The 57,671-nt window shown below is 35.5% G+C and carries 59 protein-coding genes, 1 tRNA gene and 1 other annotated feature (1 of these 61 running past the window's edge); of the genes, 17 read left to right on the forward strand and 43 right to left on the reverse strand.

Translation table 11 applies throughout. The features are described 5' to 3' along the window. Nucleotides 1-143 precede the first annotated feature (143 nt). From IV57_RS04355 to IV57_RS04400, 10 genes are all read right to left on the reverse strand, one after another. Complete coding sequence (locus IV57_RS04355; protein WP_057880285.1) at nt 144-1,124, reverse strand: ribose-phosphate diphosphokinase; 981 nt, start codon at nt 1,122-1,124, stop codon at nt 144-146. Between the two features lie 14 nt (nt 1,125-1,138). Next, on the reverse strand, nt 1,139-2,527 hold the full coding sequence (gene glmU / locus IV57_RS04360) for a bifunctional UDP-N-acetylglucosamine diphosphorylase/glucosamine-1-phosphate N-acetyltransferase GlmU (protein ID WP_057880286.1): 1,389 nt from the start codon (nt 2,525-2,527) through the stop codon (nt 1,139-1,141). A 74-nt stretch (nt 2,528-2,601) separates the two neighbouring features. Then, nucleotides 2,602-3,444, reverse strand: coding sequence for a pur operon repressor (gene purR / locus IV57_RS04365; RefSeq protein ID WP_057880287.1), 843 nt, complete (start codon nt 3,442-3,444; stop codon nt 2,602-2,604). 800 nt (nt 3,445-4,244) lie between these two features. Further along, a complete protein-coding gene (locus IV57_RS04370; protein ID WP_057880288.1) occupies nt 4,245-4,535 on the reverse strand; it encodes a Veg family protein in 291 nt (96 codons plus the stop codon). A gap of 75 nt (nt 4,536-4,610) precedes the next feature. Continuing rightward, nucleotides 4,611-5,492: a 16S rRNA (adenine(1518)-N(6)/adenine(1519)-N(6))-dimethyltransferase RsmA gene (gene rsmA, locus IV57_RS04375; RefSeq protein ID WP_057880289.1), complete on the reverse strand. Its 882-nt coding sequence runs from the start codon at nt 5,490-5,492 to the stop codon at nt 4,611-4,613. Next, complete coding sequence (gene rnmV / locus IV57_RS04380) at nt 5,479-6,054, reverse strand: ribonuclease M5 (RefSeq protein WP_057880290.1); 576 nt, start codon at nt 6,052-6,054, stop codon at nt 5,479-5,481. The genes rsmA and rnmV overlap by 14 nt, the downstream gene beginning before the upstream one ends. 2 nt (nt 6,055-6,056) lie before the next feature. After that, entirely contained in the window at nt 6,057-6,818 is a 762-nt protein-coding gene (locus IV57_RS04385; protein WP_057880291.1) for a TatD family hydrolase, read from the reverse strand. Further along, nucleotides 6,818-8,836 carry a methionine--tRNA ligase gene (gene metG / locus IV57_RS04390; RefSeq protein WP_057880292.1) on the reverse strand — a complete coding sequence of 673 codons (2,019 nt, stop codon included), beginning with the start codon at nt 8,834-8,836 and terminating at the stop codon, nt 6,818-6,820. Before metG ends, IV57_RS04385 begins: the two co-directional genes overlap by 1 nt. Before the next feature lie 50 nt (nt 8,837-8,886). Beyond that, the gene (locus tag IV57_RS04395) at nt 8,887-9,588 is read right to left on the reverse strand and encodes an NAD-dependent protein deacylase (RefSeq protein WP_057880404.1); all 702 of its coding nucleotides are present in this window, start codon (nt 9,586-9,588) and stop codon (nt 8,887-8,889) included. 23 nt (nt 9,589-9,611) lie between these two features. After that, a complete protein-coding gene (locus IV57_RS04400; RefSeq protein ID WP_057880293.1) occupies nt 9,612-10,568 on the reverse strand; it encodes a hypothetical protein in 957 nt (318 codons plus the stop codon). A gap of 31 nt (nt 10,569-10,599) precedes the next feature. Here IV57_RS04400 and IV57_RS04405 point away from each other — a divergent pair, with 31 nt between their 5' ends. Continuing rightward, a complete protein-coding gene (locus IV57_RS04405) occupies nt 10,600-11,106 on the forward strand; it encodes a YbhB/YbcL family Raf kinase inhibitor-like protein (protein ID WP_057880294.1) in 507 nt (168 codons plus the stop codon). A gap of 6 nt (nt 11,107-11,112) precedes the next feature. Here IV57_RS04405 and IV57_RS04410 read toward each other — a convergent pair whose 3' ends face one another. From IV57_RS04410 to trpS, 10 genes are all read right to left on the reverse strand, one after another. After that, nucleotides 11,113-12,030, reverse strand: coding sequence for a Ppx/GppA phosphatase family protein (locus tag IV57_RS04410; RefSeq protein WP_057880295.1), 918 nt, complete (start codon nt 12,028-12,030; stop codon nt 11,113-11,115). A gap of 71 nt (nt 12,031-12,101) precedes the next feature. Then, nucleotides 12,102-12,875, reverse strand: coding sequence for an ABC transporter permease (locus tag IV57_RS04415; RefSeq protein WP_057880296.1), 774 nt, complete (start codon nt 12,873-12,875; stop codon nt 12,102-12,104). Continuing rightward, the gene (locus IV57_RS04420; RefSeq protein ID WP_057880297.1) at nt 12,868-13,512 is read right to left on the reverse strand and encodes an ABC transporter ATP-binding protein; all 645 of its coding nucleotides are present in this window, start codon (nt 13,510-13,512) and stop codon (nt 12,868-12,870) included. The genes IV57_RS04415 and IV57_RS04420 overlap by 8 nt, the downstream gene beginning before the upstream one ends. Before the next feature lie 18 nt (nt 13,513-13,530). Next, entirely contained in the window at nt 13,531-15,504 is a 1,974-nt protein-coding gene (locus IV57_RS04425) for an elongation factor G (protein ID WP_057880298.1), read from the reverse strand. A 271-nt stretch (nt 15,505-15,775) separates the two neighbouring features. Further along, nucleotides 15,776-17,251 (reverse strand): peptidoglycan-binding protein, encoded by a 1,476-nt coding sequence (locus IV57_RS04430; RefSeq protein ID WP_057880299.1) that lies wholly within the window; start codon nt 17,249-17,251, stop codon nt 15,776-15,778. A gap of 10 nt (nt 17,252-17,261) precedes the next feature. After that, complete coding sequence (locus IV57_RS04435; RefSeq protein WP_057880300.1) at nt 17,262-18,485, reverse strand: C39 family peptidase; 1,224 nt, start codon at nt 18,483-18,485, stop codon at nt 17,262-17,264. A gap of 564 nt (nt 18,486-19,049) precedes the next feature. Then, a complete protein-coding gene (locus IV57_RS04440; RefSeq protein ID WP_057880301.1) occupies nt 19,050-19,781 on the reverse strand; it encodes a DUF4811 domain-containing protein in 732 nt (243 codons plus the stop codon). Further along, the gene (locus IV57_RS04445; RefSeq protein WP_057880302.1) at nt 19,781-21,283 is read right to left on the reverse strand and encodes an MDR family MFS transporter; all 1,503 of its coding nucleotides are present in this window, start codon (nt 21,281-21,283) and stop codon (nt 19,781-19,783) included. Before IV57_RS04445 ends, IV57_RS04440 begins: the two co-directional genes overlap by 1 nt. 24 nt (nt 21,284-21,307) lie before the next feature. After that, nucleotides 21,308-21,745 (reverse strand): MarR family winged helix-turn-helix transcriptional regulator, encoded by a 438-nt coding sequence (locus IV57_RS04450; protein ID WP_057880303.1) that lies wholly within the window; start codon nt 21,743-21,745, stop codon nt 21,308-21,310. A 128-nt stretch (nt 21,746-21,873) separates the two neighbouring features. Next, nucleotides 21,874-22,890: a tryptophan--tRNA ligase gene (trpS, locus tag IV57_RS04455; RefSeq protein WP_057880304.1), complete on the reverse strand. Its 1,017-nt coding sequence runs from the start codon at nt 22,888-22,890 to the stop codon at nt 21,874-21,876. Nucleotides 22,891-23,842: 952 nt separating this feature from the next. Between trpS and helD the strand changes: the two genes are divergently transcribed. After that, a complete protein-coding gene (gene helD / locus IV57_RS04460) occupies nt 23,843-26,116 on the forward strand; it encodes an RNA polymerase recycling motor HelD (protein ID WP_057880305.1) in 2,274 nt (757 codons plus the stop codon). Between the two features lie 124 nt (nt 26,117-26,240). Here the strand turns inward: helD and IV57_RS04465 are convergent, their stop codons facing one another. Beyond that, nucleotides 26,241-26,906 (reverse strand): CPBP family glutamic-type intramembrane protease, encoded by a 666-nt coding sequence (locus IV57_RS04465; RefSeq protein ID WP_057880306.1) that lies wholly within the window; start codon nt 26,904-26,906, stop codon nt 26,241-26,243. Nucleotides 26,907-27,018: 112 nt separating this feature from the next. On the opposite strand from IV57_RS04465, the gene IV57_RS04470 reads away from it, so the two are divergent. After that, nucleotides 27,019-28,092, forward strand: coding sequence for an acyltransferase (locus tag IV57_RS04470; RefSeq protein WP_057880307.1), 1,074 nt, complete (start codon nt 27,019-27,021; stop codon nt 28,090-28,092). A gap of 160 nt (nt 28,093-28,252) precedes the next feature. On the opposite strand, the gene IV57_RS04475 is transcribed toward IV57_RS04470, so the two are convergent. Together IV57_RS04475 and IV57_RS04480 are read right to left on the reverse strand one after the other, a co-directional pair. Beyond that, nucleotides 28,253-30,145, reverse strand: coding sequence for a collagen-binding domain-containing protein (locus IV57_RS04475; RefSeq protein WP_057880308.1), 1,893 nt, complete (start codon nt 30,143-30,145; stop codon nt 28,253-28,255). Nucleotides 30,146-30,248: 103 nt separating this feature from the next. Further along, on the reverse strand, nt 30,249-31,427 hold the full coding sequence (locus IV57_RS04480; RefSeq protein ID WP_083488891.1) for an MFS transporter: 1,179 nt from the start codon (nt 31,425-31,427) through the stop codon (nt 30,249-30,251). A gap of 166 nt (nt 31,428-31,593) precedes the next feature. Here IV57_RS04480 and IV57_RS04485 point away from each other — a divergent pair, with 166 nt between their 5' ends. After that, nucleotides 31,594-31,965 (forward strand): winged helix-turn-helix transcriptional regulator, encoded by a 372-nt coding sequence (locus IV57_RS04485; protein ID WP_057880309.1) that lies wholly within the window; start codon nt 31,594-31,596, stop codon nt 31,963-31,965. Between the two features lie 39 nt (nt 31,966-32,004). Here the strand turns inward: IV57_RS04485 and IV57_RS04490 are convergent, their stop codons facing one another. The 3 genes from IV57_RS04490 to IV57_RS04500 form a co-directional block, all read right to left on the reverse strand. Then, nucleotides 32,005-32,874 carry a DegV family protein gene (locus tag IV57_RS04490; protein ID WP_057880310.1) on the reverse strand — a complete coding sequence of 290 codons (870 nt, stop codon included), beginning with the start codon at nt 32,872-32,874 and terminating at the stop codon, nt 32,005-32,007. 246 nt (nt 32,875-33,120) lie between these two features. Then, a tRNA-Thr gene (locus IV57_RS04495) sits at nt 33,121-33,194 on the reverse strand. Between the two features lie 52 nt (nt 33,195-33,246). After that, nucleotides 33,247-33,768 carry an HdeD family acid-resistance protein gene (locus IV57_RS04500; protein WP_057880311.1) on the reverse strand — a complete coding sequence of 174 codons (522 nt, stop codon included), beginning with the start codon at nt 33,766-33,768 and terminating at the stop codon, nt 33,247-33,249. 159 nt (nt 33,769-33,927) lie between these two features. Here IV57_RS04500 and IV57_RS04505 point away from each other — a divergent pair, with 159 nt between their 5' ends. Next, nucleotides 33,928-34,578, forward strand: coding sequence for a metal-dependent transcriptional regulator (locus IV57_RS04505; RefSeq protein ID WP_057880312.1), 651 nt, complete (start codon nt 33,928-33,930; stop codon nt 34,576-34,578). A gap of 156 nt (nt 34,579-34,734) precedes the next feature. Here IV57_RS04505 and IV57_RS04510 read toward each other — a convergent pair whose 3' ends face one another. The 4 genes from IV57_RS04510 to IV57_RS04525 are packed head-to-tail and all read right to left on the reverse strand — an operon-like array spanning nt 34,735 to nt 37,494. Then, nucleotides 34,735-35,538, reverse strand: a complete 804-nt coding sequence (locus IV57_RS04510; protein ID WP_057880313.1) for a DUF975 family protein — start codon at nt 35,536-35,538, stop codon at nt 34,735-34,737. 58 nt (nt 35,539-35,596) lie between these two features. Then, nucleotides 35,597-36,532: a DUF4097 family beta strand repeat-containing protein gene (locus tag IV57_RS04515; protein ID WP_083488886.1), complete on the reverse strand. Its 936-nt coding sequence runs from the start codon at nt 36,530-36,532 to the stop codon at nt 35,597-35,599. Continuing rightward, nucleotides 36,525-37,187 (reverse strand): DUF1700 domain-containing protein, encoded by a 663-nt coding sequence (locus IV57_RS04520; protein WP_057880315.1) that lies wholly within the window; start codon nt 37,185-37,187, stop codon nt 36,525-36,527. Before IV57_RS04520 ends, IV57_RS04515 begins: the two co-directional genes overlap by 8 nt. Further along, a complete protein-coding gene (locus IV57_RS04525) occupies nt 37,177-37,494 on the reverse strand; it encodes a PadR family transcriptional regulator (RefSeq protein WP_057880316.1) in 318 nt (105 codons plus the stop codon). Before IV57_RS04525 ends, IV57_RS04520 begins: the two co-directional genes overlap by 11 nt. 531 nt (nt 37,495-38,025) lie before the next feature. Further along, nucleotides 38,026-38,246 (forward strand) — a binding site (T-box leader). 171 nt (nt 38,247-38,417) lie between these two features. Between IV57_RS04525 and IV57_RS04530 the strand changes: the two genes are divergently transcribed. From IV57_RS04530 to IV57_RS04540, 3 genes are read left to right on the forward strand one after another with little or no spacing between them, the layout of a single operon-like run. After that, nucleotides 38,418-39,071: an amino acid ABC transporter permease gene (locus tag IV57_RS04530; RefSeq protein WP_057880317.1), complete on the forward strand. Its 654-nt coding sequence runs from the start codon at nt 38,418-38,420 to the stop codon at nt 39,069-39,071. A 12-nt stretch (nt 39,072-39,083) separates the two neighbouring features. Next, nucleotides 39,084-39,722 carry an amino acid ABC transporter ATP-binding protein gene (locus IV57_RS04535; protein ID WP_057880318.1) on the forward strand — a complete coding sequence of 213 codons (639 nt, stop codon included), beginning with the start codon at nt 39,084-39,086 and terminating at the stop codon, nt 39,720-39,722. Nucleotides 39,723-39,741: 19 nt separating this feature from the next. Beyond that, on the forward strand, nt 39,742-40,596 hold the full coding sequence (locus IV57_RS04540) for an amino acid ABC transporter substrate-binding protein (RefSeq protein WP_057880319.1): 855 nt from the start codon (nt 39,742-39,744) through the stop codon (nt 40,594-40,596). Between the two features lie 70 nt (nt 40,597-40,666). Here IV57_RS04540 and IV57_RS04545 read toward each other — a convergent pair whose 3' ends face one another. Beyond that, the gene (locus IV57_RS04545; protein ID WP_057880320.1) at nt 40,667-41,626 is read right to left on the reverse strand and encodes an ADP-ribosylglycohydrolase family protein; all 960 of its coding nucleotides are present in this window, start codon (nt 41,624-41,626) and stop codon (nt 40,667-40,669) included. 424 nt (nt 41,627-42,050) lie between these two features. Here IV57_RS04545 and IV57_RS04550 point away from each other — a divergent pair, with 424 nt between their 5' ends. The 3 genes from IV57_RS04550 (at nt 42,051) to IV57_RS04560 (ending at nt 44,385) form a co-directional block, all read left to right on the forward strand. Beyond that, a complete protein-coding gene (locus tag IV57_RS04550; RefSeq protein WP_057880321.1) occupies nt 42,051-42,524 on the forward strand; it encodes a nucleoside 2-deoxyribosyltransferase in 474 nt (157 codons plus the stop codon). A 10-nt stretch (nt 42,525-42,534) separates the two neighbouring features. After that, nucleotides 42,535-43,086, forward strand: a complete 552-nt coding sequence (locus IV57_RS04555; protein ID WP_057880322.1) for a TetR/AcrR family transcriptional regulator — start codon at nt 42,535-42,537, stop codon at nt 43,084-43,086. 120 nt (nt 43,087-43,206) lie between these two features. Continuing rightward, complete coding sequence (locus IV57_RS04560; protein WP_057880323.1) at nt 43,207-44,385, forward strand: CynX/NimT family MFS transporter; 1,179 nt, start codon at nt 43,207-43,209, stop codon at nt 44,383-44,385. Between the two features lie 17 nt (nt 44,386-44,402). Here IV57_RS04560 and IV57_RS04565 read toward each other — a convergent pair whose 3' ends face one another. Then, on the reverse strand, nt 44,403-45,203 hold the full coding sequence (locus tag IV57_RS04565) for a Cof-type HAD-IIB family hydrolase (protein ID WP_057880324.1): 801 nt from the start codon (nt 45,201-45,203) through the stop codon (nt 44,403-44,405). 165 nt (nt 45,204-45,368) lie between these two features. Between IV57_RS04565 and IV57_RS04570 the strand changes: the two genes are divergently transcribed. From IV57_RS04570 to IV57_RS04580, 3 genes are all read left to right on the forward strand, one after another. Further along, on the forward strand, nt 45,369-46,163 hold the full coding sequence (locus IV57_RS04570) for an ElyC/SanA/YdcF family protein (protein WP_057880325.1): 795 nt from the start codon (nt 45,369-45,371) through the stop codon (nt 46,161-46,163). 126 nt (nt 46,164-46,289) lie between these two features. After that, complete coding sequence (locus IV57_RS04575; protein WP_057880326.1) at nt 46,290-46,739, forward strand: PTS sugar transporter subunit IIA; 450 nt, start codon at nt 46,290-46,292, stop codon at nt 46,737-46,739. A 142-nt stretch (nt 46,740-46,881) separates the two neighbouring features. Further along, nucleotides 46,882-48,351: a serine hydrolase gene (locus IV57_RS04580; RefSeq protein ID WP_057880327.1), complete on the forward strand. Its 1,470-nt coding sequence runs from the start codon at nt 46,882-46,884 to the stop codon at nt 48,349-48,351. Nucleotides 48,352-48,399: 48 nt separating this feature from the next. Here the strand turns inward: IV57_RS04580 and IV57_RS04585 are convergent, their stop codons facing one another. Together IV57_RS04585 and IV57_RS04590 are read right to left on the reverse strand one after the other, a co-directional pair. Then, a complete protein-coding gene (locus tag IV57_RS04585) occupies nt 48,400-48,816 on the reverse strand; it encodes a hypothetical protein (protein WP_057880328.1) in 417 nt (138 codons plus the stop codon). Beyond that, a complete protein-coding gene (locus tag IV57_RS04590) occupies nt 48,816-49,241 on the reverse strand; it encodes a LytTR family DNA-binding domain-containing protein (protein ID WP_057880329.1) in 426 nt (141 codons plus the stop codon). Before IV57_RS04590 ends, IV57_RS04585 begins: the two co-directional genes overlap by 1 nt. A 327-nt stretch (nt 49,242-49,568) precedes the next feature. Here IV57_RS04590 and IV57_RS04595 point away from each other — a divergent pair, with 327 nt between their 5' ends. The 3 genes from IV57_RS04595 to IV57_RS04605 all read left to right on the forward strand — a co-directional run bounded on the left by IV57_RS04595 (nt 49,569) and on the right by IV57_RS04605 (nt 51,768). Beyond that, nucleotides 49,569-50,780, forward strand: a complete 1,212-nt coding sequence (locus tag IV57_RS04595) for an MFS transporter (RefSeq protein WP_057880330.1) — start codon at nt 49,569-49,571, stop codon at nt 50,778-50,780. A gap of 101 nt (nt 50,781-50,881) precedes the next feature. After that, nucleotides 50,882-51,325 carry a MarR family winged helix-turn-helix transcriptional regulator gene (locus tag IV57_RS04600; protein ID WP_236704313.1) on the forward strand — a complete coding sequence of 148 codons (444 nt, stop codon included), beginning with the start codon at nt 50,882-50,884 and terminating at the stop codon, nt 51,323-51,325. Between the two features lie 8 nt (nt 51,326-51,333). Continuing rightward, entirely contained in the window at nt 51,334-51,768 is a 435-nt protein-coding gene (locus tag IV57_RS04605) for a GNAT family N-acetyltransferase (protein ID WP_057880332.1), read from the forward strand. On the opposite strand, the gene IV57_RS13330 is transcribed toward IV57_RS04605, so the two are convergent. From IV57_RS13330 to IV57_RS04640, 9 genes are all read right to left on the reverse strand, one after another. Beyond that, nucleotides 51,765-51,998, reverse strand: coding sequence for an NUDIX hydrolase (locus IV57_RS13330; protein WP_236704314.1), 234 nt, complete (start codon nt 51,996-51,998; stop codon nt 51,765-51,767). The two genes, IV57_RS04605 and IV57_RS13330, sit on opposite strands and share 4 nt — an antisense overlap. Nucleotides 51,999-52,043: 45 nt before the next feature. Then, entirely contained in the window at nt 52,044-52,109 is a 66-nt protein-coding gene (locus IV57_RS13335) for an NUDIX hydrolase (RefSeq protein ID WP_236704319.1), read from the reverse strand. After that, nucleotides 52,106-52,252 (reverse strand): hypothetical protein, encoded by a 147-nt coding sequence (locus IV57_RS13340; RefSeq protein ID WP_236704316.1) that lies wholly within the window; start codon nt 52,250-52,252, stop codon nt 52,106-52,108. The genes IV57_RS13335 and IV57_RS13340 overlap by 4 nt, the downstream gene beginning before the upstream one ends. Before the next feature lie 64 nt (nt 52,253-52,316). After that, nucleotides 52,317-53,111 carry a hypothetical protein gene (locus IV57_RS04615; protein WP_057880333.1) on the reverse strand — a complete coding sequence of 265 codons (795 nt, stop codon included), beginning with the start codon at nt 53,109-53,111 and terminating at the stop codon, nt 52,317-52,319. A gap of 44 nt (nt 53,112-53,155) precedes the next feature. Then, nucleotides 53,156-54,277 carry an AI-2E family transporter gene (locus IV57_RS04620; protein WP_057880334.1) on the reverse strand — a complete coding sequence of 374 codons (1,122 nt, stop codon included), beginning with the start codon at nt 54,275-54,277 and terminating at the stop codon, nt 53,156-53,158. A gap of 106 nt (nt 54,278-54,383) precedes the next feature. After that, nucleotides 54,384-55,247, reverse strand: coding sequence for a helix-turn-helix domain-containing protein (locus IV57_RS04625; RefSeq protein WP_057880335.1), 864 nt, complete (start codon nt 55,245-55,247; stop codon nt 54,384-54,386). A gap of 222 nt (nt 55,248-55,469) precedes the next feature. After that, a complete protein-coding gene (locus IV57_RS04630; protein WP_057880336.1) occupies nt 55,470-56,375 on the reverse strand; it encodes a glycine betaine ABC transporter substrate-binding protein in 906 nt (301 codons plus the stop codon). A 10-nt stretch (nt 56,376-56,385) separates the two neighbouring features. Further along, nucleotides 56,386-57,249, reverse strand: a complete 864-nt coding sequence (locus IV57_RS04635; protein ID WP_236704317.1) for an ABC transporter permease — start codon at nt 57,247-57,249, stop codon at nt 56,386-56,388. Then, nucleotides 57,242-57,671: the end of a quaternary amine ABC transporter ATP-binding protein gene (locus IV57_RS04640; RefSeq protein ID WP_057880337.1), read on the reverse strand. Its footprint extends 782 nt past the window's final position; the window shows 430 of its 1,212 coding nt (coding positions 783-1,212); the start codon falls outside the window, past its right edge; it ends in the stop codon at nt 57,242-57,244. The genes IV57_RS04635 and IV57_RS04640 overlap by 8 nt, the downstream gene beginning before the upstream one ends.

The following is a 57,671-nucleotide window of genomic DNA, read 5'->3' on the forward strand; positions in this document are numbered from 1 at the left end:
AGTCCCCCGATATTGCCGAGCGGAAGACGGCCGCATAATGACAACTTCGTTGACTTACACTCTAACCAAACTTTTGAGTAAGAACAAAAATATCTAACCAAAATAATCTGTTGATTTTGGTTAGATATTATTTTTAAGAATAATTAGTTTTTATTACTTTCGAAACGAGTGTTAAACAATGGACTAACTGGTTCATTGTCGTGAACACGTTTGATAGCTTCACCGATAAGTGGTCCAACTGAAACTTGTACCATTTTACCGATAATTTTATCTTTAGGAAGATCGATTGAATCTGTAACAACCAAAGTTTTGATTGGTGAAGCTTCAATTCTTTCGATAGCTGGACCAGAAAGAATTGGGTGTGTACAACATGCATAAACTTCAGTAGCACCGGCATCGATAAGTGCTTGTGATGCTAATGAAATTGTACCAGCTGTATCAATCATGTCATCAATAATGATGGCACGTTTGCCTTGAACATTACCAATAATGTTCATAACTTCAGCAACGTTGGCACGAGGTCTACGTTTATCAATAATAGCAATTGGTGTCTTCAAGAATTCAGCAAGTTTACGGGCACGCGTTACACCACCATGATCAGGTGAAACAACAACGGCGCCTTCTTCAAGATGATTTGATAAGAAATAATCAGCCAATAATGGGGCACCCATTAAATGGTCAACTGGAATATCAAAGAATCCTTGGATTTGTGCAGCATGAAGATCAAGTGCAAGAACGCGATCAACACCAGCACGTTGTAACATATTAGCAACTAATTTAGCTGTAATAGGCTCACGTGAACGTGATTTACGATCTTGTCTAGCATAACCATAATATGGAATCACAACGTTGATAACACTAGCTGAAGCACGTCTTAGTGCATCAACCATGATCAATAATTCCATCAAGTTGTCATTAACTGGGGCTGAAGTTGATTGAATCAAGAATACTTCTGAACCACGAATACTTTCGTCGATATTAATTTGGATCTCACCATCACTGAAACGTGTAACTGATGACTTACCTAGTGGTACGCCTACTTCTTTAGCAATTTTTTCAGCTAAAGGTTTGTTTGAGTTCAATGCGAAAATCTTCATTGGTTGTTCGTTATTTTGACATGACATTTAATTATTCACCCTTATTTCCATTCTTCACTATTTGATAATGGTAATCTATCCCAAAAATCTTCTTTATTTGTTTGTCTTGATCGTGCAATAGCCATTGCATGCTTAGGAATATCATCTGTAACAGTTGAACCAGCGGCAATAAATGAATGATCAGACATTTCAACTGGAGCAATAATATTTGAATTGCTACCAATAAATGAATGGTCACCAATATTACTGTGCCACTTCTTAACGCCATCATAGTTTACAAAGACGACTCCACAGCCAACATTGATATCAGTTCCTAAAGTAGCATCACCAACATAAGTTAAATGACCAACTTTAGTTCTATCACCGATTTTAGCATTCTTAATTTCACAGAAGTTACCGATATGAACGTCACGGCCAATTTCTGCTTTGGGTCTTAGATGAGAATTAGGGCCAATGTTACTACCCTTATGCATAACGGCACTTTCAATTGTAGAGCTAATAATTTCTACATTATCTTGAATTTCAGAATCTGAGATTCTAGAGCCAGCACCAATAATACACTCGGAGCCAATACTTGTCTTACCAAAAATTTTTACATTTGGTTCGATAACTGTATCGTTACCAATTTCAACATCAACATCGATATAAGTATTATCTGGGTCAACAATCGTAACGCCATCACGCATATGTTGTTCATTGATTCGACGACGCATGATTTTTTCAGCTTGTGACAAGGCAACACGATCATTAACACCTAATGATTCACTAAGATCAGCCATTTGATAAGCTGAAACCTTTTCGCCTTGTTCTTTAAGCAATGAAATTACATCTGGTAAATAATATTCACCTTGTGCATTCTCATTCTTAACTTTATGCAAGTTTTCAAATAGTAACTTATTATCGAAAACCAAGACACCAGTATTGATTTCTTGGATTTCTCGTTCACTTCTTGAAGCATCTTTTTGTTCAACAATTTTTTCAACATTGCCATTATCATTACGGACAATACGACCGTAACCAAATGGATTCTCAGCGTGAGCTGTCAAAATTGTAGCGGCTGCATCTTCTTTTTCATGAAAATCTAATAGATTTTCAAAAGTTTTTGCAGTAAACAAAGGCGTATCACCAGTAACAACTAAGGTTATTCCTTCTTTATTACCTAAATCCTGCTCAGCTTGTAATACAGCATGACCTGTACCCAATTGTTCAGATTGTAAAGCATACTTTGTTCTATCACCAAGTAAATCTCTAACTTTATCAGCACCATTGCCAATAATAGTTTCAACCATATCAGGTTTGATCTGTTCAATTTGAGTTAAAACGTGATCAACCATGGCTCTACCAGCAACAGGATGCAATACTTTGTACAATCTTGACTTCATTCTTGTACCTTTTCCAGCTGCAAGAATTATTACATAACGATTCGACATCAGAAACTCCCTTCAGTCATTCAAATATCCTTATATATAATAGCATTATTATATATGACTGCTCAATCAAGAATTTATTCAAAATAACTGAAATCGGTATTAGTTAAATAATTTCCTGGTTCAACGTTCAAAATTCGGTTCTGTGTATCAATTTTAGTTACTTTAAAGATCGAGGTAATATCGCCATCACCAAATTGACTGTGAATATTGATATTCTCAGCAAAAACAGTGGCACCAACAAAAATAGCGTTGAATTCAGAGATCAAGCTGCGCAAACCATTAATGGTACCGCCACCCTTCATGAAATCATCAACAACTAAAACTCTCGAACCCTCATCCAAACTACGTTTTGAAAGTTCCATCTTTTCAACTCGATCAGATGATCCTGAAGCATAGTTAACACTAATCGTTGACCCTTCAGTGATCTTTGAATCCCGACGAACGATCACAAATGGAATATTCAAGAAATTAGCAACGCTTTGGGCGATTGGTATACCCTTAGTTGCCACCGTCATAACGACATCAATTGAGCTTTGTGAATACTGTGTAGCAATCATCCGACCAATTGTTCTCAACAATTCAGGATCAGCCAATAAATCGGTTAGATACAAATAACCACCTGGCAAAATTCTTGTTGGAGCAACTAATTTTTTCGAAGTCGTTTCGATAAATTCAGTAGCTTCCTTCTTAGAGATTCCCGGTGTAAAAATAACACCACCACCGGCACCTGGCAATGTCTCCAGAACTCCAATACCCCTAATCATAAAAGTTCTTCTCAAAATACCTAAATCCTCAGATATTGATGACTTAGCTGATTCATAACGATCGGCAAAATATGCCAATGAAATCAATGTGTGTGGTCGTTCTAATAAATAGCGAGTCATATCAATTAAACGTTCGCTTCTTCGTGTTTTCATCTTTTTTTCTCCTAAAACATATCTTCCTACAAGATTATAAAGCAAAACAATGAACAATTCATGTTTTTTTGGAAGTAAAATGTAGCATTATCCAAACTTTAGTATTTTTATACATAAAAATACTATTCTTACTCAAGTTCGATTAGAACGAAAGTTAACTTAACTTTCCGTCTTCCACAAAAATCGGAAATAAGCTGGAACGCTGTGGGCATCGTTTCGAACCAACTCAAGTTCGGAGTTGTTTTGAAATCGAGCCTTCTACTAAGCCAGCAAAGTACGGAGGCTGACCAAGTAGAATTCCACAGCTGAGCTTATTTCCGATTTTTATTCCAGACTATATAACGCTTTGACTATTTGATTTTGTTAATTCAAAACATGCTCTTAACTCAAAAAGCTTATATTAACTGATTTTTTTCAATACAAGCTTTTACTAATTCTTAGAAAGATAAATTTTAATAATAGAAATTTATTTAAAATCAGTAACATAAAAAACAATTTCTGGTTATACAATATAGAAACCAATCAACTAGCTCGGAACAAGGAAGAAAAAATGGCTCAATAGCGAAGTTTAACTTATTCGGCGAACCTTGCCGAATTAGTTAAAGGCCAAGCTTGAAGACTATTGTCAATGCCTTGTGCATTGATGATAGTCTTCAAGTTGTGCCCGCTATGTTCCAGCCAATTTTTTCTTCCTTGCGGAGAGCGGAATCCTAACGCCAACTTCGTTAACTTTCGCCCCAATAGAACAAAAAAAAGAGGCTTGAACTATTATGTTCAACCCCCTCAGTAAGGAACGCTTATTATTCGGCTTCAGCTTCAACTTCTGGATCTTCAGTTTCGGCTTCAACTGGTTCTTCGCTATCGAAATGGATATCAATTGATTTTGTTAGTAGATCAGCATAGCTGTATGAAACTCTTTCAAATGAGTTTTCATTTTGGTCAAGATCGACCACGAAAACGGAATGGAATGTTTCAGATAATGTTCCGCGACGGCGGACAACCTTTTTACGACCTGCTTGTGCAACAATAGTCAAATTCTCACCTAAATGAGAATCCAAACGACTCTTAATTGTGTTCAATGATGTTGGCATTATAATAATCACTCCTTAGGAGTGAAATTTTACCACGTCTTACTGAAAATTACAAGAAAATAATATAATTATAATCTATTTTTTGTTCATTTCTACGGCTAACTGTTTAAATTGTGGAATAGAAACTTGTTCGCCGCGCGCATTCTCAGCAATACCACATTTTTCAAAAACTTCTTTGATCATTTCCCGATTTTCATCAGTACGTCCTTGCCAATTTAATAAATTGTTCATCAAGTTCTTACGCTTTTGCATGAAAGAAGAACGAATCAACGTATTGAAGAAAACTGGATCTTCAATGTCGATTTGATCTTTGGGCAAACGGTCCAAAACAGCTACAGCTGAATCAACTTTAGGTCTAGGAATAAATGATTTACTCCCAACGATGCGGTCAATTCTAGCATTCATCTGTGTTTGAACGGCAATTGTCAATGAACCATATGATCTGTGCCCCGGATTGGCAGTGATTCTTTCGGCAACTTCCTTTTGCATCATCAAAACTAAGGATTGGAATGGATAATCACTATTGATCAAGTTCAACATAATCGGTGTCGTGATGTAATAAGGTAAATTAGCAACAACCTTGATGGTCTTCCCTTGTAATCCATTCTCTTCAACAAATTTATCGAGATCAACTTTTAGAATATCTTCATTGATCACTTCAATATTGTCGTAATACTGTAATGTGTCAGCCAAGATAGGAATCAAGGCTTTATCAATTTCAAACGCAAAAACTTTTTCGGCAACTTGCGATAACTTTTCAGTCAAAGCACCGATACCAGGCCCGATTTCAATAGCAATCTCATCGGATTTCAAACCACTTGCATCTACAATACTATCTAAAACAGTTTCATTAGTTAAAAAGTTTTGTCCTAAACTCTTTTTTGCACGTAATTTATATTTACGCATAATATCATTGGTACGAATAGGATCAGCAATACTTAATCTAGTTTGTGTCATGAGTACTTCCTTCATCAAAATTTTTAACTGCAGCCACCAAATCACTTGGGACTACCTGAAACATATTTAATCGATTTAAAAATTGTTTTGCATTTGTATAACCGATCTTCAACTCCGCCCCGACTGCCAATCTTCGCTGATGCGAATCGGGATCTCCTACTAGTCCTAAATCAACCATATCATCTTGATCATATTTTTGAAAATCATGATCCGTTCTCGTATAAACGGCTTGCAAAGCGGCCTTAATATCTTCATCTCGAGCATGTTCAATTCCTAAACTACCATCACTATGCTTGGGAACTGCTTTATCTCTAGGTAAAAAGGCTTGTTTAGCATTAGGAACTGCCTTTTGAATAATGGTTCGTAGGCGATTGCCATTGAAATCAGGATCAGTAAAAATAATAACCCCGCGTTTTTCATTAGCAATTTTAATTTGTTCAACTGTTTCTTTATCAAGTGCCGAACCAGTCGTTTCAATTGTATCGACATCACCGAAACAATCTTTTAAACGATTGGTGTCTGACTTACCCTCTACTACAATAATTTCTTTTATTTTCGTCATAGTTATAGATTATACACTTGGTGAGCATTGTTAAAAGTATGTTCAGCAACTTCGTCAGGTGTAATCCCTTTATATTTAGCAATCGCATCGACCACATATCTGGTATAAGCGGGTTGATTAGGTCGACCACGATATGGTTCAGGTGTTAAATATGGAGCATCAGTTTCAACCAATAGGCGATCAAGTGGTGTATTCTTAGCTGACTCTTGAACCTCAGGAGCATTTTTGAAGGAAACTACTCCACTATATGAAATCCATAGGCCCAAATCTAAAAACTTATTGAGCCAATCAAGATTACCATTAAAACTATGCATGATAATTCCGGACTTTGACATATCATGATTTTTTAAGATCTGATACATATCGTCAAAAGCATCCCGACAGTGAATAGACACTGGCATATTGTATTGTTGAGCAACATCTAGCTGTTGTATCAAGACCTTTTGTTGAATCTTAGGGTCAGGATCTTCTTCCCAATGATAATCGAGTCCAATTTCACCAATTCCTACTACTTCTGGTAATTTGATTTGATTAACTAATTGTTCTTCGTTATATTCTTCAACGAATTCTGGATGCCAACCGATAACCGCATGTAATGGTTGGTAATTTTGAGCCAAACGAATTGCTTCAATATTGAAAGCTTCGTTGGAACCAATAATTGCCATTTCATCAACATCTAATTCTTTAGCATTATCAATGTATTGTTGGGTTTTACCAGCAAATGCTTCGTCATTTAAATGTGTATGAGTATCAAAAATTTTCATTATCCTAAAATAGCTCCATTTTTGTGTGAATTATCAACAATGGCTAGTTTTACTTCATCACCCATTTCAGTTGAAAGTAACATTCCGTTACTCCATTCGCCAACCATCTTACGTGGTTTCAAGTTAACAACAGCTAGGACCTTTTTACCAACTAATTTTTCATAATCAGGATAGAATTTGTGCATCCCTGAAAGAATTTGACGATCAACTCCTGAACCATCATCAAGTTTAAATTGTAATAGCTTGCTTGAATTTTCAACTGGCTTAACGTCAAGAATCTCAGTTACGACCATCTTAACTTTTTCAAAATCATCAAATTCAATTTCCTTAGGGAAACCATCGTCTGATTCTTTTTGAGCCTTGGCTTTAGCTTGAGCGGATTTGCTCAACTTACCAGCACCGTGTTTAGCTTGTTCTTCAGCCATCTTACCCTTGATGTAGTTAACTTCTTCTTCAGCGTCTAGACGTGGGAAGATTGGTTCTGGTTTAGCAGTAACTGTTTTACCAACCACTGTGTCACCAAATTCTAGGGACTTGTCATTGTCATAATCAAGACCAAGTTGAGCAAACATCTTAACTGGAGATTGTGTCATAACTGGACTGATCAACAAGGCAATCAAACGGAGTGATTCTGCTAAATGACCAAGAACTGCTTGTAATTCAGCCTTCTTACTTTCATCTTTAGCAAGAACCCAAGGTTGTGTTTCATCAATATACTTGTTAGCTCGACTAATGAAGGCCCAAACACTAGCTAAGGCATCTGGGAATTCAAACTTATCCATATGATCACGGTAATCCGTTAAGGTATCAGCATATGATTTTTCAAGATCTTTATCGAGATCAGTTACAGCCGCAATTGAAACTACTTTACCAGCATCATATTTGTTGATCATTGAAATAGTTCTGTTCAACAAGTTACCCAAATCATTGGCTAGATCATAGTTAATCTTGTCGACGTAATCCTCAGGAGTGAAGACTCCATCATTACCAAATGGCATAGCACGCATTAAGTAATAACGAAGTGAATCAAGTCCATATCTTGAAACTAACATTTCAGGATAAACTACATTACCCTTAGATTTAGACATTTTACCGTCTTTCATTAACAACCAACCGTGGCCGAAAACTTGTTTAGGTAATTCCACGCCTAAAGCCATCAAAATAATTGGCCAATAAATAGTATGGAAACGTACGATTTCTTTACCAACAAATTGTACATTAGCTGGCCAGTATTTCTTGAACAAAGAATCGTCGTCACTTTCATAACCTAAGGCAGTAATATAGTTCAACAAAGCATCGATCCAAACATAAACCACATGTTCAGGATTACTTGGAATTTTGACACCCCAGTTAAAACTAGTTCTTGAAATAGCCAAATCTTCAAGACCCGGTTTGATAAAGTTATTGATCATTTCGTTTTTACGAATCTCTGGCTCGATGAAAGTTGGATTGTCATTATAATACTTCAATAAACGATCAGCATACTTGCTCATCTTAAAGAAGTAACAAGGTTCTTTAACTAGTTCAACTTCGTGACCTGACGGAGCTTTACCACCACTAACGTTACCGTCTTTATCATGGTAAACCTCAGCTAATTGTGATTCAGTAAAGTATTCTTCATCATCAACTGAATACCAACCAGCATATTCACCCAAGTAAATATCACCTTGTTTAATTAAACGTTCAATGATGTTTTGAACAGCTTTAACGTGATAATCATCAGTTGTACGAATGAACTTGTCATTAGAAATATCTAACTTCTTCCAAAGCTCCTTGATACCTTTAGCCATCATGTCAACGTATTCTTGAGGTTGCATGTGCTTTTCTTCAGCCTTTTCCTCAATCTTAAGACCATGTTCGTCAGTTCCCGTTAGGAAGAAAACGTCGTAGCCTTCATTACGCTTGTAACGAGCCAATGTGTCCGCTGCAATCGTTGTATATGAGTTCCCAATTGTTAATTTTCCTGATGGATAATAAATGGGTGTTGTAATGTAAAAAGTTTTTTTCTCTTCAGTCAAAATATATTAACCTCCACCGCTTCTAAATTGATATTAAGTATAGCATTTTTTTATAATTGTGAAAAAACGTTCATAGCATCGTCATCAATTGCTAGAATCGACGAATCAATGTTTAAATCTTCTTTATTAATGACTACTAATTTAGCTTCTGGCGAACTGTACTCTAACAAACCTGCGAAAGGATAAACCTTAAAGCTCGTACCAACGACTACTAATAAATCCGCCTTTTGAACCACTAAAGCAGCCCTCTGAAAATTGACTGGATCAATATTCTCACCATATAAAACTGTCGTCCCCGGACGAATAATCCCGTCGTCTTCATGATGTCTGAAGTCTTTTAGGTATGATTGATAAGTAAACTCCTGACCACAAGTTAAACAGTGAATATTATCGTATAGATTCCCATGGAATTCTACAACGTTCTTTGCTCCAGCTTTAGTGTGTAATTTATCAACATTCTGAGTGACTATGGCACCCTTTTGATTACTGATCTCAGCCATTTTTTGATGAATAATATTTGGTTGGGCTTCCGGAAAGTACATATTGTGAACTACAAAGTCATGAAAAATATCAGGATGTTGAACTAAATTGTCGTGGCTCAACATATATTCTGGTGGAAAATTGTATTTTTTACGTTTATAAAGTCCATTCTTCGAACGATAATCAGGTATTCCTGATGGTACAGATACGCCAGCACCAGTTAGAAAAGTTACAAATTTAGCTTGCGCTAGCAAGGCCTTAAACTCTTCGATTTTATCGGACATAAACTTTACCTCTATCTGATCAAATATTTAATAGCTTCTTGTTTAAATACATCATCAACCGTGTATTGATAAAAGGCTTTGTAAAATTCAGGGGTAACTTTAGTTGGATCAAGATTCAAAGTTGCGACACTTTGACCATCGTTGATTCCAATCAAAGCAAAACCATCTCGTTGTGTGGCGCGGTTTTTGTACTCAGAATGCTTGATTTGATAGACCTGATCCAATGACAAGCGTAATTGACGTTTTGAAATGACCGGTGTGATATTCAAGAAGGTATGGAAATGTAGTCCTTGATAACCATTAGAAATAATTATTTCATTATAGGCATCCAAAGCATTGATCAAAGCACGTCTAAATTGGAATGGTACCGTCAAATCATTGCTCTCGGCAATTTCAACTAACTTCTTAGCATATTTATACGACGTAGAGAACTCATTTTGCCAGTCTGCGTCATCTTCATGCTCTCCGAAGATCATACCGTCAAACATAATTAAAGTACGGTAGAAGCGCATATTTGCCAAATCTAACTGTACATTTGGACGAACAGCTCGGTTTACACCTTCCAAATAGGCTGCCTTAGTTTCTGCGTTATAAGTTCCATCTTCTTTTTGCATCTTCAAAACGGTCACATGTTCCAATGTTTCGAAAATGGAGTTGGCAATCGATAAAATTCGACCATCTAGCTCACCCTTGTTAGTCGTTAAGGCACAAGAAATACTTGGCTCGTCAGATAATTCTAATTCAATATGATGTAATTCATGCGCTAAAACAAAATCGCTATATTTTTCATTAGTAATAATTATTTTAATTTGATCATTTTTGATCTCATGATCGGCTTGATCAAGAGTTAAAACATCTTGATCAGAATAGTCCGAATACATTACAATTTTTTTATTATATTGTTGTTCAATCTTTTCGACCTGTTTTACAATATGGTCAGACAATTCATTATTATTTAATTGTTTCATTATTAACACCTCATATAAAGGAGATTTTTGTATGAAAATATCAGTTGCTCTTTCAAACAATTTGTTACCAGACAAATACGGAAAACACGCTGCTGCCAATGATATAAAAAATGGGAAACCTATTATCAGCTTCCCAATTAAATTATCAGATATTCCGGCAGATGCAAAAACAATTGCTTTGATCTTTACTGACCCCGATTCAATTCCAGTTTGTGGTTTTGAATGGATTCATTGGACTGCCGCAAATATTCCTAGCTCTCAAGTTGAAATACCTGAAAACTTCAGTCAAACTGCCACAGCCCCAATTGTTCAAGGTAAAAACAGTTCTGCAAGTCCATTATTTGATGGTTCTAAAGACGTAGCCATTGGTTACAATGGACCCAATCCACCAGATCAAATCCATGATTATGTACTCAAGGCATTTGCTCTAGATGATAATCTTGATTTGGAAAATGGTTTTTGGATGAATGATCTATTACATAAAATGGATGGTCATATTTTAGCAACCGCCAAAAAGACCCTACCAAGTCGTGCTTAATTATCCTTAGTCTTGAAGATTCATTTTGTGAAAATAATTGAAGACATAACCTTCTCTAACACCGAAATTCGAAAAGCGAATTTCCTTAGAGGGGGTTTTTTTGATGATTTCAGAAATGATCAAAATACCACCTAAAATCACCTCATATCTTCCATCACTCAATTCCTTGATCTGACTACGTTCTTCCAATGAAGAATGAATCAATTGATCAAATAACTCATCAATTTGGTCACGCGAAATGACCGAATTGTGTAAGGTCTTTTTTCGTTTACCCTCACGATTCAAAATACTAGTGACAGCGCGCAAAGTTCCACCCAATCCAACAAAATTAGCTGGTGCACTCATCCAAGCTAAACTTTCTAATCGTTGACTGATATCTTTTCGTGCTGCTTTTAATTGGTTTTCTTTGATTGGATCACTCGCTAAATACAAATCTGAAATCGAAATAGCTCCGATGGGAATACTTAGGCCATGTTTGAGACGACCCTTTTTAGCCAAACTGATCTCACTACTACCACCACCAACATCAACTATCAAAGCATCTTGGATTCGCATGGTGCTTCTGACAGCCACGTAATCGTAATATGCTTCTTCCTGTTCATTAATGATTTCTAATTGCAAACCAGTTTCTTTCAAAACAGCAAAAATCAATTGATCTTGATTTTTAGCCATTCTAACAGCTGCCGTTGCAATCAAACTAGTTTGATCGACGTCGTATCTTTCGATTCTTATTTGAAATTTTTTTAAAACATCAACTGTCTCTTCAATTTGATCATTGGTCAAAAGTCGACTCTGAGCGATTGATTTTCCAAGTCTAACGGGCTCACGCCAACGATCCAAAGTTTTAAAACGATTCTTTTTTGAAGATTTATACACTGATGTTCTAATGGAGTTAGATCCAATTTCTATAACTGCTAACTTCAAATCTACATCACATCCCATTGTACCAATTATATAAAAAAATAGACCTACATAGTAGGTCTATTTGAAGAAAGCTAAGAAATTAATTCATTATTTAATTGTTTACGTCCATTAAAGAATTGTTTATAGCCTAAATAACAGGAAATTATCGAACCAATACTCGTTGATGCCAGCAACATAAAAGTTACCATGATCTGATATTTAATGGCTTTAACTGGATCTACTCCTGCAAAAATCAAACCTGACATCATCCCTGGAAGACTGACTAGACCCAAGGTTTTTATTGAATCAATCGTTGGTTGCATACCGCTTTTGATACTGTCACGTAAAATATCAAGTGAGGCTAACTTAATATCTGCACCCAATGCTAATTTTTCCAAAACTTGTTGATGGCGATCAGTAAAGGTTTGTTTCATATTTCGATAGCATAAACCAATTGCCACCATAATATTACTAGCAATCATTCCCGTAACTGGCACGATTTGCTCAGGAACGAATTTAATTGATCCCGTTAAGACCAAAGTCGCCAATGTAATCGTCGTACCAACAAAAATTGCCAATAAAGACGATTGAAAGGCCTTAGGAATACCATTGCCACGTTTGCCAGCATTCCATGAAGCATTCAAGACGATGATGATAAAGCAGGCCAAGGTCAACCAATTATCATTTGCCTTGATGACAAATTTTAAAACATATCCAACTAAAGAAAGCTGAATCACGGCACGAATAACACCGATAATAATATCTTTATCAATATGTAACTTTTCTACATAACCAATAATCAAAGCTACTAAAACCAAAATGAACCCTAATGCCAAAGTTGAATTAGAAACTGTCAAATTAGTCATGCGCCATTTCCCCATTTCTTATTTCAATTTTAGCGGTTGCCTCATTTATCTCTGACTCATCGTGAGTAACCCGAAGAATTGTTAAGCCACGTTGATTAAATTCATTTAACATTTTATGCACAATTGCCTTATTTTCAGTATCCAATCCAGCAGTAACTTCATCGGTTATCAACACTTCTGGTGGAAAAAGTAAATTTCTCAACAAGGCAATCCGCTGTTTTTCCCCACCTGAGACATCATTCACACTCTTATCAATATAAGTCTCATTCAAATTAACCATTTCCAAATAACTAATAACTTGGGCTTGATCAAAATCCTTTTTACGAACTTCAAACGGAAAAGCTAGATTATCCTTAACCGTTTTACCAAATAAAGTTGGCTGTTGAAATGCGTAAGAAACTTTTTGCCGATATTCAATCGATTCGAATTTTTCAATTGCTTGACCGTTAAAAAGAACTTCTCCTGAAGTGGCACTGATCATTGATGCTAAAATACGCATCAGTGTACTCTTACCACTACCCGACGGACCAATTACAGTCAAATATTTTCCTTTTTCAATATCTAAATTAATGTGCTTCAAAATTTTTGTTTCGCCAACTTGATAAGACAAATCTCTTACTTCAAATATTTTATCCACAGTTATACCTCAATTTATTTACAGTAATCTTTCCAGATTAGTTTGATATGGAACATGTGCCATCTGCGGTACTTCATCCCATTTGACTGGATAACCAGCACCATGAGCACAGAAGACTGAATCGGGGGTGTTTTCCAAATCCGAAACTGGATCATATTGATATTTCTCAACGATCTCAGTTGCATTGTGACATGGTAGGTATCCGTCAACAAGACATTCCAACTGCCCTTGACCATGTGTATACGCATTAACTGCCTGTGAGTAACCTTGCATTTCCGAAACAGGTGCTGTCCCCGTCAAAATAGTTGTTCCCAAATTGGAACCAACTTGAGCTGACACTTCTGGAGTATCAAAGCTGCCGCTCATTTTTTGAATATCATTCATAGCCCGACCAACCTGATCTTGGCCCACTTCCAAACGAAATTTATACCAAGGTTCTAATAATTGACAAGCATCTTGAGTTTTTGCCATCATCAATCCCTGTCTAACAGCTCGCCAAGTGGCTTCCCGGAAATCTCCACCGACTGAATGGACATTGCTAGCTTTGCCGCTAACTAGGCTAATTTTTATATCCGTGATTGGTGAACCTGTTAACACACCCAAATGTTCCTTAGAACTGATATTAGTTTCCACCTGATGCTGCCAATTACGGCCCAAAACATCCAACATACACTTAGACTCAAAAGTTATTCCTGTACCCAGAGCGGTTGGTTGTAATAATAAATGTACCTCGGCATAATGACGCAATGGTTCAAAATGTCCGACTCCTTCAACCGCCTCAGTAACTGTTTCTTTGTAGAGAATACTCCCTTCTCCAAAACTAACCTCTAAATCAAATCGATCGAAAAGTAATTGTTGTAAAATTTCCAATTGAACCTCTCCCATGATTTGAACCCGCAACTCCTGTAAATGTTCTGACCACGACACATGCAATTGGGGATCTTCATCTTCCAATTGTTTCAGAGCGGTCAAACAAACGTGAATATCATTTCCCTTAGGATCAAGAGCATAGTTCAATACTGGTTGAATCGTTGCTTTTTCAGCGGTGCTTTCTTTGCCTAGACCTTGTCCAGGACGTGTTTGCGTCAATCCTGTAACTGCACAAACACCACCAGCTGGTATTTCTGGAACAACCTCATATTTGGATCCGTTATAAACCCTTAATTGGTTGACCTTTTGTTCATCGACCAAAACTGCTTTAGTTTTCAAAATACCACCAGTTACTCGAACCCAAGTTAAACGTTCACCTTTTTCATCATGAGAAATTTTGAATACTTGCGCACCAAAGTCAATTTTATGCTTAGGTTCATTAGCCCATTGCTCTATTCCATCTAAGAAACTTTCAACACCGGAAATTTTTAAAGCCGAACCAAAATAGCATGGGAAAATTTCCCGATGTTGAATCATTGTCTGAATTGTCTCATCAGCAATTTCCCCAGTGGTTAAAAAGTCTTCCAAAACCGCATCATTTTGCATAGCAATTTCTTCATAAGACTCTTCTGGTATTTCAGTTGTTTCTCCATTACCAAAGACAATACAGCCTGGAGAAAGCAGTGTCTGTAATTGCTGGATGACCTGTTGTTTATCGACACCACTAGCATCCATTTTGTTAACAAAAATAAACGTTGGTACTTGGTAATGTTTTAGTAATCGCCACAAAGTCCGCGTATAACCTTGCACCCCATCAGTCGCCGAAATAACTAAAATGGCATAATCTAAAACACTCAAAACTTGTTCCGTCTGTGAAGCGAAATCAACATGTCCCGGTGTATCCAATAAGGTCAATTCTAAATTTTGATACTGTAAACTAGCTTGATGAGAAAAGATAGTGATCCCTCGTCTTTTTTCTAAAGCGTCAGGATCAAGAAAAGCATCACCGTTATCTACACGTCCCAGTTTTCGCAAACCACCAGCTTGATACAGCAAAGCTTCTGAAAGTGTTGTTTTACCAGCATCAACATGGGCCACGATTCCTGCTACGATGTGTTTCATAATTAATATCCCCTCTCAAGTTCCTGTTTAACATGTTTATATTCTAAGTGAATCTGTCGTGGCATTCAACTTATAGACATATCGATTGGATCAGCACAACTTTGAACCCATCGCCTTTTAATGATTTCTTGATAAATAATTTAAATAAAAAAGTGCTAACCCCAATAAAGGATCAGCACTTTTAATTTGTCATAAAGTAATTTAATAAAGATCGAAATCAATTCAGTTAAATTTTGATTTTTATACCAGACAGTATTTTTTAACTATCTAATTATGAAAAGACACGTTTTACACCAGCAATGTTTCCACGACCACCATAAATTGAGTGTACTTGAACAGCAAATGGCCATGATTCGATCATTGTTGATGGATCCAAAAGAATACCAACATGCCAAATAATTCCAGTTGAAGGGTCTGTGAAGAAAATCAAATCTCCTCTTTGACGATCATTGAAGTTAACATGAGGAATTCTTTCGTCAGCCCAGTAATCGCGACTATTCCATTCGTTACCTGGTTGAGCATGTTGAATCGCTGTAATTGGAGCTGAATCAACACCTGAGGCATAAAGTGCTTGTGTAACTAGACCAGAACAGTCAACCCCATAATCAGGTGAACTAGCTGCACCAGTAATCCATGATTGACCAATATACTTGTATGCTTGGTTGATCATAGCTTCAATATGGTCTGAACGACTACTTGTAATATTTGTTTGTAATGGAGCAACGTATGAATCAATACCATACCATGTGCTTTCAACAAAGCCCATAGCTTTCCATGTAGCCAAATCAACATTTCCAGTTACAGGTAGACCTTTGCGAGCTTGAAGTGAACGAACACTTGCAGCTACAGAACCATCATAAACAGTATGAACGTTTGAATAACCAAAGTATCTTCTAACAAGCCAAGTTTTGATTCCTTCAACACCATTGTAAAGTTCATATCCGACGGCACCGCCACCAGGTTGAATTTGAGTATTTTGAATCTGTAACCAACCATTTGGATTTTGGTAAGCCGGAGCAGTTGTTGAATCATCACTGTTGACCCAAGTGTTGTTACCAATTTGATAGAATGTTTTATCATTACTATTATCTAAACGACTGTATTTCCAAACTGAGTTAGCTCCAAAATTAGGTTGACCACTCTTTACAAATCCAGTTTCATTACGAGTATAGTTAACGGCACCATTTTGTGTAACACGGACAATTCCGTCTGATGAAACACCATAATCTAAAGTAACATCGCTACCCTTAACAAATTCTTCTGTAGAAACACGGTAGTAGGTACCACCGTTATAAGCTAATTTTTCATCAGTTAACCAAGGAGTATTAGCAGCAAGGGCACGATCAGCAACTTGTGAACCGTCTTGTTTATAAAGTAGAGCAAAATGATCACCAGTTGTAACTACTCCCTTAACTTGAGAAATACTTGCCGCAGTTGTATCCGTTGTAGCTTGTTCAGCCGCAGCGTTAGTTGTAGCAACATCAGTTGCTTGTTGGGCAGCAGCTTGTTGAACTGGTTGTTGAGTATCCTCTTGTGTTGTAGTTACTTGTGCATCTTGAGTTGTTTGTGTTTGAACGGGTGTACTTTGTGTGGCCTGTGAAATAGCTTGTGTATTTTGTACATCCGTATCAACAGTTTGAACTTGTGCATCAGTAGCAGTATCAGCTTTAACTGTTTGTTCTGTAGCGACAGTCATCATTGCTAAAGCTAGTCCACAAATAAAAACTAATTTTGACTTCTTATTCATTTAATTTCCCCTAATAACTTATTGCACGTCTATTTTGCGTGTTCCAATTATCTATAAATTGATTAATTCCCATTTGTAACGTTTGATCAGTCCAGCAATCATTATAGTAAACATAATTCTTGTCGTAACCAGTCACTGTTAAAGCATGATATGGAAAACCGTATAAAGTATTCCAAGTAACAACTGGATGGCCAAGGTTAATTTGATATTTGATAGCATCAAAATTTTGACCAGTTAGGTCTTTAGCTGTACCTACATATTGTTCAACTAAGCTCATCAAAGCTGATGGAAAAATAGTAATTCCAGTTGAATCCCATGGTTGACCAATATAACCATAATTTGGATTACTGCTACGTGGCATTTCACGAGCCATTTCCATCTTATCGACCTTAGCACCAGCATATTGCATCATCATTGTCACAGCTGTAATTTCACAACCATTAGGCAATTCTGGACGTTGAGCAATCAAAGGCACACCAGTGATCCAGTCAGCATCCTTATATTGACCGTTATTAATAACTACATAATCTTGTGGAACCCAAGTATTAACACCAATTTGGTACCAATCCTTGCCCCCAATCAATGCATGGTTACTGACTTTCCAACTACTACCAGTTGGTAAATTTTCACCAGTATAAACGGCTTTATTACCATAACCCTGAAATGAATGCGCACTGGAACCAGTCTTGTAAACAATAGTGGCATCCCCTTGATAAGGTTGAACATATGATTGATATGAACCATCCTTACCGTTGACAAATTCTGTCGTTGAAACTCGATAATAGGTAGAACCGTCAGTCATCGTATTCCGCGTATCGGTATACCAAGCACTATTAGCACTTAAACCACGATCCATAACCTTACTGCCATCAGCATTATATAACGATACCAATTGATTACCAGTTGTATAAACTCCATCAATAGCTTCATTATTGATTACTTGATTATTATCAGTTGTCTGTGCATCTTGAACTTGTGTCGGATCAGTTTGTACTTGATCAGTTGTCTGATCAGGTGACTTTTCACTATCGACTTCAGTTGAATTATCCTTTGTCGTTACTTGTGAATCAGTGTCGGCGGTGTCTAACGCATTTTGTGTGTCAGTCTTTGTGTTCTGACTATCGTTTGACTCCACGTTGACGTTAACTTGATCAGCTTTAACAACGTAACTCGTTGAAAAGAAACAGCTTGATGCAAGAATTGTTGCGTAAAGTAATTTGTATTTTAACCCCATAAATTTTCCCCTTCCAAGGAACAATTATGATGTACCTTTATTTAAATATCAATATTAAATAAATAACCATTTTTATTATTCATTGCTTTGAAAATCATTCTCGTAATATTTCTAAATAATTTTTGAAATTAATGATTTTATTTGATTAGTGGTTCCCTTCCACCTGCTATAAAAATCGAAATTAGACCGGAATCTGATGGGTACGACTAAAAATATTTTATTCCAAAAGGCCTCTAGTTCGGCTTTGTTCTAAGTAAATTCCCCACTTAGAACAATTTCAATACTGAGCCAATTGCGGTTTTTGTTTCAAGCTAAGTTATTTGTTTTATTTTAGTATTATTTCAAAATCAAAGTAGGATATGCTTGAAATAAACAAAACAAATAGGAGTTTGGGACATAACTGCCTTTTTACTTAAACATGCAGCATAAACGTGAAACATAACATAGCTCTTTCCGCTCAGAACAAACAGGCCATAGTAATCAAAAAACGATTACTATGGCCTGTTTGCCTTGATGCTCGAGAGCTGACCATGTTATGTCCCACTCTCTTCAATTTTCTTCACATTATTTTTGACTCTTAATTTCTTGGATCAATTTAGCTTGTGATTCAGCCTTAAAGGCTTTAGTTGCCTGTTCAGTAGCTTGTTTTTGCTCAGCAGGTGTCATTTTTGGATTAGCTTGCATAGCCTTCATCATGGCTGCTTTAACATAATCAGCACCCTCTTGTTTCATCTGAGCTTGAAAAGCTTTACTCTTCATTTTCTTTTGAAGTTGACTAGCTTGAGTAGTTGTCAAAACTAACCAATCATTGCCGACTTTGAAAGTATTCTTTTGTTTAATAAATTCTTTGTTATTATCAGAAAGTCCAAAGAGGAATGAATAAAAATCATTCTTGTATTCCCAACGGGTTGTTTTCTTAGTCATAGTTGCGGCTGAATAATCACCAGTCTTAACAACGTTTTTAACTTGTGAATCAACTTTAGTTGTTTGAGGTTTCTTCTTATTAGCAGTTTCAGGTGTGCGATAAATATAGACATCTTCTTTACCGTTAGTACCTAATTCCTTCTTTAATAGAAGATTTGAACCCTTTTGAACTGATTGAATCTGATAAGTCTTCTCATCAGTAACTTTTTGCATTCCTAAATGACCATACTCATTTGAGATCAAAAGTACCAAACTCAAAACGAACAAAGCAATGAAGGTTAGTGATAATGAATAACCAACTTTTTTATTTTCAATAAAAACAGCAAAGTAATAACCAAGAACGGCACAAATTATAATTGAAACAATAATCATTATTCTTCACCTGCCATTCTAGCATTCTGTAAATCAGAGTCGATTGACTTTGATTTAGAACTATTAGTTACTAATAAACTGATACCAAAACCAATCACACAGAATAAAATAGCGACGGCAAAGGCAGCATGATAACCATTCAAAGTTGCATCGAAGAAGTTATCTTTATATTGCAATGGAGCTTGTGTTAATAATGATTTAGCAGGTTTCAAATTGTTAGTAACGTTAGTTAAGACACTGATCAAAATAGCTGTTCCCATTGAACTGAAAACTTGACGAACAGTATTATTTACAGCTGTACCATGACTCATTAAGTCAAATGGCAAAGCATTCATACCATCAGTTGTTGCAGGCATCATAACCATTGAGATACCAAACATTCGGATCATGTAAAGGATAACAATATCTAAAACAGGGGTTGTTTTAGTAAGGAATAAGAATGGTACTGTACCGGCAGTTAACAAGAACATACCCATACGAGTTAGATCTTTAGGTCCAAATTTATCAAAAGCATTACCAGTGATTGGACTCATGATACCCATCATTAAAGCACCAGGTAGTAATGTTAATCCTGAATGGAAAGCTGACATACCTTTAACAATTTGAAGATATAGTGGTAGTACCATTTCAACACCGATCATTGCCATATTAGTAACTGATGACAAAGCGGCAGCGACGGCAAATTTCTTTTCTTTGAAAACACGTAATTCCAAGAATGGCGTTTCCATGTGAAGTTGACGATAACCAAATAGGAAAATAAAAATCAAACCAATTACGATCGATGCAATAACTGTCATTGAACCCCAACCGTCATTACCAACTGATGAGAAACCATATAAAATGGCACCAAATCCAATAGTTGATTCGATCAATGATAAAATATCAAGCTTAGTTCTACGCGTTTGAATAACTGGACGCATGAAGAAGAAAGCTAGGATAAGTACGATAACCACGATAGGAATGATCATTCCGAAAAGATCTCTCCATGTAAAGTTATCAATGATAAAACCTGAAAGTGTAGGTCCGATAGCAGGAGCAAGTCCAATAACTAAACCACCCAGACCCATGGCGGCCCCACGTTGATTAGCAGGGAAAATTGATAACATAACCATTTGCATAAGTGGCATTGTAATACCAACACCAACAGCTTGAACCAAACGACCAGCTAAGATTGTTCCAAAGTTAGGCGCTGTAAAACACATAATTGTTCCGACTAAGAAAGTCGACATTGCGATAATATATAAAATTTTCGTACTAAAATTGTTACTTAACCAAGCAGTAACAGGAATCATAATACCGTTAACTAGTAAAAAACCAGTTGTTAACCATTGAACATCAGATGTTGTAACATTGAATTCTTTCATTAACGTAGGAAATGCTGTAGTTAAAATTGTTCCGTTTAAAACCGTACAGAATGTACCAACAAGAAGGACCATAACCAGAAGATTCCGGTTAAAGGTTTTCCCATGTGCATCCACAATAGCTTTATTATTATTTGCCATAATAACAAATTCCTCTTCTCTATTTTAGTTAGAAGGTATCTCGATGCTGTCTAAATTTTTATAAACCTTTTCTAATATACTCTCCAGTTGCTTTTGTTCCTCAAAAGTAATCCCTTTAAACATTATCTCGTTACTTTTACGGAAATCATTACGAACTTTATCGTAAAGTTCACTTCCCGCTTCAGTAATGCTGACAATTTTTTTGCGACCATTATTTGGATCAGGTTCTCTAAAAACAAACTGCTGATCCTCAAGTTTTTTCAATGAACGAGCAATCGTTGCACCATCAGACATGGTAATCTCACCAATCTTGTCCTGAGTACATTGACCATGTTTATAAACGATTGATAAAAGAATACTCTCAAAAGCATTCAAATTTTTATCCTTTAAATAGCTGGCCGCAATTCTTCGTTTTATCTGCGTATACTTCATTACGAAACCAACTAAATTATAATCATCCATAAATTCACCTCATTTTATTGAAAAAAATTTCTTTTTTTTAGAACAAAAAATATGCTACACCCGACTCTTGATAAAATCAAGAGTTAGACACAACATATTTTCATAAAATCGTTTTCAATTTTCAGAAACTAATCAAAATAGTTAACTCCGATAGCAGCTCTAACTTCTTTTAAGGTTTGATTAGCAACAACATTGGCAGCATCGCTACCTTTTTTAAGAATATCGTAAACCCCAGGGATATCCTTTTCGTATTCGGCACGACGATTACGGATTGGTTCAAGAATTTCTTGAAGTACATCATTTAGATAACGTTTAACTTTTACATCACCCAAACCACCAGCTTGATATTGGGCCTTTAATTCAGCAATCTTTTCTTTATCAGTTCCAAAGGCATCAAGATATGTAAAGACAGTATTGCCTTCAATCTTACCAGGATCTTCGACGTGAATATGCTCAGGATCAGTGTACATTGACATAACCTTCTTTGTCACAACATCGGCTGGATCTGACAAGTAGATACAGTTACCAAGGGATTTACTCATCTTGGCGTTACCATCGATACCAGGCAATCTACCTTGACCCTTAGGTGGGAAGTAACCTTCTGGTTCTACCAAAGTATCAACATTGTAAGTATTGTTAAAAGTACGAACTAGTTCACGAGCTTGTTCCATCATAGGTTCTTGATCATCACCAACAGGAACAGTGTCAGCTTTAAAAGCTGTGATATCAGCTGTTTGACTAACTGGGTAAGTTAAGAATCCAGCAGGAATACTTTGACCAAAACTCTTTTGTTTGATTTCTGTTTTAACAGTTGGATTTCTTTCCAAACGAGCAACAGATACAAGATCAAGATAGTACATTGTTAATTCATTCAAAGCAGGAATTTGTGATTGAACTAAAATATTAGTTTTAGCAGGATCAATTCCAACTGAAAGATAATCAAGGGCAACTTGAATCAAACTGTTACGCACTTTTTCAGGATTTCTAGCATTATCAGTAAAAGCTTGCATATCAGCAATCATGATAAACATCTTGTATTTGCCTTCATTTTGAAGCTTAACACGGTTCTTCAATGACCCTAAATAGTGTCCGATATGTAATTTACCGGTAGGACGATCGCCTGTTAAAATAGTATTTGTTTTCATGTTTTTTCCTCCTGGATTTCATTAAAGCAAAGCAAATTTGAGTACTTATTAAGGATGCCGTCTTCCACAAAAATTGAAATTTGGCTGGAACGTGGTGGGCACAACTTCGAACCAACTCAAAACCGGAGTTGGTTTGAAGATTGGCCTTGTTCTAAGTGGGTTCCCCACTAAGAACAATTTCACCACTGAGCCAATTTCAATTTTTGTTCCAGACTGGTGTATTTGTTATTTTGATTCCATTTAATAAAAAATCAATATACTATTGATTAACACCTAATTGATTGAATGATTTTAACAATTAAAGGCCAAAACATTTTAAAAGCTATGGTCCCAACCAGAATACTTTCACTACCGATTTATAGTTAATCAAAATTAAATTGGATGTAATAAAATCAAAAATATAATAACAATTAAACCCACATCATTTTTCAATAGCAAAACATACTAACCAAAACCTAGCCTGGAGCAAAAATTTCAATTGGCTCAGTAGTGAAATTATTCTTAGTCAGCGAACTCTGCTGGCTTAGAATAAGGCCGAACTTGAAGACTCTTGGAACAAGAGGCTCCAAGTCGTGCCCACTACGTTCCAGCCAAATTGAAATTTTCGCGGAAGGCGGCATCCTTCAACCAACCAAAACTATTGCAGTTTAGTCAAAAAGCTAGTAGAGTAGTCAGTCTTACCGATAAAAAAAGAGCACCCTAATTAAATTAATTAATAGGACGCTCTAACGTGGTACCACCTGTTTTGTAGAGAATTTCTCTACCACTCAAAGTTATAAGGTAACTAACCATACCCATTTCCTAAAACAAGGTCGGTAACTTTTTCAGACTAAGAAGTTACTCTCTGGACCAACTTACTTGAATTAGTACTTAAAAATGCTTATGCTTTAATGTACTCTAATTGCTATTAGCATAATTAAAAAACGACAAATTGTCAACGAGGAGTAGTTTAATGACGATTAATCAATCTAAAGATGAAGAACAACAACGTGTCGATGTCGTTGCTAAAAAAATCGACGACAACATTGACCGAGTTGATCAAAGTATTGCTCAAGCACACCAAGAAACCAGCCGTATTGAACGTAATTATGGCGAAAATACTAAAGTCAATACAACCGAAGTTGATGACCAAATGGAAACTAATGCTTCAGTTCAACAGCAGAAACAATTAGTTTCGTTAGCTGTCGAAAATGAAAATATTTTAAATTCAAATAGATTAAAACTCGAAAATCTTCAGGGCTCACCCTACTTTGGACGAATTGACATTCTCGAAGACGGCGAAGAGGATACGCTTTATATTGGAACTTCCACTTTGCAAGATGACGATGGGGAATTTCTAATTTATGATTGGCGTGCCCCAATTTCTGGTATCTACTATAACGGTGTTTTAGGAAAAGTACATTACAAAACACCCAACGGAACAGCTGAAGTCGACCTCAAGAAGAAACGTCAATTTCAAATTATTCACGATAAGATCAGAAATATGTTTGATACTAACGAAACCGTCGGCGATGAAATTTTGCAATCAGTCTTGGGTGAATATAGCGATGAATATATGCGAAATATTGTTGCAACTATTCAGCAAGAGCAAAATACCATTATCCGGGATACTCACTCTGACGTCCTTTTAGTTCAGGGTGTCGCTGGTTCCGGCAAAACTTCAGCCATCTTACAACGAGTGGCTTATCTGCTTTATCACAGTCGTTCAACTATGAACGCCGATAATATTGTATTATTTTCACCCAACAAATTATTCAGCAATTATATTTCAGAAGTTTTACCAAGTTTAGGTGAAAGAAATATGCGGCAAGTTACTTTGAATGAATTCATTGCTTTACGTTTATCAGGAGTTCATGTGGAGACCCTCTTTGAACGTTATGAAAAAGATGAACGTAATCTTCCTCAGGCAACCATTAAAATCCGTCTGTACAAAGAGAGCGGCGAATTCTTAGATAAACTTGATCAACTAGAAAATGAACATCCCGAACATATTTTACATTTTGAGGATATTATTTTTGAAGGTAAACCATTCTTTACCAAAGAAGAAATTTCTGAAATCTACGATCATATCAATCATGCTTATCATATTCCTGACCGTTTCCTCAAAACTAAAAATATTTTGATCAAACGTCTTCAAAAGAGGATTCATGCTGATCGTAATGAGGATTGGGTACAAGCTGAAATCGATAATCTTTCTGATGAAGATTTTCAACAAATCATTACCGACCATGATATTGAAGAATCAACCAATCAACGCGAAATCATTGCTGAAGAATTTTTGCGTGAACGTTACGCTCCCATTTATAACGCCTTGATCAATAATTACTTCATCAATCCTTATAGGGAATATCTTTTCCTATTAGGAGAGTTGCAACAAGATTTAGTCCCTGATAACGTTTGGCAAACAATGATTGAATCAATTGATGATCAAATCGAAGCTCATAAATTAAATTTGAGTGATTCAATTGGTGTGCTATATTTACGTGACCTAATTACTGAAGGTGGCATCAACCATGCCATTCAACATATTTTTATTGACGAGGTTCAAGATTACACCATGGCGCAACTAAAATACATCAGTCACGCCTTTCCGAATGCTAAAATGACTTTGCTGGGTGATCGGGCGCAAGATGTTCTAACTAGTTCGTACCGTCAAAAAGATCTCGTAACTGAAGTTAACGAACTATTCAGTAAAAAGCGAATCAATACTATCACCTTGAATCAAAGTTATCGTTCAACTGCTGAAATAACTAATTTTGCTACAAAATTATTACCCAATGGTGCAGAGATCAAGGCCTTTTCTCGTCAAGGTGAAGATCCTACCATCAAAATTTTTGATGATAACAACTATTATCAAGGTCTCAAAGAAACTGCCAAAGATTTGAATAAGAAATACGAAACTGTCGCTATCTTGACACGTAATCAAGCTCAGGCTGAACAAATCTATACTCATTTTAGTGATGAATCAATCGTGACCCTAGTAGATGCTGACTTCCGCTCTATTCCCAAAGGGATTTTAATTCTACCGATCTACTTAGCAAAGGGATTAGAATTTGATGCTGTAATTGCCCATGATGTTTCGGTCAAAAACTATCCTGATACCCGCAGTAGTGACGTTCTCTATACTATTTGTACTAGAGCTATGCATAGTTTAACTTTATGTGTTGATAAAGAACTATCACCATTATTGAGTAATGAATCAGCCACTTTAATTTCTGAACAATAATTTAAAATGTTTTTAAATTTAAATTTGCAGCATAAATATGAACGAAAAAACACCTTATCAATTGATAGGGTGTTTTTTCGTTAGTCCTCAAAATCTGACCGTGTTTTGTTTTGTTCTTTAAATTCTAAATTATAATAGTCCCAACTGCAGCACTGATCATAGCCACAAAAATTGGCATCTTTTCATCTTTAGTATAGAGATAAGTTAAAGCATAGCACCAACCTAATGCCATCATCATCATAAACTGGGTAATTGATCCTGGCAAACTGATCAAACCAGCAACCACACCACTCAATAAAATCCCCATAATAGCACTATATGAAGAGTTTTTTCTAAAGAAGTAATTGAAGAAAAATCCTGTTTGAACTAATTGTTGTTGAATTGCCACAATAAAAACATTAGCAATCATGTTGAAAAGAAAGACGTTCTGATCTGAACTAGCAACGTCATCATTCTGAAAGCTTGGTAATTTACCAGTAACTTGTAAATAACTGACCATGATTCTAAGTAAACAAACCATGATGATCATCAAACTTACAAAACCAATATTAGAAACTAACGAGTAAACAAATCCATCCGCTGAATCTGAAAATGATTTTTCTTCACGGACATATTTTCTAATCATTAAGAATAATGTGATAATACCAACTGCAAAGAATGCAATCATCATCGGCATATCAATACCCTTTTTGGTAGCCGCATTATTTTTTAACATCAATGTGGCAACCGAAAATGCGATCCAAATTATATATCTAACAAAATCTGTAGCCGGGGATTCTCCTACGCGCATAATAACTTCTTCCAATCAATAATTTTACTTTGTCATTATATCATAAGCCAATACTTCATTTTCATTACGTTTTCAACTATTATTAGAAGAGTATTTATGGAGGGATTTATTAATGAATAAAAGTTCACGTATTTTTTATCTTGATTTTATCCGTGTTATCGCCATCTTATTGGTTATTTTCATTCACGTTTCAGCTATCGACACAACTTTGAATATCGGTAGTGGTCAGTGGCAAATAACCAAAATTTTAAATTACTTAGCCCACATTAGTGTTCCAATATTTTTTATGATCTCTGGTTCACTTTTACTAAATAGTAAAAAAACAACCTCTCTGAGTTACACTTGGAAACAACGTATTCCCAGAGTTGCCATTCCATTTATTCTTTGGTCGATTATTTCACCAATTGTCGTTGGTATCTACGCTCATTCGTTGTCATTCAAAAATGTCTTTTCAGTCGTTAAAACCATTCTCTATCAGCCAACATCCCCAACTCTTTGGTTCATGTATCCACTCGTTGGCATTTACATTCTTTCACCAGTGATCAAAACTTTTGTCCAAAACGCAACTACTACTATGTTAGTTTATGTTACCGGAATTTGGTTGGTAACATGTTCCCTATTACCATCAATCACCGTTATGTTGCCTAAGAGTTTCAATCATGTTCTAGAATTATCACCAATTGCCAATTTCTTCTTAGTCGGCGGTTTTACTGGCTACTTCATTTTGGGTTACTTGTTAACTAAAGTAAAAGTTGAAAATACTCACAGTTTAGTATTACTCGCCATCTTCTTAATTTTTGGATTAGCTGGTAATTTTATTTCCGAAGCCGTCCCAGCTATCTTCGACGCCAATAATGGCTACTACGTTACTTCCATTTTCATTCCCATTATGGCGGTTGCGGCCTTCATCCTATTACAAAAATGGGGTAGTCGCATCAAATCACCAACAACCATCAAGATTTTCGAATTCTTATCACCACTAGTTTTTGGAGTATATCTAATTCATAATCTTTTGATTCTTTATGTTGAACCTTGGTTTATGAATAACGTGCCGATTCACGGTCTATTGGCAACCTTTACACGTTATTTATTCGTTTTGATTTTATCAATTGCTATTATTTGGGTCATCAATTTAATTCCGGGATTAAATTATTTATTAACCGGAAATTCATCTAAAAAGAAATAAAAATTCCGTCTTCCATAACAAAGCCAATTTGGTTTATTGTTATGAATTCTAAATCAAAAATCACACCATATTATTGTGAGTCCTTATTTGGATTCATAAACAATAATGTAGTGTGATTTTTTGTGTAATACGGAGTTTTCCAATAACGAAAGCTCAGTTTTTAATCTTCTTTCTTAATACGTGTAACTTTCAACAAAGTGCCAAAAGCTAACATAATCAAGCCCATGATTGTAGCCAATACACCGGTCGTTGCTCCGGTTTGTGGCAAAGTATTACCATTATTTGTTGAACTACTATTTGATGTTTGTGATTCATCTTTATTATTACCAACAGCGCTTGATAACAATCCTTCATCTAAATTATTGTTGCTTTCGGGATTAGTACCCTCAGAACCGCCGTGAATAATTGTATCGCCCTCGTTACCAGTGTTTCCATCAGTAGTGACGTCGTCGTCTTCATCTTCATCACCCTTATTAGGTTCCTCAGTATTGTTGTCTTCGTCACCTTTACCAGGTTCTTCAGTGTCGTTGTCTTCGTCACCTTTACCAGGTTCTTCAGTATCGTTATCTTCGTCACCCTTACCAGGTTCTTCAGTATTATCTTCCTCTTCCTTATCAGGTTCACTAGGATCAACTAATTCACCAGTATCAGGATCAATATCTTCTTCTGTTTCTTCTTCATCAGGTTTTTCGATATTACTACCATCGTTTTCGTCATCTTTGTCTTCGATCCATTCATCAGGTATTTCCCCGGGAATGGTAATTGGCTTTTCAAACTCAGTTTCAACGTTACTGTCGTCTTGAAGATCCCAACGGTGACTTTCAGCATTAACATAAACTTTATTAGCGGCAATATTACCATCTAAGTTAGCATTGATATCTACTTCAGCTTTAGGAGCCAAAACGCTACCTTGGAATGGGCGTTGGATATCAACTTTACCATTATAAAGTTTATCACTGGCTGTACTGTCATAGAAATTCCACAAAACATGGTTATCATCAAAATATTCAGTTTCTTTATTAGGACGTTCCACATGATTTCCAACTGATCCGTCATTATAAATCAATTTGATCTGTGAATTTACCGTATATGGATCTTGTCCTTGAGTATCAACATTGAGAATGATGTTAGTTCCACCAGCATCCTTTGAAAGACCATAAATTGTTAAAGGAGTATTTTCACTGAGAACGCTGGAATCCAAATCGATCACAATTTGGTTATTTTCATTAGGTTCATATTGTTGAAGGTTAATTACCCGTTGATTCTTATCTGGAAATTCATCATTAGTTACTTTGATTTGAGCATGAGTACCTGAAAGATTTTGTGATTTTTGACTCAAAAATCCATCTAAATAATTTTCAACATCAATATATTGACCATTTTTATCTTGGTAAATTTCTTGACCCCTGATGTGATCTAAATTAATAGTGTTGATATTAGGACGGTCGGGATTAGAAATATCGATTGTATTATCACTACCAAAAATAACTTTGTTATCTCTAGTTTCGCCACTAGTTACAAAGGAACTATTAGCCAAATTATGTGGATGTTGAATATATGAAATATCCTTTTCCACGATTCCTTCGTGAACATTGGTTCCAAAATTAACGTTACCATAAAAATTATTAACAGCTACATTCCCGTTTGTATGGGTATTCAAATGTGCTTCGTTAGCAAATATATGGAAGTTCGATGCATAACCTAATTGGTTAGTCGACTCATTTGAATAATCATCACTGACATGACCACCATCCGGAATAGCATCGTTGACTGTTTGTGTAGCCGCAGTAGATTGAGTAGTAGTAGCGGCACTAGCAGCTTGTGGTTGTGTAGCTGCTGGTTGTGCAACTGGTTGTTCAGTCGTTGAATCGACTGTTGTTGCAGCTTGTGTAGCCGCATTTAGACCATTATTAACTGTACTTGTATTAGTCGTCGTTGTACTACCATCTGTTGTTGTATCAGCATGCACAGTTGTTGCACTCATTCCCATTAAAACTGCTGCACTAACAGCAACGCATGATAAAGCCCATTCTTTTCCCTTTTTCATTAACATAATTAACTAAATCTCCCTCATAGAATTTAGAATAATTATTATCAAAGTATTGGATTGGTAATAATTTTATTTATGAAAATTATTACTCTATCTAAAATCATTGTCAAATAGCGCTTTGATTTAATTTATATGCCATGATAACCGCTGCTACCAGTGCTATTGCCGCGCAAATAGTTATTCCTACAAAACCAATTTCATTGTAAAAGATGGCTCCGAAACTCGATCCTAATGTCAGGCCTAAATATAAAAAGGAACTATTAAAAGACATCACAGTTGAACGATTTTTAGGAATTATATTCACAATATATGTTGTTAACGCGGTGACTCCTAATCCTTGTGCCAAAGCTAGCAAAACTAACAAGAATATTATCATCGTCAGTTTGCCACTAAAAATTGCTAATCCTACTAAGGATAAAACTGACCCTAATCCATGAATAATGACACTCTTGATTGCACCAATTTTTGACAATAGATAACCACCAAAAAAACTTGCGATAAAATTACTCAAACCATAGGCGATAAAAGCCTTACCAGTTTGAGCAGTATTCAAATGAAATGTTTGTGCTAAAAAAGTTCCTAAAAAGGTATAAAACATATAAAAGCCAAACATCCAAATTAGATTGATCAAAAGTACCGGCACTGCTTTTTTAGTCGTGAAGAGAATTTTAAAACTATCGAAATACTTTAAAGATGCCGTTTTATCAGGATATGTATTCGGAACTACCATTAATAAAATCAAAAAAGCCACTAAAGCCAAACCACCTGAACTCCAAAAAGCCATATGCCAATTAGTTAATTGCGATAAAATTGTCCCCAATGGTACACCGATTGCAATTGAAAGCGATAAAGCTGACATCGTAATACCCATGACCAAATTTAACTTTTTGTCGGCAAAATAATTACCAATGGTTGCCCAAACATTGGGCATTGTTAAGGCTGCTCCTAAACCTGCAATAGCTCGAAAAATATAAAATAACATAATATCATTGGCAATAGCACAGAGAAAGCTGCCAACTAGGAAAACAATCATTCCAATAATCAATAAATACTTTTTATTATATTTATCACCTAAGGGACCAAAAAATGGTGAGCCTACTGCATAACACACAGCATATATCGTTACCGCCAGAGCAGTCTGACCAATCGAAGTATTAAAGTCATGACTAATAATTGGTAATAGTGGCGAAATGATAAATGAATCTGCACCAATAACGAAGACAATTAAAAACAGGCCGATTATCATAACTACTTCTTGAAACTTAAATATAACCCTTGCTGTCATAGCAATCACATCTTTCTATCCTCAACCCTCTATTCGAAATATAAATCCTCAAATAAAAAAGTACAAGACGAGAAATAAATGATACTTAGTATCAAATAATTCCCGTATTGCACTTTTCGATTTATGATAAAAACAATTATAACTAGACTGGATTGGAGCGTTATTTATGACTGCCTTAGAAATGAGTACTAGACATGGTGAAACCTGTCCATTAGATACAACATTAAACATTTTAAATGGTAAATGGAAGTCGATCATTCTCTGCCGTTTGATGAATCATGAACTACGATACAGTGAATTATTACGCTCATTACCCGGTTGTACAAGACGTATGCTTTCTTTACAATTGCTTCAATTGGAACATGATCAAATCATCAAAAAGGAAATTGATTCTAGTTTTATTCCCATCAAAACCAGTTACCATTTAACCGAGCTTGGACAATCATTGGTACCAATCATTCAAGCCATGGATAATTGGGGCGCAAACTACATTAAAACTTTGAACAAAAAAAAATCATCTAACGCAATTGTCAGATGAATTTTATTATTTCCGAATAATATATTGGGATAATTAGCCTTAATAGCGCGCTTGGGCTCCCATAGCAAATACAGCCACACATCCGAATCCAGTATGACTAGAAATGGTCATCCCAATTGGATAAATTTGAATATCTGCTTCACTAACTTTTTCAATAATATGTTCTTTAACAATTTCAGCGGCAGCGTAATCACCACTTGTTGTAATAATAATTGGTTGATCTTCATCATCTTTGATAGCTTCAATTATTTTATCTGCAATTTCAATCAATGACTTCTTACGAGTCCGAGTTTTGGCAACCATTTGTAGTTTTCCATTACCATCAATGTCCAAAATTGGTTTCACTTTCAAAAGTGTTCCTAGAGCAGCCGAAGTTCTTGAAATTCGACCCCCATGATACAAATAATTTAAATTATCAACAGTGAACCATGATTGCAAACGCATTTTGTTCTTATCAAACCAGTCAACAAATTCATCTAAACTAGCACCAGATTTTTGTAATCTAATGGCGGAAAGAACCATCTGACCTTCACCACCACTAGCTGCCAAAGTGTCCACAATGCGAATATCCGCATCAGGATAAGTTTCTAACAACATCTCTTTAGCCTGATTAGCACTAGACATTGAACCACTCAAGCCACCAGAAAAGCCAACATAGACAATTGGAGTTTTAGCTTCAACGTAAGGTTTGAAAAATTCAAAATATTCACCAACATTAACTTGCGTCGTTGTCGGTAAAGCACCCTCTTGAATCTGCTTATAAAATTCATTGATGTCATAACTTTTCCCAAAATCATTAATTAAATCCTTGTCACCCATTTTTACGTGGAAACTGATAGCATCAACATCGCTCGCTTGCAAAGTCGAGAGAGGCAAATCACATTCTGAATCAGTCAATATTTGATACATTCTTCCACCTCCTAAATTAACTTATGATTATCAAGTATATACTATATTAAATTATAGTCACCGACTAATAATACCATTTATTTTAATTGTGTATTTTGAGGGGCAAAGTGATTCATACAAACTATCCTAAAAAACATTTTGTATTTCTATGATTTGTTTTAATTTTCGGTAAATAAAAAATGGTTTCCAAATGCCAACTTATAAGCATTCAAAACCATTTTAAATTTAATTGTAAACTCTTGGATAAGCCGTCTATCGGATTTGAACCGACGACCCCCACCTTACCATGGTGATGCTCTACCTATCTGAGCTAAGACGGCAAGACACTTTCTACATTTTAGCAAATTTATTACCTGTAGAAAATGCTTTTAATTAAAATGCTTCAATTAATTCGGAAATCCCTGTGGCAAAGAAGAAAAATGCCAACATGAAGACGATAAAGCTACCTGCCAAAACTGGATTAAATAATAAGATGAACGCAAATAACAAATTCAAACATGCTAAGATCACGATCAAGATATAATACTTTTTACCAAAGAAGTGATAAAAACGTGATGTAAAGATTTGAAAAACAGCATCCAATAAGAACCAGATGGCAAACATATAAATGACTACTGCCACTCCCACATGCACGTGTGATACAAAAATTATACCGATAATAATATTTACAATGGCTGTAAAAATCGTCCAGCCACTTCGAACTCCCAAAAACTTAGTCATTTGTGATCCGAACCACAGTTGATAGACACCTCGCAAAATAACAAAGATTCCAAAAACGATGGCAATGGTTGATAAACTCTTTAATGGATACCAAAGAACTAAATAACCAGCATATAGAGATATTAATCCAATAATAAATCCAAACCAGTCAAAACGACGTTTTGGTTCGCTCATAAAAATCCCTCCCTCTCTTATATAAGCTCTGAATAGTATCAAAGCCTTGCTATTCCCTCACTCAAAATCATTTTAACATTATGGCTTATCAAAGTTGAATGATATGCGCTATAATAGAATGGCTAATAATATTATTAGGCTAAACGAAAGGTAGCAAAATTGTCCCCTAACAAAGAAAATTATCTTAAAACGATTTATGAATTGAATTATGATTTTACAAAAATAACTAATAAACGTATTTCTGAGATCATGAATGTTTCCGCTCCGTCGGTTACTGAAATGTTGAATGCGTTGGCCAGTGAAGGATATTTAACTCACTCTCCTTACAATAAGATCGTGTTGACCCCTAAAGGAAACAAGGTTTCCGAAAAATTGGTCCGTACTCATCGTTTGTGGGAAGTATTTTTGCATGAGAACCTTAAATATCCAGTCGACAATGTGCATCATAACGCTGATGCCCTAGAACACTCATCTGATGACGATTTAGTTGATCACTTGAATGATTTCCTAGGTCACCCACAACGTTGCCCACATGGTGGTATTATCCCTGGAAACGGTCAAGGTGAAACTGACGCGGATGATAAATTACTCAGTATGATTCCTGATGGTGCCAGAGTTCAAATTGTACGTGTTTCTGATAATTATGACTTCCTTCAATATTTTGGAAGTTTGAATCTTGAAATTGATGACATTATTGAAGTTGTCAAACATGAAAAGTTTGATAATTCCTTAGTTGTAACCAAAGATGATGGAACAAAGATTACTATTGGTGCCAAGGCCATTGATTATATCTTCGTCGAAAATAGATAATTAGTTTCATATTGTATTTGTTGGTTTCAGTTCTAGTGATAGGACCAACTATTTAACTAATGATCTTAAGAATATACAAAAATATCCCGTCAATTCAAATCTGAATTGACGGGATATTTTGTTTAAACGAAAAACTGTATTTACTATACGTTAATATTATGCTGCTTGATTCTTTTGATTATTTTCCAAAACCTTTTGATAAAAGACCGCCATCACTAATTGTTCATAAGGTTGTAACCAAATCGATAACAATTCATGGGTGAAAGCATTCAAAATTTCCCAAAAGAAAAATTCCAAACAGAGTGAAAAGTAAGTCCACTTGTAACCACGCATCAAGACTGAACTACGGCTAAAGCTTGAAAAAGCCATACGCAACGTCCACTTTCCTTGATTCTCAACGTCATCTTTAAAAACTAGAAAGACTTGCGAGAAAATCAGAAAGAACCAGATTCCTGGAATGATATATAACATAAACCCAGCTTCCAAGAAGAGTCCAAACAATGCCGTAATAAATAACATTGGGAAAAAGTATTTACCTGAAAAAGCTCGAAAAACATCCCTCAAAGCATTAATCTGATAGTCCGGTTGACGCAATTTATCAATCAAAGTGTAAGCAACACCAACACAGATCATAATAAAGAAAAACATAAAGGCATAAACAGCCACACTGGTTTGTGGCGTTAAAGTCAACATGTACTTATCTAAAGTACTAGGGTCATTAGCCATATTGGTTGAAATTTCAGCCAAACGTCGGCTGGCCTGTTCTGGATCGGCCAAATTAACATGTAAATTGGCCATCCAACTGGTATAGATTTTTAGTCCAAAATATACTGCCAAGAATCTCAATAGAATTGGAATTACGTTAAGGGAAATATTTCCTTTAATATCTTTTCTAAAAGCCTGATGGGCCTCTCGTCTAATTTCCAAGGCAGATATTCGATTATAGTTAGCGTTATTCATCAATATCCCTCACAATTGCAATAACGCCATTATAACAAAGATAGTTATAACAACCTAATTACTTAATAGTTATTGAACTCTTCGTTGCTTTGACATCTAACAGGTTAGTCGCGTCGGTTCTGTCCTGATAATTATTCCCATAACTCTTATCAAAATATCGGACAATCCCCTTTTCAGTTGTTAGGTCTAAACCATCAACAGTCAAAGAATTTCCAGTAAAACGCCCCCCGGTCAATAAGCGGAATTTATTCTGATTCATCAGTGTCGTTTTAGTTAAACTAACTTTACTGTGATTCGCCAAAGACTTAATAGAATCAAGATTAGACTGTTTAATGTTTAAGGAAGATTCATCCAAATTGATATTAGAGTTAGTAATCGTACTACTGTCAGCCTTGATAATTGAATCAGCACTAGCTATCAAAGTCATATTGCTGATTTTAGAATTATTCATTCCCAAAGTATCGTTATACAAATTAATTTTATCCAGGTTATGCACCGTTACATCATTCAAATACAGGCTAGAGTCATAGTCCATATCGTTAGGTGTTTTCACCAAATGATCAATCGTTACATCATTAATACGCATCGTTCCATCAGCCAAACGAACGTTAACATTATTCAAAGCTTTATTCATAGGAATAGTAACGGTGATCTGAGTTCTGCCTAAAACATTAACTCCAATTTTATCATTCTTTTGTTCTCCACCAGAAATGGTTAATGTTCCGTCTTTCACTTTATAAGTTGGAACCTGTGATTTATCTCCATCAACATGAATCTTATAACGGTCTCCTAATTTAAGATTGACGTTTGTGTCTCGACCTTCAATGTAAATATTATTAAAGTTTGATAAAGGATATGTTTCGTCCATTTTTTGGGCCACCTTGAAACCATGGTCCCAAATAACTGATCTATTGCCACCCATTACAAAACCTCCAAGGAGCAATATACCACCGACTATTAGCAGGTAAAAACCTGTTACAAAATACTTACGCATTTTCTTTATCCCCCTTCATTGGTGTTTTCCTACCGTGCAATAATTTTTTACCTAACCAACGGAAGAAAATCACAATCACACTGAAGAACCATTTAAATAACGCAAAGATGACCGGAATCAAGAAGAAGTCCACTCCTAGGATTAAGAGTCCAGCTCCAACATAAAATAATGTAGTTCCGAACGAACTAAAGATAACTGACAATCCTACAAAAATAGCCCCAATTCCACCAACTACTGACATTGCCACTAGGAATAGGAATAAAAGAATAAAGAAGATTCCTAAACCAATTACCAAAGCTAACATCAGGATAATAATTAAAGCAATTGGAATTGCAATAGGTGAAGCCATCAAAGCTAATAAAACCAAACCAATCATTCCTAAATTCTTTTTGAAACGTTCATTGCTGGTAGTTTGACCATTATTAACATTTTGATAATTTTCCTCCGACATTTTAATAGAATAATCAGCCAGAACTTTTCTAGCTAAATGCTTTGGTGTACCCAATTCATTAATAATGGTATCTGAAGTTGTCAGATTAGCGTCAATAATATATTCACGATAGAATTCAACAACCTCTTGTTGTTCTTTTGCACTTAATTGATGTAAATAGATTTCAAACTCGTCAATATAAGAATCACTTGCTTTATTCTTCATTTTTCCCCTCCAAGATAGCATCCGTGGCTGCCTTTAATTCCTGCCAGTTACTTCTAATTTCTTCTAAACGTGTTTTACCTAAATCGGTAATTTTGTAATAACGACGATTGCGACCCTCATAAGCCTCATCGTAAGTACTTAACCAATCTTCCTTTTTGAGTCGACGTAAAATTGGATACATGGTCGATTCTGAAATCGGAAAAATCTTTTTAATCTCACGAGTTATCGCATAACCGTAGTAATCTTCGTTAGTTAGCAGAGCTAAGACTGAACCTTCAAGAATCTCAGTTGATACTTGAATTGCCATATAACCACCTCATTTCTAATACTATACGACGTATAATATCATTTAACTAATAATATAATATAGATAATAGTTTGTGTCAATTTTGGTTAGTTTTTAAGGATACTGCATTCGCTATTTGTATCTATCAATTAAACTATTATGTTCTAACGTAATTAATAAAGGGGGCATACTAATAAATCCATTTATTATTCAATAATCATCAAGTAATTTCTAACTTATTTAATAAAAAATAAAACATAGACTTTCTAATTTGTCATAGAGGTATTGAATCAAAAACAATTCACTAACTCGGAACAGAAATCGAAATCGGCTCAGTAGTGAAATTATTCTAAGTCAGCGTACCCCACTGGTTTAGAATAAGGCCGAACTTTAAGACAACATGATTTTCGTTGGCTCAAAGTCGTGCCCACTATGTTCCGGCCGATTTCAATTTTTGTGGAGAGTGGCATCTAAAAAACATGATTGCCTTTATAAAAATGCTTGACAGAATTAGTTTTAGGTCGTACGATAACTTCAACATTTTAAACAAGTATAAAAACGACGACAGAAGAGTAATCGAGCAAACTAGTCCAGAGAGTCAACGATGGTGAGAGTTGATCTAGTCCTTGGTGAAACACATCTGTAAGTTGAATGATTGAATCAAGTAGGTCATTTCGGTAGCACCGTTACAGCTGAAGTTATTGTAACTTCATGAGTCTAGTATCGTGAGATATTAGAAACCAGAGGTGGTACCGCGAATAGTCGCCCTCTTAGTCATTTTGACTGAGAGGGCTTTTTTATTCACAGGAAACTTCTTTACAATAACTTTTTGAGGTTGATATTGTGAGATATTAACAAACTCGAGGTGGAACCACGTCAAGACGTCCTTTAGCATTTATTTGCTAATGGACGTCTTTTTTATATTTGAAAAGGGGAGAAAAATTATGATGAACTATATCTTTGAAATTTTACCGTCACTACTAAGCGGTACTGCAATGACTTTAAAAGTTTTCTTCTGGACAATTATTTGCTCATTGCCACTAGGAATTTTAGTTTCATTGGGTCGCAGCTCTAAGTTCAAGCCACTCAGTTGGATCTTGTCGTTTTATATCTGGGTTATGCGAGGAACCCCATTGCTATTACAATTGATTTTTGTTTTTTATGGTCTTCCTAATCTACCATTCGCTCATATCGTTTTTGAAAGATATGATGCTGCACTGTTTGCCTTCGTACTCAACTACACCGCCTACTTCGCTGAAATTTTTCGTGGTGGTTTTGGAACCGTCAGCAAAGGACAATTTGAAGGCGCCAAGGTGCTTGGCCTCAACTATTGGCAAACAATTAGAAAAATCATCATTACCCAAGTTGTCAAAATCGTCTTACCTTCAATCGGTAACGAAGTAATCAATTTGGTCAAGGATTCATCATTAGTTTATGTAATTGGTTTGGGAGATTTATTACGTGCTGGAAATATCGCCAGTTCCCGTGATGTGACCTTACTTCCCTTAGTTTTAGTTGGTATCATCTATTTACTATTAACCTTAATCTGTACATGGGCCTTAAAAATATTGGAAAAACACTTTAGTTATTATCGTTAGGAGCGAACAATCATGTTGAAATTAGAAAATATTACTAAAAGTTTTGATGGTAAAACCATCCTTGATAACTTAAATCTTGAAGTTAAAGATAATTCAATTCTTAGTATCGTCGGTCCTAGTGGAGCGGGTAAAACAACCTTATTACGTTGCATTGCTGGCCTTGAAAAAATTGATTCTGGATCATTTATTCTCAACAATCAACCTTTTGATCCTTTTGATGAATCCGTTAAAGAACGTATTGTCGGCGTTGTTTTCCAAGATTTCAATCTTTTCCCACATTTATCTGTTATGGAAAATATTGCGCTAGCACCTAAAATGGTTTTGAAACAAGATAAAGCTACTGTGCAAAAGAATGTTGATAACTTATTAAATCAATTGGAACTTACTAACTATCAAAATCAATATCCTTTTGAATTGTCTGGTGGTCAAAAACAACGTGTCGCTATTGCTCGAGCTTTAGCCATGCAACCACAAATTCTTTGTTACGATGAACCAACATCTGCACTTGATCCCAGCTTACGTGATACCGTGGCCAAGTTAATTCTCGAATTAAAACAAACCGGCATTACACAAATTGTTATTACTCATGATCCTGATTTTGCTAAAAAAATTGCCGACCAGTTGCTGGAAGTTAAACCAATCAATAATTAATCATAGGGAGATTAATAATATGAAGAAAAAGATATTTATACTCTTAAGCTTATTAGCCTTCTTTAGCTTAACCTTAGCTGGCTGCAGCGATAATCAAAAATCAGTTGCTCAAGAGGCCAATACTACTGATACTTGGTCCTCCATCCAAAAACGTGGTCGTGTGATTATTGGACTCGATGATACTTTTGTTCCCATGGGGTTCCGGGAAAAGAATGGTAAATTAGTTGGTTATGATATTGATTTGGCTAAAGCCGTTTTTAAACAATATGGTATCAAAGCTGATTTTCAACCAATTGATTGGAACATGAAGGAAACTGAACTGAGAAATCGGACTATTGATCTCATTTGGAACGGTTATACGATTACTCCAGCTCGTCAGAAACAATTGGCCTTCTCACGTCCTTACATGGCTAATCGTCAAGTCTTGGTCACTAAAACAAATGAGAACATTACTTCTTTTGCTGATATGAAAGATAAAACACTTGGGGTTCAGACCAGTTCCTCTGGTGCCAGTTTATTGGATGAACATCCCACCATGTTAAAAAACTACATCAAAGGTAAAAATCCCGTATTATACGATTCCTTCAACAATGCTTTAATGGATCTTGATGATGGCCGGATCCAGGGACTCTTGATCGACAGTGTATATGCTGGTTACTACATTAGTAAAGAAAAGGACCCCGGTTCATATCGCATTACAACTGGTGGTTTCGATGGTGAAGATTTTGCCGCTGGTATGCGTAAAGGCGATAAAACACTTAAAAATAAAATCGATTGTGGACTACAACATTTGGCCAATACTGGCGAATTACAACAGATCAACAAAAAATGGTTTGGCAATTCTGATAATTCTTTGATTCAACCTAAAAAATAGTAAATTTCAGAAACTGCTCACAAAAATAGCCATCAATCTCCAAATGGAATTGATGGCTATTCATTTACTGCTACAAAGTTAATAATGCTTTATGTTGTGCCTCTTTATTGGCAAATGGTTCAATAATACTCTTTAATAACTCTTGGTTCCTTAATTGATTCTTCCACTTATCATTAACCTGCTCGCTTAAACATTCACAACTTGCCATGGTGGCTACAATACTGGCTACGGTATCTGTATCACTACCCAAATTAACAGCTAAAATAATAGCATTGTCAATACTGGTTGTACCTAAAACACACCAGGTACAGGCTAACAGTGTGTCGACCACATATCCGGTTGACTTAATATTCCGTCTCAAAGTTGAAGAAAAATCACTCTTAAACATCGCAGCGTACTGTGGTAATTCCGCCAATTCTTCCGGTCTATCTTTCAAGGCATCAGTCAGTCGTTCGGGTAAATTTCTTAAGACTGTTCGTAACGATTGACCATTTAATAATTCATGTAATATTTCTAAATAAATATAACTAGCCACAATTGCTCTTGGATGACGATGCGTCAAACAAGTATAATCATGTTCCAACTGTAGTCTTTTCTCAATATCTGGTTCATTCACCAAATGAATTGCCAAAGGAGCCAAGCGCATCAAAGCTCCATTTCCATTAGCGTAAACGCTCATGTCCCCACACTCCAGTGCCGGATAACGGTTTACTGACCAATTTCGTACGGCTTTAGCACATGTATTTCCAATTCCAAAAGCTAAATTATCTGGCGTATATTCATTGTGAAACATGTAATTCTCGAACTTTTGCATTAATTGATCATAATCACCATTATCAGTTAAATTTTCCATCAATGGTAATGTAAACGAAGTGTCATCGGACCAGCTTCCCTTAGGTTGTTCCCATGTTCCAGAATCGATCATTGAATCAATATAATAAGAGTCGCGTTGGGCAAATTCTACTGGAACACCCATCGCATCTCCTACGATCCCCGCATACAAAATATTCTCAATTTGACACGTCTGCATCAATTTCCATCTCCCGTTTAAAAAACTGAGACTAAATTTTCATTTAGCCCCAGTTAAGTTTAGTCTTCTATTTTAAGAATACTATAATTTCTATCCCATCTATAAGCACGTTTAATCCTAAAAAATCAAAAGAAGTAAGGCCAGAAAAATACCAAACATGGCAAGAAAACTAACCTTCTTCTTATCATCGCGAATTCTCCGCAGATTTTTATTCATAAGCATTTTGCCTCCGTGCCTAAGAAAGTTATATCATCTACGAAATAAAATGAAAAGGCTTTTTTGTAAAGCTTAAAATTTATTTTCCATATTTTATTTTTAAGGAATTTGCGTTTTAATTCGGAAAACAATATTTATTTTTTCGAGCATTTTACGAACATTTCAGTATAATTAAAGTATAAATATAAAGGAGTTCCCAATTACAACCATGAATAAAAAAAATCGTGTTTACTTAGCTGGACCATTTTTTAGTGAACCACAAATCAAACGACTTGATGAAATCCAAACATTGCTAGAAGCCAATTCAACTATTGGTGATATTTTCAGACCAGGCAAGGATGAATATACTAAAGCTGAGTTTGGATCATTTGAATGGCAAACCGCCGTTTACAAACATGATATTAATAACATTAATATTTCAGATGTAGTAGTTGCAATGTTAGACTATAAAATAGAAGAAAATGAATTGGAACCAGACTCTGGAACAATGTGGGAATGTGGTTACGCGATTGCTAACAACGTCCCTGTTATTGCTGTCCGAAATGATACCAGTGAACCTTTGAACTTGATGTTGGCTGGTAGTTTAACTGCCTTCTTTAATGGTCACGAAAGTATTCAAGAATTGAAGGATTATGATTTTAATTCACTAATGACACGCTATGAAAACGTAAAGGTACTTTAGGAGGAATGTCATGTCGCAAGTAACACAACGAACAGAAAATTCAATTATCACCGCCATGATTTCTTTGCTTCAAAAGAAACCATTTGAAAAGATCACTGTTGGTGATATTTGTGACGAGGCCCTGATCAATCACAGTACCTTTTATCGTTATTTCAGCGATAAATATGCATTACTTCATGCTGTATTTTCATATCTATTGGATGACCTACTAAACAATACATCCAATGCTAAAACGATTGTTTATCAAATTGCGGACTTCATGGAAAAAAATAGTAGTTTTATTCATCATATTTCACCACAGTACCAAACAAAAGCCAACCTCTACCCCGAGTTTCGCAGTATCCTGCACGATATTGTTAAAACTAAGAGTAAAGATTCCGATAGTCAAAATGATCCTCTGATCAAAATGATTACCGAATCTGATGCTCCCGAATTGATGATCAGTTTTATCGTCGGTGGTTTGATTGGTTTGGTGGAATATCTCGAAGACAATGATTTCAATATTTCTCATGATAAATTTATTGAATTTACTGAAAATTTCTTTGCTAAATGGTCTGAATAATAATTCATAGACATAACCAACTTCTCATAATTATAGATAGTTGGTTTTTTTGTTGCCATTTGGCACGAATATTATTTGGGGTTACACTTGTAATATTGTTTTATACAAAGGAGGAATTAAATGCAAGCGCCTAAAATAAATAAAAAATGGTTTTTAATGAGTATGATGTTGGTAGCAGCTAATCTTCGTTTGCCGATTACGATCATTCCCCCCCTACTAAGTACCATCGAAAAAAATCTTGGCATTCCTAAATCATTAGCTGGCTTAATAACCTCAATTCCTCTAGTTACCTTTGCCATTCTTTCACCCATCATTGTTAAAGTGGCCAAAAAATTAGGTAATGAATTAACTATTTTCGTTTTCTTCGTCATTTTAATTCTAGGTAGCTTTCTTAGAATCATTCCCACAGTTTGGGCCTTAATGTTGGGTACCCTTTTAGCGGGTATGGGAATTGACAGTGGAAATGTCCTAGTTCCTGCCTTAATTAAAGATCATTTACCAAAACAAATACCTTTAGGTACTAGTCTTTACACCATGTCAATGCTATTAATTGGTGCCATCGGTACGGCCCTATCAGGTATACTGATCACTAAATTAAGTCTATCGGCGACTTTGGCAATCCTATCGTCCTTGGCCATCGTAGCGTTGATCTTTTGGATTCCCAATTTAAAATACAATCAACGTGACACCGCTAAAACAGCAGCAACTATTAAGTATCGCAGTGTTTGGAATCAGTCACTTGGTTGGTTGATTACGGCTTTCTTCGGCTTACAATCACTAGTCTACTATTCAATGATAACTTGGTTACCTTCAATTCTTGAAAACCATGGTATCAGTACAATCCTCGCTAGTAATTTATTAACTATCTTACAATTAAGTGGTTTACCCTGTTCATTCATCGTACCTTTCTTATCTATCAAAAAGCACGGTATGACATGGCTTTTAGTAATGTTATTAGTTGGCTACGCTATTTCTCCATTGGGATTTTTAATCTCAACTAATAACACAGCTTTTCTAATTATCATCACCGTACTTACAGGTTTTGGTTCCGGTTTAGCCTTTAATATGGCCGTTATTTTTTTCACGGAAAAGACTACCAATCCTTACCAAACCGCCGAAGTTTCCGGTATGGCTCAATCTGCCGGTTATCTTTTAGCCGCTATTGGACCAGTGATGTTCGGTTACATTGAAAACCGAGTTAATTCCTGGAATTTAATTATTATTATTTTAGCTATCATGTCAGTCTTATTAACCTTATCTGGGGTCTTCATTGCTCGTCACGCAAAAATTGCTGAATAAAATTATTCAGCAATTTTTTATTTTAAATAATTTTCAATACCAAAAATCACTCCGTCATTATCATTTGTTTTCGTGATAAATTTGCCATGTGGTTTTATTTCTTGTAAAGCATTTCCCATCACAATAGGCGTTCCCACGGACTTTAACATTGGTAGATCATTATGACCATCACCAAAGGCAGCCATTTCTTCAATTGCTAATTTTTCCAGATTCTGAATGTAGTGAATGCCTTTAGACTTCTGAGCCTTTCGACTCGTAATCTCTAAATATTCATTACCAGATTGCTTTATACTGATACCAGCAAGTTTCAAATCTATCAGTTTCTGATTCAAACGTTCTATTTCATTTGGATCAAATGTAATCAACATAATTTTATAAAAAGAATTATCAGCTACTAATAATTTCGTATAATCGATCAGTCTAGGACACTGGCCCGTCATTTTTGATTCATACCTAATCCCTCGATCAACTTTTTCATCGTACCAATTATTCAAATCATAACAACTACAACTCACGTTTGGAAAATCTTTTTTAACCAATTGAACGATGGCCTTAATATCAGTCAAATCCAGTGGATCAGAACGTAATACTTTGAGCCCCTTTTGTACCCATTGAAAAATCAATCCACCGTTGAAGGCAATTTGAGGATCAATCAAATTTAATTTTTCAATAGTCTCCGCCATTTCCATTGGCGCACGTGCTGATACTAAAGTAAAGGGAATCCCGCTCTTTTTGATTCCTTGAATATTATTGAAACTAACATGACCAGTACTGTTTAATAATGTTCCATCCATATCAGAAAATATATGTCTTATCATCGTTGAATCCTCCTCAACTTATTCAAATTTCATCTTAAGCTATGGAACGGGTACCACAACAAGATATATATTATTTTTGTGTTCTGAATGTAGAGATTTTATAATAAAACGGTACTTTGAAATAAAGTGTTCACTATAAGAAATTCAATTAAGGAGGGGCATCTAATGAAATTATCAACGACTGATATTGCTAATATTAATTTACTAGGAGAATTCTGCGGACCACGGGATATTAAATCTTTGACTCAGACAGAGTTAAAGCAACAATTTGGTATCAAACAGGCCGACGTTTACGTCCTATTTGGTGGCAGCATTCTTTCTGGAGTTGATATTTTGGCACAAGCCATCCAGAACCATATTGCCAAAAAATACCTAATAGTTGGCGGCTATGGGCATACCACGGCTACCCTTCAACAAACAGTTATCACTAAGTATCCTGATATCCCCGCTAAACAAATGCAGGAAGCCGAAATTTTTGCGGCATTACTCAAGAAACGTTTTAATTTACAACCTGATCTCTTAGAAACCAAATCAACTAATTGTGGTAATAACATTACTTACCTACTTGCTTTATTGAAGGAAAATAAAATTAACTTTACTTCTATTATTCTGTCTCAAGATGCCACAATGCAGCGGCGAATGTCAGCTTGTTTAAGAAAATATGTCGGAACAGATGTTAAAGTAATTAATTACGCTACTTATCAAACTGATTTAATCCAACATCAAGATGATTTAGAATTCATGCCGCCAGTTATAGATATGTGGTGTCCAGAACGTTACTTAACATTATTAATGGGGGAAATTCCTCGTTTAACTGATGATGAACACGGTTATGGACCTCTAGGAAAAAGATTTATTTCCCACATAGAAATCCCTCAAGACATCCTCAGAGCCTATAAGGATTTACACGACAAATACCCAGATATCAACCGTCCCAGCAATTCTAAATATTCTTTTTAAAAAACTTTGAACTTTTCCCTTGCTATGAAACGGGTTCGATAGAATATCATACTTTGTGTAGAGAAGTTAAGACATGTCGAATTACTTCGTTGAATTACAGAAAATAATGCAAGGGAGATCACTATTATGTTTAAAATTTTTAGAAAGAACCACACAACCGCAAATATCGAATTAAAGGATAACAACCAACTAAGTGCTTTAAAATTAGCCGCTCAAAAAGCTGCCGATGAATTCAATATTGATGAACAAAGCGTTCAAAGCAGTATTTTTGCTAGTGCTGCTCAGGGTAATGATATTATTGAGAACCGTGCTGTCTTCATGTTTGCTACTAGTGACAAGAAGAGCCGTGCTCACACAATGTTATTAACCTTCAAGACACCTGTTGCTTGGGGAAACGACAAGGTTCCTGTTGATTACTTGATCATCGGTTTATTCCCAGATGGCGCCTCACAAGATGATGTTGATGCTATGACTGATAAAGTTACAACTGGTCTACATGAAAAAGCTGATCAATTGGACGACATCAAATTCACTGACAACGCTCTAAATAAATTAAACCAATCATTTACTGACTAATATTCTCACCAAAAGCCATCAATTCAATATGAATTGATGGCTTTTGGTATTTCCTTAATTTAGGATATTCAAACCTTGGAATCAGTATTATAATATATATTATTAAATAATTATTATTCATTAAATACCAAGGGGAAATTCAATGAAAAAATGTCCTAAATGTGAACATCAGAACCCTGATGATTCAAGTTTTTGTGAAAAATGCGGTCACAGTCTAGCTGATGTCAAACATGAAGACATCACGAAAAATGATCAACAAAAGTGTCCTAAATGTGGTCACAAAAATATTCCAGGTGCTAAATTTTGTGAACATTGTAGTTTCAAATTAGATACTAAACCCGCGATAGTAGAAACTAAGTCCGAACAAAAACCTGACCCTTATCAATGCCCCAAATGCGGTCACAAGAATCCACAAGGCTCTACTTTTTGTGAAAGTTGTGGACAAAAATTAGCTGACACAAAAAAGACAACTCAAAACAATTCTAATAAAACCATTCCTGAACCACGTAAACCAATCGTTCAAAAAACACCGGAAACATCTAAACCTTTGAAACCTAAGACTGATACATCTGAATCTAAGATCAATTCAGATGTTAAAAAAGCACCAAAAATAACTTCCAAGCCAAAACAATCTAACCGAACTAATTTATTTATTATCGATATTGTTGTCCTTGTGCTTATCATCGGTGGAGGTAGTTATCTTGCTTTACATCGGAATAATCAAGAAGAAGCAGACAATTCCACTAACGTCCAAAAAACAACACCCAAAACAACTAAGACTAATGTTGATTCCGATAATACTGATACTGATTCAGTCTCAGCAAACGAAATCCATAGTATTTTAGCTGATAATTTAGGATCATTAGCCGGTACTAACGGCGCCTACTATTACAACTTAAATGACCACGTCAGTTCTGGAATGTCAGAGAACACTAAGATTCGAGCTGCCAGTGACATTAAACTTTTCATCATGGCCGTAGCTTTTCAAAAAATTGATGATGGTGATCTATCGTTATCCGACCGTTATACATTAACTGACGACGACAAGGTTGGTGGAACAGGTATTGTTCAATCAATGCAATCTGGAACTTCCCTTACGTACAAAGATTTGATCAATTACATGATTACTCAAAGTGATAACACCGCTGCTAACATCATTACTGATAAGGTTGGTGGTTTGAGTGCTGTTAATGAGGAAATCACTAAATTAGATTTAAATCATACCGATATGCAACGTAAATTAATGGATCAAGACGCTTTAGATGAAGGCCGTGATAATTACTCTACAGCCAAAGATCTGGGAACATTTTTAACCAAACTATATCAGCATAATGTTGTTTCTAAAAAATATGATAACCAGATGCTAGATATTATGGCAAATGACAGTAACCACACTAAATTGCCATCACGCATCAATACTGATGTTGTAACGGTATATAACAAAACCGGTGAATACGATAAATATGGTGTTCAAAATGATGCTGCTATCTTTAAACGTGGTAAAAAAGCTTTTGTAATTGTCGTTATGTCTGAAAATGGCAAAACAGACGATCAAAAAGATGCTATGGGTGATTTAGGTGCAGCTTTAGCTAAAAAAGTTTTTGATAATTAAAGTTTGATGGAGCGAACACTCTGTAACGAATAGCAAAAAAAGTCTCACTTATTGTGAGACTTTTTTGCTATTCAATTCGCTTGCTAGTTTACCATTCTGATATCTACTCCAGAAGTAAAAGATCACAATATGCAACACGACAGTCAACGTTAGAATCATCCACCAATAGGGCATTATAATTCCGAAAAGATCTCTTGAAAAAGTATAAATCGCTAAAATTCCAGCAAAAAAATTGACCAATGAAGTCACAGTAATATTAACTAGTGCGGTCCAAGTTCCATAATTCCAAATATACGTATACATCACACTGAATAGCCCTCCTGTCATCATCGCAATTCTAATAATTCTCCAAAAATAATTTAATTCGATTTTCTGCGTTCCAAAAGTCAAACTGATTAAAATCATCAACCAGATTATCGTTAAAAAACTTCCTTGAATAAATCGGTTCTTAAACTCTCTTATCATTATAATATCTCCCGAATTTGTTTTGCATAATGACGACTGACCACAAAAATTTGGTCATCATTAGTTTGAACTTCCAAACGAGCATATTTACCACTTTTAAAGCTCTGAACCTCATTTAAATTCAAAATCAATGAATTATTAATACGAAAGATCTTCTCTCCTGCTAAATATTCCAAATCTTTCAAACGTCCTCGGACATAGTAAATTCTATTATCAATCGTATAGATTTTTGACAAATTATCCATGGCTTCAATTAACAAAATTTGTTGATGATCTAAGTTTAAATGACGCTGATTCTTCGGATCAATTACTTCTAGTTGTTGCTTACTAGTAATATTGATTTTTAAATTTTGGTTACTGGGATGAAGCTGCACACGGATCTCATTTTTAGCATAATTGGTATCCCATAAATAGTTAATTTTCATTGGTTGCCCCCTTCGCTAACTAATTTATCATCATTCATTTTTAGGCGCTATTAATTTTCAATATCTTGCAAAATTTACCAGTTTGTTTCAACTCGACTGGCTTAATAGTTGAAATATATTTTTTGTTTAAGAAAAAGCTTGGCAGCTCCAAAGTTTATTAATTAGGTATGTAATCTTTCGTAAAATATTATACGTATAATTATTCAACATAATTACTCTTTCAACAATTAACCCATTACGTTACTTGTTTCAAATTTTTTCTTGTGCTATCATACATTCAAGCAAAATAAATGACGACAGTGAGCGTCAATTTTGGAGGAAAAGAAAATGAAAATAGTAACAAAATCGAACCAGCTGGATAGCTACCAAGCTAAAGTGGTTGCTTCCACAGCTTCAGGATTTGGATTGGAAAATATGGACGTCATGTTTTTATCATTCGCCCTTTCATCCATCATCGCTGAATTGCATTTAAGTGGAACGCAAGCAGGTCTTATCTCGACCATCACAAATATTGGTATGTTATTAGGTGGTATTTTTTTTGGAATTTTAGCCGATAAAATTGGTCGTATCAAAACTTTTAGTCACACGATCTTCATCTTTGCTTTCGCAACTGCAGCAATGTTTTTCGCTCACAGTTTAACAGCTATCTATATCTGTCGTTTTATCGCCGGTATTGGTGCTGGTGGTGAATACGGAATCGGTATGACCGTTCTAGCCGAAAGCTTTTCAAAAGAAAAACTTGGTCGGGTTTCATCATGGGTCGGAATGGCTGGACAAATTGGTGCTATTTTTGCAGCTCTATTAGCAGCTTTGATCTTACCAACACTTGGTTGGCATGCCCTCTTCTTATTCGGTGTTATCCCCGTAATCATTACTTTCTTTGTCAGAAGACATCTTAGAGAAAGCACTAGTTTCACTAACTCCTCCAAAAAGAAACACGGTAATATCAAGCAATTATTCGCAACACCCAAGATTGCCTATCAAACTATCGCTTTAATGGTCATGGCAGTTGTTCAAATCGCTGGTTACTTCGGTTTGATGAATTGGCTTCCAACTATTATGCAAAAGCAACTCAACTTAACTGTTGGTGCTTCAACTTGGATGATTGCCACAATTCTAGGTATGTGTGCTGGAATGTTAACTTTCGGTTGGATTCTCGATAACTTAGGACCTCGTCTAGCTTTCGGGATTTTCCTAACTGCTTCAGCAATTGGCGTGTATATTCTAACTTTACCAAGCAACGTCTGGTCATTAATTATCGTTGGTGCGGTCGTTGGCTACTTCTCTAACGGAATGTTCGCCGGTTATGGTGCCATCGTTAGTCGTTTGTATCCAACCGAGGTTAGAGCTACTGCTAACAATGTCATCATGAATGTTGGTCGTTGTATCGGTGGATTCTCCAGTTTGGCAATTGGCTATCTTCTTGATAACTACAACATCATGACCGTTATGGTCTTCATTTCAACACTCTATATCATTAGTTTGTTAGTTATGTTGACTATTACTAATCTCAAAGCTGAAAACTATAAAAAAATCTAACTACTCAAAATAGACCGTAATTTCCTTACGATCTATTTATTTTTAATATATAGTGGACAAAGTCCACTATAATGCTATAATTATTTCCATTAACTTAGGAGATGGATCATTTGTTAAATCAATCAGAGATATCCTCAATTCGTAATTTTAACCGCAGTTATACCAAACTATTAGGCATTCTCAATAAACGAGTGCTCAACACACCTCTTACTTGGACTGAAGGTCGGGTACTATTGGAAATATCCTTTAATCACGATAAAACTCCCATCGAAGTTGCTAATAATCTCGAACTAGACAAAAGTTATACTAGTCGGATTCTCAAACGTTTCGAAAAAAACGGTCTGATCAACAAATCACCGTCGGCCAAAGATTCTCGTTCAGTGGAATTAAATTTAACCACTGCTGGAACAGAATTAGCTCAAGAGCTAGACGATCGTTCTGACCAACAGATCAAGGATTTATTGATCGACCTTTCAGAACAAGAGCAAAAAGAATTTTTCCAAGCCATGACAACCTTAAACAATTTACTCTTTACCAGAAAGTAGGCCCAATTATGTGGGAAACAAAACAATTTTCAGAACTAACAACTAAAGAACTTTTCGAAATTTTATATTTAAGAACCAAAATATTTGTTGTTGATCAAAAACGAATTTATCAAGAAGTCGATAAACATGATCTCGAATCAATTCACGTTTTTAAAATGATTGATGGTAAAATCGCTGCTTATGCTCGTATCTTCAATCAGAATGGCAATGTTACCTTTGGCCGAGTCGTGACTGATTCCAAATATCGTGGACAAGGTTTGGGCAAAGAATTGATGGAACATGTTTTGGCAGTTATTAAAACTGATTTTGCCAAAAAAGAAATTGAAATTGAAGCTCAAGTTCAGGTCCAGGATTTTTATAAAAAATTCAACTTTAAAACTGAGGGTGAAACATTCCTATTCAATCACACCCCACATATTAAAATGACTCATCCTGAGTTCTAATTTAAAACATCCCACTTATCATATTTTTGATCAATAATTTTAAACTCATTTGTTAACAAATACTCTTTAGCCTTCAAAACTAAAGGTGAACTATTTGATAAATTCAAATCTTCAGGTTCCACCCAAAGAGAACCCTTTGAATCTTGACCGATAAACTGATTAACATGCTCAAACGCCTCACCTGAAAATTCTTCAATTTTATAAAAAGTACAAACATATTCATTCCACACATAAAATTGATACCTCCAAGGGTATCGAAAACAAATCGTTCCTAACTATTGAAACTTGGTGATTCGAATTCCCGTTTCTTCTTTAACTTCACGAATAATGGTTTGACTCAATGGTTCCCCTTCATGAAGACTGCCACCAGGTAAATCAAAACGATTGATATACGGTCCACCATTTTTCTAATTACTAATAATTTACCGGACTGAGAAATAATTCCATACGCTCCAAATGCAAAATAAAATTTGGATTTACTCATAGTTATCGGCCTCCTATATCAAGATTATTGTAAATAAAAACACCATTGTAAAATGATGTTTTTTTTATATAAAATTAACAAAACCTAATATTTTGATTACTACCATCGACAACAAAATACTAATAATAGCATGGAACATAAACAGAATTGAAAAAGCGGTGAAATAAATAGCCCCTGTGATAACTTGAATCCTAAAATTCACTACATAAAGTATTGAACCAAGAACAATCAAAACAACTACCCAAGGTAGAATACCTTTATTCACGGTCATAAAATCATTTCGACTGAGATCATATCCAGTACTGGCAATCATAATTGTTAAAATAATATAGACGATTATCATACCCCAAGAGGCATTCGCAAAACTAGATTTCAAATTACCCAATACTGAATCAAAAATCATACTGACTGATAAAGTTGTATTGATATTTAAACTTTGTGCTAACGAACTGACACTAAATTGGGCATGTAATAGGTACTTTTGTAACAAATACAAGACCATTGAACAGAGATAATATGGTGCTAGTCCAATGAAAAAGTTTCCCAACATTTGATAAACGTTACGATCATTCCAACGGTGATCAACTGAACCTAATGATCCTGATTGGCGATAATTGGTATTCAACAATTGCACGTGAGTCACTTTATGGCCAAACAGATAAGCAAATATCGCATGACCTAATTCATGAATGATAACACCTAATCCACCAACCACTAATTGACTATTATTTCCCAAATTGTTGACCAAAATGATTTTTGATAAATGTCCTAACCATGATGTTATTAAAGATGTCAGATATGGAACCAACGTAAAAACAGCTACAAAAGTTATTACAAAGCCAAAATAACTATCCCACAAATTAATCGCTCCTCGCATAATTTTGTCAATTATAACATTGAAAACTAATCAGTTTTTAGTTTTAAACGACGATTTGATTCATTCTTAAGCAATTGATAAATGGTTGCTGCCACAGGAACTCCCAACAACATTCCGATAATACCTGCGAATCCACCACCAACAGTAATAGCTGCTAAAACCCAAATACCTGGTAATCCGATTGATGTACCCACGACTCGTGGATAGATCAAATTGCTTTCAAGCTGTTGTAAAACCAGAATGAATACAACAAACAAGACGGCTTGTAACGGTGAATCAACTACGATCAAGAGAAATCCAACTGCTCCACCAGCCCAAGCTCCTAAAATTGGCACTAACGAAGTGATTCCCACAAAAGCACCAACTGATAAAGCATATGGGAACTGGAAGATAAACATCCCTAAAGCACAGAGTGTACCTAAGATAATCGCTTCCGTCACTTGACCAACAATAAAACTACTGAACATACGGTTAGTCACGCTCAAAACATAATTAACCTTCTTGAGATGCTCTTTTTTCATAAAGGCATGACCGACTTTACTAAATTGGGCAGAGATTTTTTCTTTTGAAGCCAAAATATAAATGGCAAATGTAACTGCCAGAATGAAATTAAAAATTCCTTTAGCAACACCGGTCACAATTTTGAAAGTTGAACCAAAGAGTCCACTAACACCTGATGTCAAAAATTTCATTACTTTTGCTTGAACCGAAGTCCAATTAATATTGATTGATTTCAACTGATCAGGAATTGCTGAATGTTTGTTTAACTTTTCCGCTAAATCAGATATATCAGTGAACAGTGCCGGAATTGATTTAAAAAATGATGTCAAGGCACTGATAAACTGTGGCAAGACCAAGCGAAATACTCCAGTCATAACTAAAACAACAATCAATACTGCAAGTAAGATAACAATTCCGCGACGACTTTTCTGAAGCCATTTATATTTAGTGTTCGGAAAGAAATGCTTTTCCAATCTAACACACAAAATATTTAAGGCATAGGCCAAAACAGCTCCCAAAATTAAGGGCATAAATATCCCCATTAAATTTGTAAACCAATTATAAACTTGTGTTGGATAAATCAATAAGAACAATAGTAAAATCGTTATCACAACATATTTGATAATACTTTTACGTTTTATTTCCATAATTTAACTCCTACTTAATTGTCTAATCAATATATCATAACAAAAAAGCTGCCACAAAATATTGTGACAACCCTTTTATGATTTTAATAGAAGACAGGAAGCTTAATTATAGTTTATTACTTGCAACCCATCGTTTAATTAGTTCAATTTCTTTTTTATTCTGATTAAATTCAGAGAATACTAAAGCTTTATTCATGAAACCTCTAACCTTTTTATTGTTTCCATTAACCCGACTTTCATTCATGGCTAACTGTGCATAAATCCGTGCAATATAATAAGTGACATGATTTTGGGCACAAATTTTCACTCCATAACTCAATAAAGTATTGGCTGTTTCCAAATCATTACGCTCGGAGTAGTAAATTGCACAATAAAAAATAATATTAATATATCGCCATATTTTTGAAACATCATCAATTGACATTGTATAAATATTACTGAAGACTTTGCTAAAGTAGTACTCACTCTTCTTATCATCGCCTTGCTTAGCATAAACCATGCCCATACCCACAAACGATAGAAAGGTAAAAATTGTTTCTCCATGAACATCTAAATCCGATAAAATTCGATTGAAATCAAAGACCGCATCAAATAAATCACCATCATCTAGTACATTCAAATATCCTTTCAGATAATAGTACTGCATCAAGGCATCTTTATCCTGCGCCAAATCGTCAGTATTGATAGCTTTCATTATCTTCCAAGAATCCTGATACTCCTGAATGATCAGATTAAATTCCGCTTCATTCATTTCTTTAACAACTTCTTGACTTTTAGTATCACTGACACCAATGATGCTGTCTAAAGATAAACTCAGGCGGTTGCATAATTGAATTAGGATTTTTAGTGATGGTATCTTTCCGTTATTTTCGAATTTACTCAAAGTTGCCTGAGTACAAATTCCATTACTTAATTCTTTTTGGGAAAGACCTAAGTCTTTCCTTTTATCAATAAACGTCTGTATATCCACGCCATCGCCCCTATATAATAATTTCATATAATAATTAATATAATTATATACCCTACCTTATGCCCTGTCATTTTCCCTCACTCTAGAAAGACGTATCTTCAGTGTTTAAAATAAATTTTTATACACTAAATAAGATAGAAATAATATTAAATATTCCAATATTTAATATTTACCTTTTTTTATACCAAAAAGAATCGGAATTTCTTCCGATTCTTGAGTTTTTTACTTATTTTTCAAATCTTCAATGGAATTAATATTCGTCATATATTTGGGCACTGCGAGTCCCACCTTGGCGCCTTTAAGGTTCGGACCCAGGTCCTCAAATTTACCCTTGTAATCCTTATAGAATAAACCTGAAGTCTTAGGTAACCAGGCGCTGACTTGAGCATCAGCGGCACCAGTGGCGACCGAAGCCCATACTGGTTGGATTTCCATTGCTTGAATAGTCACTTTATAACCTTGATTCCGTAGAACCTGAGCAATAACGTTAGTTGAAGCTATTTCAGAATCCCAAGCAACATAAGTTAGCTTGAGTGATTGACCATGAACCTTTTTAACACCTTTAGTCCATGATTGAACTTGTTTAGGATTCTTTTTGATCCATTGTTTAGCAGCCTTCTCAGGATCGACCCCGTCGTTGACTTTTAACATCACTTCGGACATTTGAGCTGGAGTCCAGTGGAATCGATCTAAAACCGTGTAAGCCTCTGGTTTATCGGTTTTAAGGCCCTTACGAACAACAGTATCGATATGTTCAGCCTTACCAAAGACATTTTTAGGATCTTTCAAAAATTTAATTGGATATTTGGTGAACATCCAGTGTGGTTGCCAACCAGTAATTACGATTGGACGTTTATCCTGAATTGCTTTATCCAAAGTACTAGTCATAGCAGCGGTCGAACTGGTTTGTAACTGCCAATTATCACTCTCTAATCCATAAGCTTTTAAAGCCTTTTGGGTAGATGACATAATACCAGCACCGGCATCAATTCCGGTAACAGTATAGTTGATCTGTGAACCCAATTTTTCCTTACTATCGTACGAAGCAGTCTGGGAACTACATGCGGAAATAATTGGGATAATCAGTAATGCTAATAAGAAAAGTTTAAAAAACTTTTGTTTTTTCAAATAATCCCTCCTAGTGTTTTCGACGTGTTCGAGTTAATGATTGTGTTAAACGGTCTAAGATAATTGCCAAGACAACAATTGCAAGTCCGGCGGCAAAACCATTACCAGCATCATTTCTACCAACAGCAAAGTAAACTTTTGTCCCAAGACCCATAGCACCGATCATTGAGGCAATAACAACCATTGATAATGACAACATCATACTTTGGTTAACACCAGCCATTAAACTGGTCTTAGCGATTGGTAATTCAACCTTGAATAATTTTTGCCACTCAGTTGATCCAAATGAATCGGCAGCTTCGATAAGTTCATCTGGAACTTCACGAATCCCCATATTAGTCATTCGAACTGTTGGAGGCATTGCGAAAATAACTGATGCAACGATACCAGGTACCATTCCAATACCAAATAATGCGACAGCCGGAATCAAGTAAACAAAGGCTGGCATTGTTTGCATAAAATCAAGAACTGGTTTCAAAATAATTTCCGCCGTATGACTTTTAGCCATTAAAATCCCTAAAGGAATTCCAATCACTAAAGCAATCAAACTTGATGTTAAGACTAGCGTCAAAGTCTGAGTCATATCGCGCCAGAAATCTAGATTCCAAATCATTAGAAGACCTAAGAATTCAAAAATCAGAAGGCCCCAATTTTGTTGATCACGATTAATGTAATATGTTAATGCTAAAACTAAAACAATAAATAACCAGATCGGTACTAAATCAAAAAACCATTGAAAAGCATTATTGATTGAACCGATGAAGTTAGTAACACCATTGAAGAAACCAGTAAATTGAACGAGCCAATTAACAAAGTTATCAATCCAATGAGCTAATGGAATTTGCGGAATACTTCCTAAAAGAATACTATTCAAAATCGCTCACCTCATTTCCCGCAAGGGCACCCAGTACAGCACCACGAACAATGATTCCTCTTAATTGCTTCTTATCGTTGATAACGGCAAAAGGAATACCTGTTTGTGAGATATCATCTAGTAAATCAGAAATAGGTGTATCTTCACTTGTTGTTGGAACTTTGGTCTGAACGATCGATGTTAAATCACCATTCTTTTCACGAACTAATCTGATCACGTCATTAGCATCAACGATACCTAACAAGTTACGGCTACTGTCAACCACATAGGCCGTTGAAACTTCAGTATCCTTCATCATCTTCAAAGCTAGTCTTGGACCAGCTTTTTCAATATTAACGATAGTTGGACGAATCATAACATTTCCAGCAGTAAGTACCTTACTACGGTCAACATTTTCAATAAATTCTTCAACATATTCGTTA

Origin of the sequence: Companilactobacillus kimchiensis (assembly GCF_001438805.1) — a bacterium.
In the GTDB taxonomy this organism is placed as follows: Bacteria; Bacillota; Bacilli; order Lactobacillales; family Lactobacillaceae; genus Companilactobacillus; species Companilactobacillus kimchiensis.

Excerpts from the sequence above, each read along its gene's own strand:
- IV57_RS04355 (WP_057880285.1), bottom strand. The coding sequence starts at position 1,124 with ATGTCATGTCAAAATAACGAACAACCAATGAAGATTTTCGCATTGAAC.
- glmU (WP_057880286.1), bottom strand. The coding sequence starts at position 2,527 with ATGTCGAATCGTTATGTAATAATTCTTGCAGCTGGAAAAGGTACAAGA.
- purR (WP_057880287.1), bottom strand. The coding sequence starts at position 3,444 with ATGAAAACACGAAGAAGCGAACGTTTAATTGATATGACTCGCTATTTA.
- IV57_RS04370 (WP_057880288.1), bottom strand. The coding sequence starts at position 4,535 with ATGCCAACATCATTGAACACAATTAAGAGTCGTTTGGATTCTCATTTA.
- rsmA (WP_057880289.1), bottom strand. The coding sequence starts at position 5,492 with ATGACACAAACTAGATTAAGTATTGCTGATCCTATTCGTACCAATGAT.
- rnmV (WP_057880290.1), bottom strand. The coding sequence starts at position 6,054 with ATGACGAAAATAAAAGAAATTATTGTAGTAGAGGGTAAGTCAGACACC.
- IV57_RS04385 (WP_057880291.1), bottom strand. The coding sequence starts at position 6,818 with ATGAAAATTTTTGATACTCATACACATTTAAATGACGAAGCATTTGCT.
- IV57_RS04400 (WP_057880293.1), bottom strand. The coding sequence starts at position 10,568 with ATGAAACAATTAAATAATAATGAATTGTCTGACCATATTGTAAAACAG.
- IV57_RS04405 (WP_057880294.1), top strand. The coding sequence starts at position 10,600 with ATGAAAATATCAGTTGCTCTTTCAAACAATTTGTTACCAGACAAATAC.
- IV57_RS04415 (WP_057880296.1), bottom strand. The coding sequence starts at position 12,875 with ATGACTAATTTGACAGTTTCTAATTCAACTTTGGCATTAGGGTTCATT.
- IV57_RS04425 (WP_057880298.1), bottom strand. The coding sequence starts at position 15,504 with ATGAAACACATCGTAGCAGGAATCGTGGCCCATGTTGATGCTGGTAAA.
- IV57_RS04430 (WP_057880299.1), bottom strand. The coding sequence starts at position 17,251 with ATGAATAAGAAGTCAAAATTAGTTTTTATTTGTGGACTAGCTTTAGCA.
- IV57_RS04435 (WP_057880300.1), bottom strand. The coding sequence starts at position 18,485 with ATGGGGTTAAAATACAAATTACTTTACGCAACAATTCTTGCATCAAGC.
- IV57_RS04440 (WP_057880301.1), bottom strand. The coding sequence starts at position 19,781 with ATGATTATTGTTTCAATTATAATTTGTGCCGTTCTTGGTTATTACTTT.
- IV57_RS04445 (WP_057880302.1), bottom strand. The coding sequence starts at position 21,283 with ATGGCAAATAATAATAAAGCTATTGTGGATGCACATGGGAAAACCTTT.
- IV57_RS04450 (WP_057880303.1), bottom strand. The coding sequence starts at position 21,745 with ATGGATGATTATAATTTAGTTGGTTTCGTAATGAAGTATACGCAGATA.
- trpS (WP_057880304.1), bottom strand. The coding sequence starts at position 22,890 with ATGAAAACAAATACTATTTTAACAGGCGATCGTCCTACCGGTAAATTA.
- helD (WP_057880305.1), top strand. The coding sequence starts at position 23,843 with ATGACGATTAATCAATCTAAAGATGAAGAACAACAACGTGTCGATGTC.
- IV57_RS04465 (WP_057880306.1), bottom strand. The coding sequence starts at position 26,906 with ATGCGCGTAGGAGAATCCCCGGCTACAGATTTTGTTAGATATATAATT.
- IV57_RS04470 (WP_057880307.1), top strand. The coding sequence starts at position 27,019 with ATGAATAAAAGTTCACGTATTTTTTATCTTGATTTTATCCGTGTTATC.
- IV57_RS04475 (WP_057880308.1), bottom strand. The coding sequence starts at position 30,145 with ATGTTAATGAAAAAGGGAAAAGAATGGGCTTTATCATGCGTTGCTGTT.
- IV57_RS04480 (WP_083488891.1), bottom strand. The coding sequence starts at position 31,427 with ATGACAGCAAGGGTTATATTTAAGTTTCAAGAAGTAGTTATGATAATC.
- IV57_RS04485 (WP_057880309.1), top strand. The coding sequence starts at position 31,594 with ATGACTGCCTTAGAAATGAGTACTAGACATGGTGAAACCTGTCCATTA.
- IV57_RS04490 (WP_057880310.1), bottom strand. The coding sequence starts at position 32,874 with ATGTATCAAATATTGACTGATTCAGAATGTGATTTGCCTCTCTCGACT.
- IV57_RS04500 (WP_057880311.1), bottom strand. The coding sequence starts at position 33,768 with ATGAGCGAACCAAAACGTCGTTTTGACTGGTTTGGATTTATTATTGGA.
- IV57_RS04510 (WP_057880313.1), bottom strand. The coding sequence starts at position 35,538 with ATGAATAACGCTAACTATAATCGAATATCTGCCTTGGAAATTAGACGA.
- IV57_RS04515 (WP_083488886.1), bottom strand. The coding sequence starts at position 36,532 with ATGCGTAAGTATTTTGTAACAGGTTTTTACCTGCTAATAGTCGGTGGT.
- IV57_RS04520 (WP_057880315.1), bottom strand. The coding sequence starts at position 37,187 with ATGAAGAATAAAGCAAGTGATTCTTATATTGACGAGTTTGAAATCTAT.
- IV57_RS04525 (WP_057880316.1), bottom strand. The coding sequence starts at position 37,494 with ATGGCAATTCAAGTATCAACTGAGATTCTTGAAGGTTCAGTCTTAGCT.
- IV57_RS04530 (WP_057880317.1), top strand. The coding sequence starts at position 38,418 with ATGATGAACTATATCTTTGAAATTTTACCGTCACTACTAAGCGGTACT.
- IV57_RS04535 (WP_057880318.1), top strand. The coding sequence starts at position 39,084 with ATGTTGAAATTAGAAAATATTACTAAAAGTTTTGATGGTAAAACCATC.
- IV57_RS04540 (WP_057880319.1), top strand. The coding sequence starts at position 39,742 with ATGAAGAAAAAGATATTTATACTCTTAAGCTTATTAGCCTTCTTTAGC.
- IV57_RS04545 (WP_057880320.1), bottom strand. The coding sequence starts at position 41,626 with ATGCAGACGTGTCAAATTGAGAATATTTTGTATGCGGGGATCGTAGGA.
- IV57_RS04550 (WP_057880321.1), top strand. The coding sequence starts at position 42,051 with ATGAATAAAAAAAATCGTGTTTACTTAGCTGGACCATTTTTTAGTGAA.
- IV57_RS04555 (WP_057880322.1), top strand. The coding sequence starts at position 42,535 with ATGTCGCAAGTAACACAACGAACAGAAAATTCAATTATCACCGCCATG.
- IV57_RS04560 (WP_057880323.1), top strand. The coding sequence starts at position 43,207 with ATGCAAGCGCCTAAAATAAATAAAAAATGGTTTTTAATGAGTATGATG.
- IV57_RS04565 (WP_057880324.1), bottom strand. The coding sequence starts at position 45,203 with ATGATAAGACATATATTTTCTGATATGGATGGAACATTATTAAACAGT.
- IV57_RS04570 (WP_057880325.1), top strand. The coding sequence starts at position 45,369 with ATGAAATTATCAACGACTGATATTGCTAATATTAATTTACTAGGAGAA.
- IV57_RS04575 (WP_057880326.1), top strand. The coding sequence starts at position 46,290 with ATGTTTAAAATTTTTAGAAAGAACCACACAACCGCAAATATCGAATTA.
- IV57_RS04580 (WP_057880327.1), top strand. The coding sequence starts at position 46,882 with ATGAAAAAATGTCCTAAATGTGAACATCAGAACCCTGATGATTCAAGT.
- IV57_RS04585 (WP_057880328.1), bottom strand. The coding sequence starts at position 48,816 with ATGATAAGAGAGTTTAAGAACCGATTTATTCAAGGAAGTTTTTTAACG.
- IV57_RS04590 (WP_057880329.1), bottom strand. The coding sequence starts at position 49,241 with ATGAAAATTAACTATTTATGGGATACCAATTATGCTAAAAATGAGATC.
- IV57_RS04595 (WP_057880330.1), top strand. The coding sequence starts at position 49,569 with ATGAAAATAGTAACAAAATCGAACCAGCTGGATAGCTACCAAGCTAAA.
- IV57_RS04600 (WP_236704313.1), top strand. The coding sequence starts at position 50,882 with ATGGATCATTTGTTAAATCAATCAGAGATATCCTCAATTCGTAATTTT.
- IV57_RS04605 (WP_057880332.1), top strand. The coding sequence starts at position 51,334 with ATGTGGGAAACAAAACAATTTTCAGAACTAACAACTAAAGAACTTTTC.
- IV57_RS13340 (WP_236704316.1), bottom strand. The coding sequence starts at position 52,252 with ATGAGTAAATCCAAATTTTATTTTGCATTTGGAGCGTATGGAATTATT.
- IV57_RS04620 (WP_057880334.1), bottom strand. The coding sequence starts at position 54,277 with ATGGAAATAAAACGTAAAAGTATTATCAAATATGTTGTGATAACGATT.